Source organism: Nocardioides maradonensis (assembly GCF_054777115.1).
Genome location: NZ_BAAHAZ010000009.1, coordinates 1 through 54,705, shown reverse-complemented (window position 1 = coordinate 54,705; position 54,705 = coordinate 1). Strand labels below are relative to the sequence as shown.

Here is a 54,705-nt window from a genome sequence, read left to right as displayed (position 1 = left end):
GAGGTGGTACGTCACTACGGCGGCGTGAGCGCCGAGGACCGGCGCGCGGAGCGCCGGCGCAAGCTGCTCGACGCCGCCCGCGAGCTGTGGGGGGCCAACGGCGCCGCCGAGGTCACGGTCCGCGGCGTCTGCGCGAAGGCAGGTCTCACGCCGCGCTACTTCTACGAGCAGTTCGACAACCGCGACGCGCTGCTCCTCGCCGTCGCCGACGAGGTGCGCGACCAGCTCGCGGTCACGTTGGTCGTCGCGAGCGAGTCGGAGCCCGGCGACATCTGGGACAAGCTGAACGCCGCCTTGACCGCCTTCCTCGAGGTGGTCGCGGGCGACCCGCAGGTCCACCGGATCCTGACCAGCGACCCCGCGAGCGTGCCGGGCCTGGCCCAGCAGCAGATCGCGGCGACCAGCCGGATCGTCGAGCTGGTGCGGGAGAACGCCGCCCGGCTGCTCGATCGTGTGCCGCCCGAGGAGGAGCTGCGCCGCAACGCGGTCTTCGCCGTGGGTGGGGTGAACGGGCTGATCGCGGACTGGCTGCCGCACCGCACCGAGTCGCCCGCCGAGCTCGCCGCGACCGCGACCCGGCTGTGCCGCGCCGTGGCCCGGGGCATCGACCGGCCCTGAGCGCCGGCGTGCGGTAACACGCTGTCGGACGCTGTAGGGGATCCGAGCTTCGGTGTAGTACGGCGAGATCTCGTCGTACTACAGCGTCGGACCACGTGTTACAGCGGCCGCGGCCGGGACGCGACGAAGGGGCGGCCGCCGGATCGGCGACCGCCCCTCGGGGTCGTGCGGGCTACTTGCTGGACTTCGTCGAGCCCTTGATCTTGGTGATCCGCTCGACCTCGTCAGTGAGCTTGACGGTCTGCTTGCGCAGGCGCTTGATGTCCTTCTCCGACGGGAGGGCCGCGTCGCGGAGCTCCTTGCTGCGGGTGCGGGCCGACTTCTCCAGCGTCTTCACGCTGTCGAGCAGGTCGTCGGCCGAGCCCTTGACGACGTCGAACAGGTCCGAGACGTAGTTGGTGACGTGGGGCTTCTTCGGGGCGGTCTTGGTGGTCATGGTGTTCTCCTCGGTAGGGGTGCGGGCGGAGTGCCTGACGAGAAGAACGATACGCAGCGCGTAAGAAATTACGCAACGCGTTGTAGACCTCTTCACAAACCCTTGCGCCGTAAGTGAAGTTATGCTCCCGCTACATGTCCTTGGCGCCGTCCAGGATCGCCTGCCGCAGCCGCGGGTAGGTGCCGCAGCGGCAGATGTTCCGCAGCGTGTCGAGGTCGTGCTCGGTGATCTCCCGGCCCTCGGCGTGGACCTTCTTCACCAGGTCCACCGCGGCCATGATCTGGCCCGGCTGGCAGTAGCCGCACTGCGCGACGTCGTGCTCGAGCCAGGCCTTCTGCATCGGGTGCAGCTTCTTGCCCACGGTCTTGGGCAGGCCCTCGATCGTGGTGATCTCGTCGCCCGGCTTGATCTTCCCGACGGGGACCGAGCAGGGGTTGAACGCCCGGCCGTTGATGTGCGACGTACAGGCCTTGCAGACGTTGATCCCGCAGCCGTACTTCGGCCCGGTGATGCCGAGGACGTCGCGCAGGATCCAGAGAAGGTGCACGTCGTCGGGGGCGTCGACCGTGACCTTGTCGCCGTTGACCTTGAAGGTGTGCTTGGGCATCGGGGTGCTCCGATCAGTAGAAGGTCAGGCCGTTGGTGGGCGAGGCGGGGATCGGCGGGATGGTCGGCTTCACCTTGAAGAAGAGCGGCTTGTGGTGGTTGATCGGGAACGACGTCGGCATCTTCCCCATCGCCCGTCCGTACGCCGCTGCGACGGCTGCCGCCGCTGCCGGTACGCCGAGCTCGCCGGCGCCGCCCGGGTCGTCGCTGGTCGGCGGCATGATGATGACCTCGACCTTCGGCGGGACGTTCCACTCCCGCGTGTAGGCATAGTTGTCCCAGCTGGCCTCCTGGAAGTAGCCGTCCTTGAGGTGCAGCGAGGACGTGAGGACCAGCGCGATCGCGTCCATGATCCCGCCCATCATCTGGGCCTCGAGGCCGCGCGGGTTGACCGGCCGCCCGATGTCGACGGCGAAGACGACCTTGGTGACGCGCGGGCCGGTGACGGCGTCGCGGACCTTGCGGTTCATGGTCGCGGTGGTGCAGTCGATCTCGACCAGGCAGGCCGTGTGGGCGTGGTACTCGTTGTGGATCGCGATGCCCTGCGCGTGCCCGGCCGGCATCTTCCGGCCCCAGCTGCCCGCGCTCGCCACCTTGTCCAGCACCGCGACGCTGCGCGGGCTGTAGGCGAACTCCTTGCGGAAGGCGAGCGGGTCCTTGCCCACGAGCTTCGCGATCTTGTCGACCGTGAGCTCCCGCGCGACCGCGGCGTTGGGGGAGTAGATGTTGCGCATCGAGCCGGTGTTGAAGCCGGTCTCGACCTCGTTGAGCAGCTGCGTGGTGAGCCCGAAGTTGTAGTGGGTCGCCTGGCTCAGCGCGTAGACCGTCTCGGACCAACCCAGGTCGCCGACCGGCAGCTGCGCGGAGAGGCCGGTGATGATCTCGCCGAGTCCGTGGCTGAAGTCGGTCTTCACGCTGGTGTGCCGCTGCTCGTAAGTGAGCACGTTGCCGCCGAGCACGGTGGCACGGATCCGCGAGGTGGACATCGGGTGCACCCGTCCCTGGCGCGCGTCGTCGGCGCGGTGCCACATCAGGCGGACCGGTTTGCCCATCTTCTTCGAGGCCTCGGCCGCCTCGAGCGCGGCGTCGTAGAAGAGCTTGCGGCCGAACGAGCCGCCGCCCTCGGTGACGTGGACCTTGACCTTGTCGGTCGGCAGCCCGACCAGCTGGGCGACCCGCTCCTGGGCGGTGATCGGTGTCTTGAAGGAGCCCCAGATCTCGGCGGAGTCGGAGCGTACGTCGGCCACCGCGCAGTTGGTCTCCAGCGCGGAGTTGCCGGCGAACCAGAACGTGAAGGCGGTGTCCACGGTCTGTGCGAGGGCGGGGACGGCGGGTACGACGAGCGGCAGCTCCGCGCCCTTGAGCTCGTTCAGGATGTCGGCGTCGGACTTGGTGCCGATCGTCCCCGGGCCCCAGGTGACCTCGAGCGCGCGCACGGCGTCGATGCACTGGCCGAAGGTCCGCGCGCGCACCGCGACGCCGGTCGAGATCTCCACGACGTGCGTCACGCCCGGCATCGCCCGCACCGCGGCGGCGTTGTGGATCTTCACGACCTTGCCGTTGACCGTCGGCGGCCGGCAGACCATGGTCGGCTTCGCGCCCTTGATCTTCAGGTCCATGGCGTACTTCTTCTGGCCGGTGACCGCGAGGTGCGCGTCGACGCGGCTGTGCGGCTTGCCGATGACCCGGTAGGTGCTGGGGTCCTTGAGGGTGGCCGACGACGTGGAGGTCGACTGCGCCCGGGCGGCCACGGCCAGCGACCCGTAGCTGAGCCGCGCGCCGTCGGGTCGGACGACGTACCCGTTGCTGGTGCGGAGCGTCGAGGCGCTCACGCCCCACTTCTGCGCGGCCGCCTCGACGAGCCGCTGGCGGGCGATGGCGGCGGCGGTGCGGATCGGCACGTAGGTGGTGTACGTCGTGTTCGAGCCGCCGGTGATCTGGTTGTAGAGCAGCTCGGGGCGGGCCGGCGCCAGCGTCACCATCACGTGGCTCATCGGCAGGTCGAGCTCCTCGGCGATGAGCATCGCCGTCGAGGTGGTGATGCCCTGCCCGACCTCGGCCCGGGGGACCGCGAAGTGGGCGATCCCGTCGGTGTCGACGGTGAGCGTGATCATGTTCGCGGTCGGTGCGGCAGCGGCCTTCAGCAGGTCGCTGAGGTCGAACAGCTCCGCCGGACCCGCGACCGACGGCACGGCGGCCGCGGCGGGATCGCTCGCGACGGTCTCGTCGAGGCCGAGGCGGACCGCGACGGCGAGGGTCGGTGCGGCGACGAGGTAGCCGACGAACCGCCTCCGTCCGATCTCGCCGCTGGTCTGCTGGTCAGCGTCCTGGTCTTCGGGCAGCACGGTCGTCAAGGCAGCCTCCGAGGGGGTTCGGTGCGGGGAGCATGCAACCGGTGGTGTGACCGCGGTTACACCGGCAGCATAATCCGGCCTATGCCCGCGGTTCCTGGGGCCGGACCACAACACCCTTTGGACGGCTCTACGCTGCCCGGGTGGGTACGTCGCTCGTCGGTGAGATCGTCGTGGCGGTCGAGTCCGGGTTGGACGACCTCGTCGCGACCTCGGTCGACCGGTTCTGGGAGCAGGTGCCGGCGTACGCCGCCAACGCGGACCCCGAGCTGCGCGCCAACGTCACCACCCACACCCGCGCCATCTACGTCGCGGTCCTCGACACGCTGCGCGAGGGTCGCCCGGCGGTCCGCGAGGACTTTCCGATCACCGCCGAGCAGGCGACGCTGCGGCTGCAGGCCGGACTCGAGCTCGCCGACTTCCTGGCGGCGTTCCGGATCGGCCAGGTCACCCTCTGGGAGGGCGTCGTGGCGGCCGCCCGGGCCCCTCGGCTGCGCGATGCCGCGCTCGGGGTCGCGACCCACCTGATGCAGGTCATCGAGCTGGGGAGCACGGTCGCGAGCGAGGCGTTCCTCGCCGCGCAGCAGGCCGAGCTCGCCGAGGGCGACCGGGTGCGGCGCGACCTCGCGGAGGACCTGCTCGCCGGGCGCGAGCCCGCCGGCCCGCGCAGCGCCCTCGCGGTCTCGTGCGGCCTGGACCGCGCCACGTCCCTCGCGGTCGTGGTCGCCGTGCCGGACGCGCCGCTGCGCCCGGGGCAGAGCCTGCGGTCGGCGCTCGGCACGGTGCGGGCGGTCATCGGCGAGGACCGTGGCGTCGTCGTCATCCGCCAGGACCAGATCGTGGGCGTGCTGCCGGCGGCGGGCGACGGGTCGCGGGCGGTGCGGGACCTCAAGCGCGCACACGGCCGGCTCGGCCGACAGGGGCTGCGGATGGTGGTCGGGATGAGCACGGTGCACCACGGCCTGTCCGGCGTACCGGAGGCGTACCGGGAGGCCGTCGTGGCGCGTGACTCCCTCGACGGTGCCGCGGGCGTGTGTGCGCTGTCGATGCTCTCGACCCTGGACTACATGGTGCTGCGCGAGGATCCCACCGCGCGCCGGCTGATCCGCCCCGAGCTGCGCCACTTCGTCGAGGAGGACATCGCCCGTGGCGGCGGGCTGGTGCAGACGCTGATGGCGTACGTCGACAGCGACCTGAACGCGAAGACGGCTGCCGAGCGGCTGCACGTGCACGTCAACACGGCGTACTACCGGCTGGAGCGGATCGCCGAGCGCACGGGCTGCGACCTGCGGAACTTCCGTCAGCTGGAGGAGCTGGTGATCGCTGTACGGCTGCTCCATGCGGGGTGAACGCCATCCGGGCGCAATGGACGGATCGGCGCGTGAGGGCTGTCCGAGATCGACAGACTGGCGTTGGTGCGGTGACCGGTTCGGCCGGGAGGGTGGGGCGGTGAGCTCTGCACCCCGTGGCACCGTCTTCTCCCGTACCGCCCCCGACACCTCCGCTGTCGACCACGCCCTGGCCGGCGTCCGCGACGCCTGCTTCTGGTTGGAGGATGTGCCAGGTCGCGTCGCCTACCCGTCGCTGACCGGCGGCGTCACGACCGACCTGCTGGTGGTGGGCGGCGGCTACTGCGGCCTGTGGACCGCGGTGGTCGCCAAGCAGCGCGACCCGCAGCGGCGCGTCGTGCTCCTGGAGGCGGAGGAGATCGGCTGGGCCGCGTCGGGCCGCAACGGCGGCTTCTGCGCCGCCAGCATCACCCACGGCGAGGAGAACGGCCGCAACCGCTGGCCCGAGGAGTACGCCGAGCTCGAGCGGCTCGGCATCGCGAACCTCGACGCCATCGAGCAGACCGTGCGCGACTTCGCCATGGACGTCGACTGGGAGCGCACCGGGGACCTGGCCGTGGCGACCGAGCCGCACCAGGTCGAGGAGCTGCGGGCGAGCGGAGCCGAGCTGATCGAGGGCGACGACCTGCGCAAGCTGGTCAACAGCCCGACGTACCTCGCCGCGGTCCTCGACCCGGACGTCGCGATGGTGCACCCGGCCAAGCTGGCGATCGAGCTGGCGCGCGTGGCGACCGATCTCGGCGTCGAGATCTTCGAGCACAGCCGGGCCACGGGGATCTCCGCCTCCGGGAGGACGGGCTCGGTGCGGGTCTCCACCGCGCGCGGTTCGGTGACCGCCGATCGGGTGGCGCTCGCGACCAACGTCTTCCCGAGCCTGCTGCCGCGCTACCGGATGTTCACGATCCCGGTCTACGACTACGTGCTGATGACCGAGCCGCTGTCGGGCGAGCAGCTCGCCTCGATCGGCTGGGACGGCCGGCAGGGCATCGGCGACATGAACAACCAGTTCCACTACTACCGGATCACGAAGGACAACCGGATCCTGTGGGGCGGGTACGACGCCATCTACCGCTACGGCCGCAAGGTCCGCCCGGAGTACGAGGTCCGCCCCGAGACGCACCGCAAGCTCGCCGAGCACTTCTTCACGACGTTCCCGCAGCTGTCCGGGCTGCGGTTCACCCACCAGTGGGCGGGCGCCATCGACACCTCGACCCGGTTCTGCGCGTTCTTCGGCCTCGCGCTCCAGGGCCGGGTCGCGCACGCCGCCGGCTTCACCGGGCTCGGTGTCGGCGCCACCCGCTTCGGCGCGGAGGTCATGCTCGACCGGCTCGCCGGCCTCTCGACCGAGCGCACCCAGCTGGAGATGGTGCGCCGCAAGCCGCTGCCGTTCCCGCCCGAGCCGATCGCCTCGATCGGCATCCAGGCGACCCGGTGGTCGCTGGACCGCGCCGACCAGCGCGGCGGCCGGCGCAACCTGTGGCTGCGCACGCTGGACGCGCTGGGGCTGGGGTTCGACTCGTGACCCTGCCGCGGAGCGTGGACGCCCTCGCCGTGGCGGTGCCGCGCGGCGGGGAGCTGGACGTGGTGTCCGGCTCGCCCGCCGCGGGGGTGGTGGAGCTCGGGTCCTTCGGCGAGGTCGAGATCGGCATCTGGGAGATCACGCCCGGTGTCGTCCGCGACGTCGAGGCGGACGAGGTCTTCGTGGTGCTGTCCGGGGAGGGGACGGTGCGCTTCGCGTCGGGGGAGTCGGTGGAGCTCCGTCCGGGCGTCGTCGTCCGGCTGGACGCCGGAGAGCGGACCGAGTGGGAGATCCGCTCTCCGCTGCGGAAGGTCTACCTCGCCTGACCAACCAACCGGTGGTCGAGGAGGTTGCGCAGCAACCGTCGCGAGACCTCTCTGGTGCTCTACGGGGCTGGCCACGGGCGGCCGCACCGTAGCCCGTCGTGCCCCGGCGTCAAGGGTGTCTCCGGCATCGCTGCGCGACGCCTGCGGCGCCCTTGACCCCGGGTCCCTCACGACGGGCTTGGACGGCGCGGAGTCGGCACGGGCTTCGCCCGCGCCGCCGCTACGCGGCCGCCACGGGGGTGCGCTCGACCGCGCCGCTGGTCGAGGAGGTTGCGCAGCAACCGTCACGAGGCCCGGCGCCATGCTCTCGGGGCCGGTCGGTGGTGGTCGCGCCGCTACCGACTATGGGTCACTCGACCCATAGCCCGTAGGCGTCCGACCCTCACGTCCTGCGGTGGAACCGGACGTCGCCCGAGGCCAGCTTGGTCATCGTGTACCGGGTGTCGTGGGCCCGATGATGGTGGTGCGAGCAGAGCAGCACGCCGTCGGCGAGGTCTGTTCTGCCGCCTTCGGACCAGGGCTTCAGATGGTGCGCCTCCGTCCACGCCGCCGGAATCGAGCAGCCCTCGGCCCGGCAGCGTTTGTCCCGCAGACACATGGCCTTGCGCTGATGGGGTGCATAGAGGCGCCTACCCCGACCCAGGTCGAGGACCTCGGACTTCCCGCCGAGGACGGCGGGGATGATCTTCGCGGTGCACGCCAGGCGGCGGGCCTCGGATGCGGAGATGACGGTGCCGCCGAGCATCGCGGACCCGAGGTCATTGACCAGGGCCTCGTAGGGGAGGGTCACGATCACGGCCGTGGCGTCACCACCGTGGTCGGGCAGCCGGTTGGGGTCGAGGACCTCCAGCAGTCGGCAGAACGCCTCACCACGGGACCTGGACTTCGTCACGCGGGGTGAGTCCTCGGCGTCGAGGTAGGTGGCGAGCCGCTCGGCGATCGAGTCGGGGACCAGGGCGGCGATCTTCGTGGTCCCGTCGCCACGGCGTTGCAGCTTCACGCTGCACTTGTCGCGGGCGGCTTGTTCCTCACGTTCCAGTGCCTTGCCGAGCTCGGCCTCGGCGATGTCGGGGGCGACGACTTCGAGGATCTTGGTTCCGAGGACCCGCAGGTCGCGGGGGTCGTAGGTCTGGGCGAGGTTGATGAGGTGCTTCTCGGCGCGGGTGCGGGTGAGGTCGTCGACCTCGTCCGAGAGCTTGTCGATCGAGCGGATGATCACCCGCGCCTGCGCGGTGTTGACGGACCCGGCTCGCATGGCCGCTGCGGTGAGCGGGTGGGCGACGAGGTCGGCGGCGAGGTGGAGGTCGGCGCGAGCAGCGGTCGCCGTGATGTGGGTGGCGTGGGCGTACCAGGTGCCGGCGTCGCGGGCGGCGCGCTCCTCGGCGACATCACCCGCTGTCGCAAGGATCCGTAGCCGCAGCTCGGCGGCCTCGGCTTCGACCCTGGCCAGGGTCAGGAGAGCTGCTTCCTTGTCCCGGGTGCGGAGGTAGTCGGCCGACATCTCTGCGACTGACTTCAAGGCCTTCTCGAGGTCTCGTGCGCAGGCGAGGATCGGGTGGCAGAGCACCTGGTCCACGGTCATCGAGACTCCCGAGATAGAGCTGATCAACTCCTTCGATCATACACCTGTTCGAACAATTTCAGAAGGCATTTCGACAACAAATGCGCAGGTCAGGGCATGTTTTGTGGCGGCCGCGAAGCGGCGGCGCGGGCGAAGCCCGTGCCGACTCGGCTACGGTGCGGCCGCCAGTGACTGGCCCCGAAGGAAGCGGCAGTTGGTTTCGACACGCCGCTCGCTGGCGCTCGCGGCTACTCAACCAACGACAGCGAGGGGGCGACTCAACACGCCAGCGCCCCGACGACCTCCCGCAGCGCGGCGAGGTGGGTGTCGACGTGGTCGGCGGTGGTGGTGGGCCCCATCAGCGCCATGTTGTGGAACGGGGTGAGCAGGATGCCGCGGTTGACCAGGGCCAGGTGCACGTAGTCGTCGAGCTCCTGGTCGTGGGCCGCGTCGGCCTCGGTGCCGTTGCGCGGGGCGACCGGGGTGAACCGGTACTCCGCGCGGGCGCCGAGCTGGATGACGGTCCAGGGGACGTCGTACTCGTCGAAGACGGCCCGGACCCCGGTCGTGTAGCGGGTCGCCGTGGCGATCATGCCGTCGAACGCATCGTCGGTGAGCACCTCCGACAAGGTGGCGCGCACGGCGGCGAGGGAGACCGCGTTGCCGGCCATGGTGCCGCCGACGCCACCCATGTCGACGATGTCGAGGTCGGAGCGGCCCAGCACGGAGTCGGCGAACTCGGCGGAGACCCCGTACGCACCGGCCGGGACGCCGCCGCCGATCGCCTTGCCCACGACGACGATGTCCGGCTCCAGGCCCCACGCCCGCGTGCAGCCGCCCGGGCCGGCCGACAGGGTGTGCGTCTCGTCGATCAGCAGGAGGGCGCCGTACCGCCGCGTGAGGTCGCGTACGCCGTCCAGGTAGCCCGGCTCCGGCAGCACGATGCCGATGTTGGTCAGCGCCGGCTCCATCACCACCGCGGCGACGTCGCCGTGGGCGAGCTGCTCCTCGAGCCCCGCGAGGTCGTTGAACTCCGCCGCGCGCGAGGTCAGCGCCACGTCGACCGGCGCACCGACGTTGCCCGGACGCGACACCGATCCGCCACGACCGTCGGCGACGACGAGCGACTCGTCGACCGACCCGTGGTAGCAGTAGCTGTGGAACAGCAGCTTCGGCCGGCCGGTGACGGCTCGGGCCAGGCGGATGGCCCACCGGTTGGCGTCGGTGGCGGTGAGCGCGAAGTTCCAGCGGGTCAGCCCGAACCGGCGGGTGAGCTCGGCGCCGACCCACTCACCGTCCTCGGTCGGGAGCATGGCGGTCGCGCCGCCGATCTCCCCGAACCGCCGCTGGACCGCGTCGACGACCGGCTGCGGCGAGTGACCCGCCATCGCGGCGGTGTCGCCGAGCGAGAAGTCGAGGTAGCTGCGCCCGTCGAGGTCGGTGACGGTGTTGCCGCGCGCCGCCGCCAGGTAGAGCGGGAACGACGCCGGGTTCTTCATCATCCAGGTCATCGGCACCCGCCCGAGCAGGTGCTCGGCGCGGGCGTGGGCCGCCTGTGCGGCCGGGTGGTCGGCGACGTACGTCGCGAGCTCCTGCCGGATCAGCCCACCGAGCCGGCCGCGGTCGATCGAGGCGGCCATCAGCGCGCCACCCGCTGCCGGGTCCGGGTGACCTGGACCGGGTCGAGCTCGGGGATCGTCCAGTGGGCGGCCTTCTCGAGGCTGTCCTGCCGGGTGCCGCGGACGTGCTCGAGCGCGATGGTGCCGGCCCGGTCGGCGTCGCCGGCGGCGATCGCGCGGTAGAGCTCCTCGTGCTCCTGGCACTGCTGGCTGTCGTCGTCCTCGTGGGTGAGGTGGAAGAGCCACCGCACCCGCGCGTTGATGGGCTGCATCATCGACTGCAGCAGGGGGTTGGCCGACATCGCGATCACCGCCTCGTGGAAGCCCGCGTTGGCCGACGCGATCGCCCGGCCGTCGGACCGCGCGATCGCGTCCCGGGCCGCGACGAGCTCGCGCTGGGCCTGCGCCAGCCCGGCGCTGTCGCAGTTCTGGGCGGCCAGCCGGGCCGCCAGCACCTCGGTCGACTCGCGGACGTCGAAGAGGTGACGTACGTCGGCCGCGGTGAACGGCGCGACCATCGCGCCCTGCCGCGGCACGATCACCACCAGGCCCTCGACCTCGAGCCGCCGCAGCGCCTCGCGCAGGGGGATGCGCGAGATGGCCAGCTCGGCGGCGAGGTCGCGCTCCACGAGGCGCTGCCCCGGAGGCCGGCGCAGGCCGACGATCTGCTGCTTGAGCTCCTCGTAGGCCTGGGTGCTCAGCGAGCGTCCCGCCACGTCCTCGGTCACGTCGATCCTGTCGTCAGTGGTATTCCGCTAGCGCTCAGAGCGCCTCGATCGCGGCGGCTGTCGACGCGAGCATAGCCGCCTGGCCAGCCGTATCGCAGCGCCTCGGGTGAGGGGGTTCACAACGAAAGCCGACGGTGCTACGGTCCTCGCTCATTAACGGTATACCACTAAGGAGGCGAGCGGTGCGGCTGGAGAAGGTGACCGGTGTCCGGGTCCACGGACAGGGCGTGGTCGACGTCCTCGTGGAGGACGGACGGATCCGGTCCGTGGAGCCCACCCGCGGCGGTCGCTCCGACGCGAAGGACCTGGACGAGGCGGCCGTCGACGGCGCCGGTGGGCTGCTGCTCCCGACCCTGGTCGACGCGCACTGCCACCCGGACAAGACCACCTGGGGCGAGCCCTGGGTCTCCCGCATGCCGGCGGCCAGCCTCGAGGAGCTGATCGAGAACGACGTCCGGCTGCAGCTGTCGATGACCACGCCGGTCGCGACCCGCACGGCCCGCCTCATGGACCAGTACGTCGCCCGCGGCGCCCGTGCCCTGCGCGCGCACGTCGACGTGGCACCGGTCCACGGGCTCGGCAACGTCGCCGGCGTCGCCGAGGCGGCCGCGCAGCTGGTCGGGGTGCTCGACGTCGAGATCGTGGCGTTCCCCCAGCTCGGCATCCTGCGCACGCCGGGCACCGCGGCCCTGCTCCGCGACGCCGTGAGCGCGGGTGCGCGGCTCATCGGCGGCATCGACCCGGTGGGTCTCGACGGCGACCTCGCCGGCCACCTCGACATCGTCTTCGGGCTCGCCGAGCGGCTCGGCGTGGGCCTGGACATCCACTTGCACGACCGCGGCCGGGAGGGCATCGAGCAGGTCGAGGAGATCATCCGGCGCACCACGGCGCTCGGCATGCAGGGGCTGGTCACCATCGGCCACGCGTTCTGCTTCCACGACTGCCCGCCGGACGAGCTGCCCGCGTTGGCGGAAGCCACGGCCGCCGCCGGCATCACGCTGGCCACGGCCGCGCTCGGCGAGGACGGGATGATCCCCGTGGCCGAACTGCGGGCCGCCGGCGTACGCGTCGTGCTGGGGTCCGACGGCGTCCGCGACGCGTGGAGCCCCTTCGGCAACGCCGACATGATCGACCGCACTCACCTGCTCGCCTGGCACACCGGGGCCGTCACTGACGACGACCTCGAGACCTGCCTGGCGATTGCCGCCGAGGCCGGCGCCGACCTGCTCGGGCTGCCGCGCTCGGGCCTCGCCCCCGGGGACCCGGCCGACTTCATGCTCGTCGACGCGGAGAGCCCGGCACAGGCCGTCGTCGACCGCCCCGCCCCGCGCTGGGTGGCCCGGGCGGGCCGCCTCGTCGCCCGCGACGGCCGCGTCCTCGACAGCGCCCGCACCACCACCGTCACCACCCGCACGAGCTGAACCACCCGAGGAGACAACCCATGCGCAGCACCCTTGCCCGTTCCGCGGCGGCGCTCTCGGCGCTCTCGCTGACCCTGCTCGCCGCCGGTTGCGGCGGCTCCACCGCCGGCGCGGCACACCCGCAGCTCGACTTCAGCGACCTGCGGACCACGACGCCTGCCGGCACGCACGACGCCGGGACCATCACCTGGAACCTGCCCTACGAGCCGCTCAGCCTCGACCCGATCAAGTCCTTCAACTACGCGGAGAACACCGCGCTCGCCAACTCCTGCGAGAGCCTGCTGCGGGCCGAGCCCGACTTCAAGGTCGGCCCCGGCCTCGCGGAGAGGTGGACGAACCCCAACGCGACGACCTGGGTCTACACGCTCCGGCCGGGCATCACCTTCTGGGACGGCAAGCCGCTGACCGCCGAGGACGCGGCGTGGAGCATCGGCCGCAGCCTGGACCCGAGCTCGGGCAGCTACATCACCAAGTACTTCACGAACATCGCCTCGGTGACCGCCACCGGGCCGCTGCAGGTGACCGTCAAGCTCAAGCAGCCCGACGCGCTCCTCAACCAGTCGCTCGCGAGCCTGGCCGGCATCGTCACGGAGAAGGCGAGCACGCAGGCCGCCGGCGCCGACTTCGGTACGCCGGCACACCTGCCGATGTGCACCGGCCCGTTCGCGTTCCAGACCTGGAAGCCCGGCCAGTCGCTGACGCTGGTCCGCAACGACCACTACTGGGACCCCACGCTGAAGGCGGTCTCGTCCAAGCTCGTCCTCACCTTCGTCGCCGACGAGGCCACCTCCGTGCTCGCGCTGAGCAGCGGCAAGGTGGACGGCGAGTTCTTCTACCTGCCGCCGGCCGGTCTCGACACCCTGGAGGGCTCGTCGAGCCAGGGCAAGGTCGTCATGGGCGACTCGCTGATCTACTGGGCCCTCGTCGGCTCCGCGACCACCGGCCCGTACGCCGACCCGCGGATCCGCCAGGCGCTCTCCCTCGTGACCGACCGCAACGCGCTCGCCAGCACGGTGTTCCAGGGCGCGGCGATCGGGGCCAAGTCCCTGGCGGCGCCCGGCAGCTGGACCTACGCGAGGGGCGCCTTCCAGGCGGCGTACGACCAGCTGCCGTCGACCGACGTCAGCTTCGACGAGGCGAAGAAGCTGGTCGAGGAGGCGGGCTCGCCGAAGACGCCGATCACCATCGCCGTCCAGGGCAGCTCGGCGGTGCACGAGCAGACGGCGAACCTGATCCAGGCCTCCGGCCAGGCGATCGGGCTCAACGTGAGGATCAAGACGATCCCGGTCGAGCAGTACGGGAACCTCTACACCGACCCCAACGCGCGCAAGGGCATCGACGCCTTCCTCACGACGTACTACGGCGTGGCCGACCCGCTCGACTCCTACACGATGTTCGCGAAGGGCGACGACGCGAACTACTCCGACTACAACGACGTGAGCGACGAGGTGGCGGCCGCCCGCAAGGACCTCGACCCCGCGAGCCGGGCGGCGATGGTCGCGAAGATCCAGGAGAAGGTCGTCACCGACGCCGTCTGGACGCCGCTGGAGTTCCTGCCGGTGATCCTCTTCCAGGGCAACCGGATCACCGGCGCCACCGCGTCGTCCAACTACCTCTACTACCCGTGGGCCGCCCACATCGGCACGAAGTAGGGGGACGACCGCCATGCACGTGCTCCGGTTCCTGGCCCGGCGGCTGGCCACGCTCGTTGTGGTCACGCTCGCCGCGTCGTTCCTGGTGTTCAGCCTGATGGACCTCGCGCCGGGCACCCCGCTCAGCTTCCTGCTCGGGAACCGGAGCGCGTCGCCCGAGCAGATCGCCGCGGTCAAGGCGAAGTACCACCTCGACGACCCGTTCCTCACCCGCTACTGGTCGTGGCTGACCGACGTCCTGCACGGGGACTTCGGCCGCAGCATCGCCTACAAGCAGAACGTGACGACGCTGCTCGGCGAGCGGATGACGACGACCCTCCTGCTCGTCTTGTACGCCGGCCTCATCATCGCCGTCGTCGGCATCGGTCTGGGGGTGCTCTCCGGCACCCGCCCCGGCGTCGTCGACTCGGCGGTCACGGCCGTGACGACCGGCTTCCTGGCCACGCCGGTCTTCGTGAGCGGGGTCGCGCTGATCTGGCTCTTCGCCCTCAAGCTGGGCTGGTTCCCGATGTTCGGAGCCGGGTCGGGCGCGGGCGACCGGTTGTGGCACCTCACCCTGCCGGCGGTGACGCTGAGCCTCGCGTCGGTGGGCTACCTGGCCCGGATCACCCGGGCCTCGGTGGCCGCCGAGCTCGCGAGCGACCACGTCGAGACCGCGCAGAGCCGCGGCCTGGACGGCGGCTACGTGCTGCGCCACCACGTGCTGCGCAACTCGCTGATCCCGATCTCGACCGTGCTCGGCCTGGCGGTCGCCACACTCATCGCGGGTGCCGTCGTGGTCGAGAGCGTCTTCGGGCTCGACGGCCTCGGATCCCTGCTGGTGCAGGCGATCCTGCGCAGCGACTCCGTCGTGGTGCAGGCCGTGATCCTGGTGCTCGTCGTGAGCTTCGTCGTCATCAACACCGTCGTCGACCTCGTCTACACGCTCGTCGACCCCCGGATCTCGCTCGGCTGAGCGGACAGGAGAAGCGCATGACCACCTTCGCAGCGGCCCCGGTCACGACCGTGGCCTCGCGCCCCCGGCGCTGGGTCCGCCGGGCCTGGCTCGTGCTCGGTCCGGGCGGCACCCTCGCGGCCGGGTTCGTCGCCCTCGTCGTGCTGGCTGCGGTGCTCGCGCCGTGGATCGCGCCGCACGACCCCAACCTGCCCGCCCCGCTCGACGCGTACGCCGGTCCGTCCGGTGCGCACCTGCTCGGCACCGACGCGCTCGGCCGGGACCTGATGTCCCGCCTCATGTACGGCGCCCGCGTCGCCCTGCTCGCGTCGGTCTCGGTGATCGTCCTGTCGAGCATCGTGGGCACGGCGATCGCGCTGCTGAGCGCGTGGGCCGGCGGCGTCGTGGACGCGTTCATCTCCCGGGTGCTCGACATCCTGTTCGCGATCCCGGGCATCATCTTCGCCCTCGGCGCGGTGAGCATCGCCGGGCCCGGCGTGACCGGACCGGTCGTCGGCCTGACGATCGGCTACACGCCGTACGTCGCCCGCATCGTCCGCGGCGCGGCCCTGCGCGAGGTGAAGCTCGACTACGTGTCGGCGGCCTGGGTCCAGGGCCGCAGCGGGCTGGCGATCTGCCTGCGCCACCTGCTGCCCAACCTGATGCCGCTCATCGTCGCGCAGGGCGTCAGCTCGCTCGGCTTCGCGCTGATCGACCTGTCCTCGCTGTCGTTCCTGGGGCTCGGCGTCCAGCCGCCGACCTCGGACTGGGGCCTGACCATGCGCTCGGGCATGGACAGCATCCAGCGCAGCCAGCCGGGCGAGGCGATCGCCGCGGCGCTGTGCATCGGCCTGCTCGTGGGCTCGGTCATCGTGTTGGGAGACAAGCTCTCGAAGCGATCGGAGGAGCGCGCATGAGTGCCGCGCTGAGCATCCAGGACCTGCAGGTGCAGGTCACCGTGGCGGGCGAGCCGCGCACCATCGTCGACGGCGTCAGCCTCGAGATCGGGCCGGGCGAGGCACTCGGCCTGGTGGGGGAGTCCGGCTCCGGGAAGTCCATGACGGCCCGCTCGGTGCTCGGGCTGTTCCCGCGGGCGGCGAAGGTCAGCGGCCGGATCGAGGTGTCCGGCGAGGAGGTGCTCGGCTCCGGGCGCACGACGCTGCGCCGGGTGCGGGCGCGCAAGGCGGCGATGATCTTCCAGGACCCGCGTGCCCACATCAACCCGGTGCACCGGATCGGCGACTTCATGACCGAGGCGATGCGTGCGCACCTCGGCCTCGACGCGGCCACGGCCGCGCGTCGTGCCGTCGACCTGCTCGGCGACGTCGGGATCCCGGACGGGGAGCGGCGCCTGCGGCAGTACCCGCACGAGCTCTCGGGCGGCCTGCTGCAGCGGGTCATGATCGCCACCGCCATCGCGATCGAGCCGGACCTGATCCTGGCCGACGAGCCGACCACCGCGCTCGACGTCACGACCCAGTCGGAGGTCATGGCGATCCTGGGCGACCTCCGCCGCGAGCGCGGGATGGCGATGCTGTTCATCACCCACGACCTCGAGCTCGCCGCCGCCACCTGCGACCGCACCGCCGTGATGTACGCCGGCACGCTGGTCGAGCTGCACGACTCGGACTCGCTCGCGGAGGAGCCGCGGCACCCCTACACCGCGGGCCTGCTGGTCTCGCGGCCGAGCATCGACGTCCAGGTGCCACGGCTGCCGGTGATCCCGGGCCGGCCGCTCGCGGCGTTCGAGGCGGGTGAGGGCTGCTCGTTCGCGAGCAGGTGCGCCCACGTGGCCGACGTGTGCACGACCACGAAGCCGGCGCTGACCGTCGGGGCGGGTGGGGCGGTGGCGTGCCACCGGGCCGACGAGCTCGCCACGACGCTGACCGCGCGGCCCGAGGAGAGGACAGCCGGTGTCTGACCACAGGAGCGGGACGACCGAGGTCGTCGTACGGGTGCAGGACCTCAGCAAGGAGTTCCCCGGCCGCGGCCGGTCGACGGTGACCGCGGTCGACGGGGTGGGCTTCGAGCTGCGGGCGCGGGAGGCGCTGGCGATCGTGGGGGAGTCCGGGTCGGGCAAGACCACCGTGGCCCGGATGCTGATGGGCCTCGAGCAGCGGACCGCCGGCACGATCGAGGTGTGCGGCCGGACCCGCGACGCGCGGCGTCCGGGCACCCGCGAGCGGCGCCGACGGGCCAAGGAGATGCAGCTGGTCTTCCAGGACCCGTACCTCTCCCTCGACCGCTCGCAGCGGATCGGCGACATCGTCGCGACCGCGGTGGCGCTGCAGGGGACGCGCGACCGGGCCGGGCGCCGCGAGCGCACGCTGGAGCTGCTCGAGCAGGTGGGTCTGCTGCCCCGGCACGCCACCATGTACCCGCGCCAGCTCTCCGGAGGACAGCGCCAACGCGTCGCGATCGCCCGTGCGCTGGCCGCCGAGCCGGCCGTGCTCGTGCTCGACGAGGCGGTCGCCGCCCTCGACGTCTCGATCCAGGCCCAGGTCCTCAACCTGCTCTGCGACATCCGCGACAGCAGCGACATCGCGCTGCTGTTCATCACCCACGACCTGGCCGTCGTCAACCAGCTGTGCAGCCGCACCCTGGTCATGCGGCGGGGGCAGGTCGTGGAGGAGGGGCCGACCAGCGAGCTGCTGCACGAGCCGTCGCACGACTACACCCGCCAGCTGATCGACGCCGTGCCCCGGCCGGGGTGGACGCCGTCGCGCTCCCTGTCGTGAGGGTGTCGTGAGGAGGGGCCTGCGCGCCACCCACGTCATCGGGTACGCCGACCGCGACCACCGCCTGCTCCGCGACGGCGAGGTGGTCTGGGAGGACGACCGGATCCTGTACGTCGGGCCGGGCTTCGCGGGTCGGGTCGACGAGTGGACCGACTGCGGCGACGCCGTGGTCGCGCCCGGCTTCGTCGACCTCAACGCGCTCGGCGACATCGACCACGCGATCTTCGACAGCTTCCAGGGGCCTGACCTCGTCGACGGGCAGGAGTGGTCGACGGCGTACGTCGCCGGCGGCCCGCGCGAGCTGTTCACCCGCGAGGAGCTCGCTTTCCGGCGCGAGTACGCGCTGGTGCAGCTGCTGCTCAACGGCATCACCACGGCCGTCCTCATCGGCGCGGAGACCTACCGGGCCTGGGCGGAGACCGAGGAGGAGCACGCCGACGTCGTCGAGATCGCTGGCCGGCTCGGCACCCGCGTCTACCTCGGGCCGAGCTACCGGGCCGGCGTGACCACCGTCGACGCGTCGGGCTATGGCACGCACTGGGACCCGGCGCGCGGCGCCGCCGGGCTGGCGGAGGCCGTCCGCTTCGTCGAGAGGTACGACGGCGCGCACGCCGGCCGGGTCCGCGGGATCCTGCTGCCGGCACGGATCGAGACCCAGACGGCCGACCTGCTCCGGCGTACCCGCGCGGAGGCCGACCGGCTCGGCTGCCGGATCCGGCTGCACGCGGGCCAGTCGCACCACGAGCTCGACGCGTTGCGGTCGACGTACGGGAAGCGACCGGTGGAGGTGCTCGACGAGCTCGGCCTGCTCGGGCCGGACCTGATGGTCCCGCACCTGTGGGCGGTCGACGGGCACTCCGAGGTCGGGCCGGGCGGAGACGACGTCCGCCGGGTCGCCGACCCGGGACCACCGTCGTCTTCTGCCCGCTCGCGTCCGGCCGCTACGGCATGGTGCTGGAGTCCTTCGACCGCTACCGCGAGGCCGGTGTGCGGCTGGGGATGGGCACCGACACCTTCCCGCCGGACATGCTGCGGGCCCTGGACCAGGGGTCGATCCTCACCAAGGCCGTCGAGCGCCGGCAGGACGCCGGGCAGGTCGCGCACCTCCACCGCGCCGCCACTCTCGGCGGTGCGGCCGCGCTGGGGCGCGACGACCTCGGGCGCCTGGCCCCGGGGGCGAAGGCCGACCTGGTCGTCGTCGCGCTCGACGACCTCCGGACCGGACCGATCGACGACCCGGTCCGCACGATGGTCCTGCACGGATCGGGTGCGCACGTGCGCCACGTCGTGGTCGACGGCCGCTTCGTGGTGCGCGACGGGGAGGTGCCCGGCGTCGACGTGGAGGCGATGCGGGCGCGGGCGCAGAGCCTGTTCGACCGCTACCGCGCGATGTTCAGCGGGATCGACCACCGGGGCAGGTCCACCGACGAGCTGATCCCGCCGACGTACCAGCCGCTGTAGCGGTCAGCCCTCGGGCAGGGCGGCGAACGTCTTCTTCACGTCGCGGTACCAGCCCATGCCCGCGATCGGCCGCTTCCACCGGCCCTTCATGTCGTTGCGCGCGGGCACGTGCGCCTCGTCGCCGGCGGCGACCATGTCCTTGAGGTGCTGGTCCTGCTTCTTGATCACCTCGTCGGCCGTCTCGCCGGTGAGGGCCAGGTCGCAGGGGCCGCCGAGCTGCTGGCAGGTCATCGTCTTCATCGTTCCGTCCTTCGTGTCGGGGTTCACGGGGTTGACGTACGTGACGACCGAAGTGTGACATCGGAGCAGCGGGGCACTGGCACGTCATGCCGTCGTACGTCGAGCAGGGCGCCTCCTTCGAGCGCGACATGACCTACATCCCGGACCGGATCACCGCGGACGGAGGCCCGCCGCGCGACCAGCCGACCGACGTACCGCTGTGGCCGGTGGAGCCCGGGCGCTACCGGCTCATCGCCGCCCGCGCCTGCCCGTGGGCCAACCGGAGCATCATCGTCCGCAAGCTGCTCGGGCTCGAGGACGTGATCTCGTGGGGCGCGCCCGGCCCGGTCCACGACGAGCGCAGCTGGACCTTCGACCTCGACCCGGGCGGCGTCGACCCGGTGCTGGGCATCCACTTCCTGCGCGACGCGTACGACGCCCGCATCCCCGACTACCCGCGCGGCGTCACGGTCCCCGCGATCGTGGAGATCGAGTCCGGGAAGGTCGTCACCAACGACTTCCCGTGGATCACCCACGACCTCTTCTTCGAATGGCGCGAGCATCATCGCCCGGACGCACCGGACCTCTGGCCGGCCGACGTGCGCGAGGAGATGGAGGAGGTGATGCACCGCGTCTTCACCGAGGTGAACAACGGCGTCTACCGGTGTGGCTTCGCCGGTTCGCAGGAGGCGTACGACGCGGCGTACGACCGGCTCTGGGCGGCGCTCGACTGGCTGGAGCAACGGCTCGCCACCCGCCGCTACCTGATGGGGCCGGCGATCACCGAGGCCGACGTGCGCCTGTTCACCACGCTCGCGCGGTTCGACGCCGTCTACCACGGCCACTTCAAGTGCAACCGGCAGAAGCTGACCGAGCTGCCGCACCTCTGGGGCTATGCGCGCGACCTGTTCCAGACACCGGGGTTCGTCGACACGATCGACTTCGACCAGATCAAGGCGCACTACTACCGGGTGCACCACGACATCAACCCGACGGGCATCGTGCCGAAGGGCCCTGACGCCGCGACCTGGCTCGAGCCGCACGGGCGGGAGACGCTCGGGGATTGAGCCCCGGCCTCCCGGGTACCGCCGCCGACGACGGCCGCGGACCTGCGGCCGGACCCGACAGGAGGACCTGCGATGACGACGACCCCCGAAGAGCCGCTGAACGACAACGACATCATCTCGTCCGAAGGCGAGCCGCTCCCCGGCCAGGGCGAGTCCTACGGCGGCGGTGACGCCGACGGCACCGACGGTGACGCGACCGACGGTGACGGGACCGACGGCACCGACGGCGACGCCACGGACGGTGACGGGACCGACGGCACCGACGGCGCCGCGACTGCGTGAGCGCGCTCGAGCTGCTCACGGGTGACGCCCAGACCTTCCTCGACAAGGTCTGGGCGTCACGCACGCAGCTGCACCGCACCGACCCGGGGCGGTTCGTCGGTCTGCTGGGGATCGACGACGTCGACCGGCTGCTCACGTCGTCGGCGATCCGCACGCCCGCCGTCCGCGTGGCCCGGGACGGTGCTGTGCTGCCACCTGCCGCGTTCACGCGGCGCGGGGCCAGCCTGGCCGGCGAGCCCCTCACCGGGCTCGTCGACCCGCGCCGTGCGCTGGCGCTCTTCGGCGAGGGCGCGACGATCGTGCTGCAGGGGCTGCACCGCTACCATCCGCCGCTGGGCGACCTGGTCGCCGAGCTGGAGCTGGAGCTCGGCCACCCCTGCCAGGCCAACGCCTACCTGACGCCGCCCGGCGCGCAGGGCTTCGCGCTGCACTCCGACGCGCACGACGTCTTCGTGTTCCAGACCGCCGGTCGCAAGCAGTGGGAGATCCACGGACAGGACGGCCGCGAGGACCTGGTGCTCGAGCCGGGCATGGTCGTCTACCTGCCCGCCGGCACGCGCCACGCCGCCCGCACCGAGCAGGCGGTCTCCCTGCACGTGACCCTCGGCGTCAACCAGCTGACCTGGCGTGGGTTGCTGCGCCGCACGCTCGAGTCCGTGGTGGGCGAGGTGCCGGACGAGCACCTTCCGGCGGGCTTCCTCGAGGACCCCGCTGTCCTCGCCGAGCGCCTCGGTGAGCGACTGGCCGGTCTGGCCGACGCGGTCGCCTCGGTCGACCCGCGGGCCGCCGTCGAGCAGGAGGTACGCCGGTTCCTCACGACCCGGCCGACGCGGGCGAGCGGTGGGCTGCGGGACGTCGTACGCCTCGACGAGCTCGCGGACGCGACGACGCTGCGACGGCGTACCGGCCGGCCGTGTGTGCTCCTGGACCACGGCGACCGGATCGAGGTGCTGCTGGGTGACCGGTCGCTGGACGTGCCGGCCCGGCTGCGCCCGGCGCTGGAGGAGGTCCGTGCGCGGACCACGCTCACGCCGGCCGACCTCACCTCCCTCGATCCGGCCAGCCGCCTGGTGCTCTGCCGGCGGCTGGTGCGTGAGGGACTGCTGGAGCTGGCGGACCCGGACGGTGCCTGAGCCCGCCTTCCGCTGCGCCGCGGCCAGTCTCGGGCGGGACGAGCCGGTCGCCGGGACGGCGACCCACGTGCGCACGTGGCTGCTGCTGGAGCACGCCGGTCCGTGGGGTGCCAAGGCCCTGCGCGACGCCCGGCTGCCGGAGGGGCTGGGGAGTCGCCTGCAACGGCTCGCGGCCGAGCACACGGCCAAGGTGCTGCTCATCCGCCGGCCCCGCGCGCGGCGCGATCCCGAGCGGCTCACCGTGATCGCGGCGTACGCCGATCCGGTCGCGCCGCGGCTGGAGCGCGGCACGGTGGGCGACCTGCGCGAGGTGTTCGACCTCGACCTCGGCGGGCTCCGGGAGGGCCGCGGCAGCGGTCTCGAACCCGCGGACGGGTCGGTCCTCGCGGTGTGCACCAACGGCCGCCACGACGCCTGTTGCGCGGAGCGGGGGCGACCGGTGGCGCTCGCGCTCGGCGCCGCGCACCCCGAGCCGACCTGGGAGGTCTCGCACGTCGGGGGCGACCGGTTCGCCGGCAACCTGGTCGCCCTGCCGCACGGCCTCTACTACGGCCGGCTGGACGAGGAGTCGGCGCTGCGCGTCGCCGGTGCCCACCTCGCCGGCCAGATCGACCTCGAGCACCTGCGCGGGAGGTCGTCGTACGCGATGCCGGTCCAGGCCGCCGAGATCGCCCTGCGCCGGCGACTGGGCCTGGTCGGGATCGACGACGTCCGGCTGGTGCGGGTGAGTCGGGGTGGTGCGGCCACGTTCACCCGGTTCGATGTCGGGAAGGCGACGTACGACGTCGTGGTGCGCACCCTTCCCGGTGCGGCCGAGCGGCTCACGTGCTCGGCCCAGGCCCCCCGCCCGGTGCCGCGCCACCAGCTCGTCGAACTGTTCCGCTCGGCCTGAAAGTTACCCGCGAGTTTTCTTGATTCGTTCAAGATTGTGCGCTTGACTGCGGGTGTGACGACGACCGACTTCGAGCAGCTGCTGCGGGGTGCGGACCTGCGGGTGACGCGTCCCCGGCTCGCGGTGCTCGGGGCGATCGGGGAGCGTCCGCACGCGGACACCGACGCCCTGATCGCCGCCGTCCGCGAGGAGCTGCCCGACGTCTCGCACCAGGCCGTGTACGACGTGCTCCGCGCGCTCACGGCTGCGGGGCTGATCCGCCGGATCCAGCCCGCCAACTCGGTCGCGCGCTACGAGGCGCGGGTCGGGGACAACCACCACCACGTCGTGTGCCGCACCTGCGGTGCGATCGCCGACGTGGACTGCGCGGTCGGGCACACCCCCTGCCTCACCGCCGACGACGACCACGGCTACGCCATCGACGAGGCCGAGGTCATCTACTGGGGCACCTGCCCCGCGTGCTCCACCACCAGTTCCGCCAGCAATCCCGTTTCGGAAGGAAGCAGATGAGCAACACCGAAGGCTGCCCGGTCGTCCATGGCAGCGAGAGCGAGAACCCGGCGATCGACTCGCCGCGGTCGACGGTGCCGCACCCGCGCACCAACCAGGATTGGTGGCCGAACCAGCTCGACCTCTCGGTCCTGCACGCACACTCGACCGCCGGCAACCCGCTGGGTGCCGACTTCGACTACGCCGCGGAGTTCGCCAAGCTCGACGTCGACGCGCTGAAGGCCGACATCGCCGAGGTCCTGCACACCTCGCAGGACTGGTGGCCCGCGGACTTCGGTCACTACGGCGGCCTGATGATCCGGCTGTCCTGGCACGCTGCCGGCACCTACCGCATCTACGACGGTCGCGGTGGCGCCGGTGAGGGCCAGCAGCGCTTCGCGCCGCTCAACTCCTGGCCGGACAACGGCAACCTGGACAAGGCGCGGCGCCTGCTGTGGCCGGTGAAGCAGAAGTACGGCCAGAAGATCTCCTGGTCCGACCTGCTCGTGCTGGCCGGCAACGTGGCCCTCGAGGACATGGGCTTCGAGACCTTCGGCTTCGCCTTCGGCCGCCCCGACACCTGGGAGCCGGAGGAGGTCATCTGGGGCACCGAGGACACCTGGCTCGGCGACGAGCGCTACTCCGGTGACCGCGAGCTCGCCGAGCCGTACGGCGCGGTCCAGATGGGCCTCATCTACGTCAACCCCGAGGGCCCGAACGGCAACCCCGACCCGCTGGCGTCCGCTCGGGACATCCGCGAGACCTTCGGCCGGATGGCGATGAACGACGAGGAGACCGTCGCGCTGATCGCCGGCGGCCACACCTTCGGCAAGACCCACGGCGCGGGCGACCCGACCCTGGTCGGCCCCGAGCCCGAGGCGGCGCCGCTCGAGGAGCAGGGCCTGGGCTGGAAGTCGTCGTACGGCACCGGCAAGGGGGCCGACGCGATCACCTCCGGTCTCGAGGTCACCTGGACCGACAAGCCGACGCAGTGGAGCAACCGCTTCTTCGAGATCCTCTTCGGCCACGAGTGGGAGCTGACCAAGAGCCCCGCCGGTGCGCACCAGTGGGTGGCGAAGGACGCCGAGGCGATCATCCCCGGCCCGGCCGCGGACTCCCCGAAGCGCAAGCCGACCATGCTGACCAGCGACCTCGCGCTGCGGTTCGACCCGGTCTACGGGCCGATCTCGAAGCGGTTCCTGGAGAACCCCGACGAGTTCGCGAAGGCCTTCGCGAAGGCCTGGTACAAGCTGCTCCACCGCGACATGGGCCCGGTCTCGCGCTACCTCGGCCCGTGGGTGCCCGAGCCGCAGATCTGGCAGGACCCGGTGCCGGCCGTCGACCACGAGCTCGTCGGTGACGCCGACATCGCCGCGCTGAAGGACACGCTCCTCGGCTCCGGCCTGACGGTGCAGCAGCTGGTCAAGACCGCCTGGGCCTCGGCCGCGAGCTTCCGTTCGACCGACAAGCGCGGCGGCGCCAACGGCGCGCGGATCCGGCTCGAGCCGCAGCGCAGCTGGGCCGTCAACGACCCCGCGGAGCTCGCGACGGTCCTCGGCAAGCTCGAGCAGATCCAGCAGGAGTTCAACGCCGGTGGCAAGCAGATCTCGCTGGCCGACCTGATCGTGCTCGGTGGCACGGCGGCCATCGAGAAGGCGGCCGCGGACGCGGGCGTCACCATCACGGTGCCGTTCCACCCGGGTCGCACCGACGCCACCGAGGAGCAGACCGACGTCGAGTCCTTCGCGGTGCTGGAGCCGCGGGGCGACGGCTTCCGCAACTACGTCCGGCCGGACGAGAAGCTGCCGGTCGAGAAGCTGCTGGTCGAGCGCGCCTACATGCTCGACGTGACGGCCCCGGAGATGACGGTGCTCGTCGGCGGTCTGCGTGCGCTCGGTGCCAACGCCGGCGGCACCCAGCACGGCGTGCTCACCGACCGCGTCGGCGTGCTGTCGACCGACTTCTTCACCAACCTGCTGGCCCCCGGCACGCAGGTCAAGGCGTCGGAGAACGAGGCGAACGTCTACGAGATCCGCGACGCTGCCACCGGCGAGGTGAAGTGGACGGCCACGGCCAACGACCTGATCTTCGGCTCGAACTCGCAGCTGCGGGCGCTCGCCGAGGTCTACGCGTCCAGCGACGCCGCGGAGAAGTTCGTCAACGACTTCGCCGCCGCGTGGGTCAAGGTCATGGACGCGGACCGGTTCGACCTCCGCTGACCTGGTTGTTGCTGTACGCCGAGGGCCGGCTCTCCTTCTGGGAGGGCCGGCCCTTCGGGGTTTCCTACGGGTTCAGAGGTCTGCGATGAGGCCCTCGACCCGTCGCCGGATCTCGTCGCGGATCGGGCGCACCGCCTCGATCCCCTGGCCGGCCGGGTCGTCGAGCACCCAGTCCTCGTAGCGCTTGCCGGGGTAGAACGGGCACTCGTCGCCGCAGCCCATGGTGATGACCACGTCGGAGGCCTGGACCGCCTCGGAGGTCAGCACCTTCGGCTGGTTGCCGGTGATGTCGATGCCGACCTCGGCCATGGCGGCGACGGCGACCGGGTTGATCGCGTCGGCGGGCTGGGAGCCGGCCGAGAGGACCTCGATCCGGTCGCCGGCGAGGTGCTGCAGGTAGCCCGCGGCCATCTGGGAGCGGCCGGCGTTGTGGACGCAGACGAACAGGACGGTGGGGCGGGTCATGCGGACTCCTTGGGGTGCAGGAAGGCGATCAGGCCGTAGCCGAGGAGGCCGCCCACGGCCTGGGCGCCGATGAAGGGCAGCACGCTGGCCGGAGCGATGCCCGCGAAGGAGTCGCTGAGCGTCCGGCCGATCGTCACCGCCGGGTTGGCGAAGGAGGTCGACGAGGTGAACCAGTACGCCCCCGCGATGTAGCCCGCGACCGCGATGGCGATCGACTCCAGGTGGGTACGCCGCAGCGCCCCGTGGACCACGAGCAGCAGCCCGACCGTCGCGACGACCTCGGCGAACAGGTGCGCCGGGGTCGCCCGGTGGTGGGTGGAGGTCGAGATCGCGGGCAGGCCGAACATCAGGTTCGCGGTGATCGCGCCGAGGACGCCGCCGACCAGCTGGGCGAGGACGAGGGCCACGCCCTCCAGGAGCCAGAGGTTGCCGCGCGCCACCTCGACCGCCGTGACGACCGGGTTGAAGGCCGCGGACACCGACCCGAAGGCGATGATCAGCGCGACCAGTGCGCCGGCGGTGGCGAGGGAGTTCTCGAGGAGCTGCAGGCCGACGTCGGCCGGGGAGAGCCGCGTGGCCATCACGCCCGAGCCGATGACGGCCGCCACCAGGAACGCGGTGCCGAGCAGCTCGGCGACGGCGCGGCGGACCAGGTAGGTCACGCGGTCGGCCCGCCCAGCAAGGCGGCCACGTCGGCGAGTGCGTCCCGGCGTACGGCGTAGTAGACCCAGGTCCCGCGCTTGCTGCGGTCGAGCAGACCGGCGTCGTACAGGACCTTGAGGTGGTGGCTGATCGTCGGCTGGGAGAGGTCGAAGGCCTCGTTGAGGTCACACACGCAGGCCTCGCCGTTCTCGTGCGCGGCGACGAGGGAGAGCAGCCGGAGGCGGGCAGGGTCGGCGAGCGCCTTGAGCAGGGGGGCAACCCGCTCGGCCTGCCGCTGGGTGAGGGGTTCGGAGGTCAGCGGCGAGCAGCAGGCGACCTGCTGGACCGGGGTGAGCTCGAGGGACTTCGACACCCGTCAATATTGACATCTGTCGATGTGTAGGCGCAAGGTGAACATCGACGCTTGTCGATATAGCGGTGGGAGGAGGTGTGTGATGGACGGCTGCTGTGACGAGGATTGCTGCTCGCCGACTTGCTGCTGAGCGATGTCGTGTCACGATGGAGCGATGCCGCAAACAGCTGTTCTCGGGCGGCCGGCGACCGATCAAGGGGTTGTCGGCCGCTCGGGGACCCTGCTCCGCGACCGTTTTCCGTACCTCCTGGACCTGCGTGCTGGACTCGTCGTGTTCCTCGGGTTCGCGGCCCTGGCGATGTCGCCGCTGGGTCGGCACGTCGACCGGCTGACCTACCTGCGTCCGCTGCGGCCGGGGATGTGGGGCTTCGGCCTGGTGCGCGGGTGCCTCGACCACATCGCCAGCCAGGGTGGCGAGGGGATCGTCATGGCGACGCTGGCCGTGGCCTTCGCCGTGCGGATGCGGTCGAGCCTGCCGCTGCTCGTCGCCGGTGCCACCGAGGCGCTGTTCTACGTCACCGGCCTGGTCAAGCTGCTCTTCGCGAAGGACGCGCCTCGGTTCGGCGCGCCGTCGTACTGGGCCGGTGGGTACGTCGACCACGGCAAGTACGGCATGGCCTTCCCCAGCGGGCACACCTCCGAGGTGGTGCTCGTCTTCGGTGCCTGCGTCGTGCTGCTGCACCTGGCGTTCCCGGGCTGGACCGCCGCGCACGCCCGCCGGATCAAGACGGTGTGGATCGCGGTGGGCCTCAACGCGGCCGTCGTGTCGTGGCTGATCGGCACCCACTGGCTCACCGACCTCGTCGCGGGCGCCCTCTTCGGTGCCGTGATGCTGCGGGTGCTGGTCGAGGCGGTGTCGACGGGGTTCCTGCCGGGGGTGGCGGGGCGGGTGGACGGGGTGCTGCGGTTGAGCCGGCCCTCTCGGGCCGTCGAGCCGGCCCGCTCGTCGTTGGTCGAGTAGCCACGAGCGCCAGCGAGTGGCGTATCGAGACCACTCTTGCTTCCTTCGGGGTCGGTGGGTGGCGGCCGCACCGTAGCCCTGGTCAACGACCTCGGGTCTGCGATGCTGGGCGGCATGGTCCTGGACTGAGGCGCACCATCTGAAGCCGTGGTCCGAAGGCGGCAGAACCGACCTCGCCGACGGCGTGCTGCTGTGCTCGCACCATCATCATCGGGCGCACGACACCCGGTACTCGATGACCAAGCTGGCCTCTGGTGACTTCCGGTTCCACCGGAGGACGTGAGGGTCGGGCGCCTACGGGCTATGGGTCGGGTGACCCATAGTCGGTAGCGGCCCGACCACCACCCCTGTGGCGGCCGCGTAGCGGCGGCGCGGGCGAAGCCCGTGCCGACTCCGCGCCGTCTGGCCCGTCGTGAGGGACCCGGGGTCAAGGGCGCCGCAGGCGTCGCGCAGCGATGCCGGAGGCACCCTTGACGTCGGGGCGCGACGGGCTACAGTGCGGCCGCCAACCACCAGCCCGCCGGAGCAGCGATCAGGGAAGGTCGAGGAGCGCGGTCGGGTCGATGTCGTCCTCGATCAGGTCGAGCCCCGATCCCACCGGCGGGATGCCCAGCCCGTCGTCGACGACGACCGGCTCCAGCGCCGGGGATACCCCGGACGCAGACGGCGCCGCAGCGGACGGCGGGGTGTCCCCGACGACCAGCGGCCAGATCGTCCGGAGCACCGCGGACAGGGCGACGCAGCCGGCGGCGATGAGCAGGAACCGGTCCAGGGCGGTGGAGGGGGAGAGCAGCCCCTGGCTGGAGCGGTACGCCGCGGGGGAGGCGATCACGGCGGCGAGCAGGAGCAGTCGGACGTCGATGAAGGGGCGCGGTGCGGGCCGCGGGCGTCGTACGACGTCCACGGCGGCCTGCTTCTTCCTGCTCATCCGGCGGCCACCAGCTCAGCGCCCACCCGTCCGCTGGCCGAAGGCCGATGACCAACCACCCCGACCGACTGCACCTGCTGGGCGGCGCCCAGCTCGGTGTACGCCAGGACGGGGAGGCGTTCGACGGCGGGGGCCACGAGGCGGCGTACCGCCAACCGGATCTGCGGCGCACAGACCAGCACCGGCTGGACGTTCGTGTTCTCGGCGGCGGTGGCGAGCTGGGCGAGCGTGACCAGCACGTGCTGCGCGAGGTCGGGGTCGAGCACCAGCACGGCGCCGCTCTCCGTCTGCCGCATGCCCTCGAGCAGGTTCTGCTCCAGGAGCGGGTCGAAGCTGATGGCGGACAGCATCCCACCCGAGAGGTACGGCGCTGCCAGCGCCGGGTCGAGCGCCGCACGGGCTGCCTCGACGAGACCGTCGCCGTCCTTCGACACCGAGGCCCGCACCGAGAGCGCCTCGAAGATCCGCACCAGATCGCGGATCGGGACGTTCTCGGCCAGCAACGCCCGGAGGACCTGCTGCAGCTCGCCCAGGGACAGGTGGGACGGCGTGAGCTCCTCCACGACGACCGGGTGGGTGCGCTTCACGACGTCGGTGAGCAGCCGGACGTCCTCGCGGCCGAGCAGGCGGCCGGCGTGGTGGTGAACGACCTCGGCCAGGTGCGTGGTGATCACCGACGCGCGGTCGACGACCGTCGCACCCGCGATCTCGGCCTGGTGCCGCAGCTCGGCCGGGATCCACTTGGCCTCGAGTCCGAAGACCGGCTCGCGGGTCGGCGTACCGGGCAGAGAGCCGAGGAAGTCGCCGATCGCGAGGACGGTGCCGCGCGGGGCCTCACCCCGCGCGACCTCGGCGCCGAACAGGTTGATCGTGTAGGTGTTGAGCGGCAGCTCGAGGTTGTCGCGGGTGCGGACCGGAGGGATGACGATGCCGAGCTCGCCCGCCACCTTCCGGCGCAGCGCTTTGACCCGCTCGAGGAGGTCGCCGCCCGTGCGCTGGTCGACCAGGTCGATGAGGTCGGCGGAGAGCTCCAGCCCCAGCGGGTCCACGCGGATCTCCGCGGCCAGCTGCTCGGGCGAGTCGGGGTTGGCCACCGGTCCGTCGGTCGCGTCCGCCCCGACGAGCTCCGGCGAGGACTCGTCCACCCGGCTCGACGCGAGGAGCATCAGGCCACCCGCGACGAGGAACGGCAGCTTGGGAAGGCCGGGGATCAGGCACAGCGCGACCGCACCGCAGCCCGCCACCCGCAGCGGCATCTTCCGGGCCAGCAGCTGGCCGACCAGGTCGGAGCCCATGTCGCCGTCGGACACCGACCGGGTGACGATGAGGCCGGTCGCGACGGACAGCAGCAGCGCAGGGATCTGGGAGACCAGGCCGTCGCCGATCGACAGCAGCGAGTAGGTGTTGATGGCGTCCTTGATCGGCATGTGCATCTGCGCGAGGCCGATGCCGAGGCCGCCGATGAGGTTGACCAGCGTGATCACGATGGCGGCGATCGCGTCGCCCTTCACGAACTTCGAGGCACCGTCCATCGCGCCGTGGAAGTCGGCCTCCGCGTGCACCTCGGCGCGGCGGCGGCGGGCCTCGTCCTCGTTGATCAGGCCGGAGTTGAGGTCGGCGTCGATCGCCATCTGCTTGCCGGGCATCGCGTCGAGGGTGAACCGCGCGCCGACCTCGGCGACGCGGCCGGCGCCGTTGGTGATGACGATGAACTGGATGACGAGCAGGATCGCGAAGACGATCAGGCCGACGATGAGCGAGCCGCCGACGACGAAGTGGCCGAACGTGCCGATCACCTTGCCGGCGTACCCGTCGAGCAGGACGAGCCGTGTCGCGCTGACGTTGAGCGCGAGGCGGAACAGCGTCATCACCAGGATCACGCTGGGGAACGCCGCGAAGTCCAGCGGACGGTGGATGAACATGGCGACCATCAGGACGAGCAGCGCGCCGGTGATGTTGAGCGCGATCAGCATGTCGAGCACGATCGCGGGCAGCGGTACGACGAGCATCACGACGATCATCACGATGCCGATCGGCACACCGAGCTGGTGCAGCGTCTTCTTGGACACGGGCGGCCTCTGCGGTCGAGCGGACGAGCGCCCTCCGTGGCACTGCGATGGTCGCGCCGTCCTGGCGCCTAGGGGGCTGATCGGCGTACGTCGGGAGCACCTGAGGGCCGATCGAGTGGGCCGTCCGGGACTTTGGTCGCGGCCGTCTACGACCTCGACGGGCCCGACGAGGGCGGCACCCTCTACCTGCACGCCTCCGTGGCGGCGGGCTGGATGGGACGGGGCCGGTGCCGGCGGACGTCCAGTCGCGCGCGGACCAGCTCCGTCGTACCTGACCAACGCGTTGGATTTCCGTCGCCAGACCAACGCGTTGGTCAGGTACGACGGGGAGCCCGCCGCTTCCGCCGCGCCGCGCTGAGCACCTCGGGCAGCTCGGCGGCGGCGCGCGGGGTGCGGTGCTCGCCGCCGTACTGACCGGCGGCCCGGCGCGACAGGACGAACGCCAGGACCTGCGCCACGGCGGCCCAGAGCTCGCGCGGGATCTCCATGCCGACCTCGGTGGAGCGGTAGAGCGCCCGGGTGAGGGGGACGTCGTGCACCATCGGCACCCGCTCCTCGAGTGCCCGCTCGCGGATCCGCGCGGCGATCGCGCCGGCGCCGCGGGCCACCACCCGCGGCGCACCCCGCTCGGGCTGGTAGCGCAGCGCGACGGCGAAGTGCGTCGGGTTGACGAGGAGCACGTCGGCGTCGGCGACGTCGGCGAGCATCCGGCTGCGGGCGGCGGCAAGCTGGCGGGAGCGGATCGCCGACTTCACCAGGGGATCGCCCTCGGACTGCCGGTGCTCCTGCTTGATCTCGTGGTGCGACATCTTGAGCTGCTTGCCGATCCGGCGGCGCTGCATCGCGTAGTCGGCCGCGGCCATCACCAGGCCGGCCACGGTGACGGTGAGCAGCAGGTGGGTGATCCGTGAGGAGGTGACCGAGATGACCTCCTCGATCGGCACCAGCCCGCCGATCAGGGGCAGCATCCCGCGCACGGTCTGGTAGGCGATGAGCGCCACGACGCTGGTCTTCGCCAGCATCTTCACGCCCTCCCACCACGCGTGCGGACCGAAGATCCGCTTGGCGCCGGCGAAGGGGTTGAGCTTCTTCGGGTTCGGCTTGGCGAGCTTGGGGGACAGGTAGAACCCGCCCTGGGCGATCGTCGCGAGCAGGCTGACCGCCAGCACCAGCGAGCCGAACACGGTCAGCACCAGGATCAGGTGCAGCGCGTCGCTGCGCAGCAGCGTGAACGCCAGCGACGTCGAGGGGTGCGCGACCGCGGTGAGGTGCGTGATCAGCATCGTCCGCACGTGCCCGGCCTCGAGCCGGAACAGCGGCCCGATCGCCATCGCGACGACCAGCATGGAGAGCCAGGCGCCGAGCTCCGGCGTACGCGCGACCTGGCCGTCCTTGCGGGCCTGCTTCTTCCGCTTCGCGGTGGGCTTCTCGGTCTTCTCCCCGCTGCCGCCGCCGCTCACGACGCTCCCGCCATGGTGGAGAGCGCCTGGTTCGTCAGGTCCACGAGCCGTGACGTGGCGCCGGGCAGCATCGGGAAGCAGAGCCCGAGGAGCATGAGGGTCAGCCCGACCTTGGCCGGGTACATCACGTTCATCGCGTTCAGCTGCGGCGCCACCTTCGTCATGAGGGCCAGCGCGAGGTCGGAGACGAACAGCACGGCGATCAGCGGCAGCGCGATCTGCAGCGCGGTGGTGAAGAACATCGAGAAAGCGGTGGTCACGACCGCCGGCCAGGAATGGATGTCCGGCATCCCGTCCAGACCGATGAAGTTGAAGCTGGTGAGCAGCCCGCCGATGACGAGCAGGTAGCCGCCGGACACCATCATGAGCAGCACCGCGAGCATCTGGTGGAACCGGCCGAAGACGGCGTTCGAGTTCATCGCGAGCGGGTCGTACGCCGCGGCCACGGAGAAGCCGCCGAAGATGTCGATCAGCGAGCCGGCGGCCGCGATCGTCGAGAACAGCAGCATCGTCACGAAGCCCATCGCCACGCCGACGACGACCTGCGCGAGGACGGCGAGCAGCAGGTCGGGGGTGGTGCTCGGCAGGTGCCGGGTCGCGAGCGTGGGTGCCATGTCCAGCGACAGGCCCAGCGAGAGCACGACGCGGCCGGTGACCGGGATGCCCCCGGTGGCGAAGGGAGGTACGACGGACAGCCAGCTGATCACCCGGATGCTGGCCAGCAGCAGGGCGATCAGCGAGGCACCGTCGACGGAGAGGGTCATGGTCGTGAGGCCCGGTCAGGCCAGCAGCCGCGGGACCATCGCGAACAGGTTGTCGGTGAACGACATCAGCGTGTGCAACATCCAGTTGCCGGAGAACAGCAGCGCGAGGCCGATCCCGATCACCTTCGGCACGAAGCTGAGGGTGAACTCCTGGATCTGCGTCATCGACTGGAACAGCGACACGGCGAAGCCGATCACCAGCGCGGTGGCGAGGATGGGCGCGGCCAGCTCGAGCGCGACCACCATGGTCTTCAGGGCGATCTCGATGATCGTGGTGTCGGTCATCAGCCACCACCGGCGTACGACGCGACGAGCGACTTGATGACCAGGGCCCAGCCGTCGACCATCACGAACAGCAGCAGCTTGAACGGGAGCGACACCATCACCGGCGGCATCATCATCATGCCGAGACTCATCAACGCCCCGCTGACGACCATGTCGATCACCAGGAACGGGATGAAGATGATGAAGCCGATGATGAAGGCGTCCTTCAGCTCGGACAGGATGAACGCCGGGATCAGCGTGGCGGTGGACACCTCGGAGCGGTCCGAGGGCAGCGGCCGGTGCGCCACCGAGGTGAGCAGCTCCAGCTCGTGGTCGTCGGTGTTGTCGAGCATGAAGGTCCGCAGCGGCTCCATGCCGTTGTGGAAGGCCTGTGCCGACGTCTCCTTGCCGTGCAGGTAGGGCTGCACGCCGTCGTGGTTCACCTGCGAGATGACCGGCGACATGATGAACAGGCTCAGGAACAGCGCCAGCCCGGCGAGGACCTGGTTGTTCGGCGTCTGCTGCAGCCCGAGCGCGTTGCGGGTCAGGCCGAGCACCACCAGCACCTTGGTGAAGCTGGTGCAGGTGAGCAGGATCGCCGGAAGCAGGCTGATCAGCGTCAGCGCGATCAGGGTGACGAGGCTGTTGCTGGGCTTGTCGGTCAGGCCGGTGAGGTCGACGGTGACGTGACCGGCGCCGGGGCCGTTCGGCCCCTTCGGGCCGGTGGGCCTGGTGGGGTCGGCGAGCGCGCCGACCGGTGAGGTGAGGATCAGGACCAGCGCACCGACGATGCTGAGGAGCAGGAGTCGGAGGGGTCTGCGCAGGGTCCCGATCATGACGCTTCGCGTTCCTCGGGTGGTGCGTTGCCGGTGAAGACGGCCATGGTCTGCTTCCAGGTGGCGGGGGAGAGGAGCGAGCCGGCGAGCGGTGACGAGCTCGATGCCCGAGGCGGGAGAGGTACGTCGATCGGCTCGTCGGCCACGAGCTCCTCGGGGTCGAGCTCGGCGAGCAGGCTGACCTGCTGGTCCGTCGTACCGACGAGGAGGACCCGGGAGCCCACGGTCAGCACCGCGACGCCCGACGAGCGGGTCAGCGACTGCCGGGCGACGACCTGGACGGTCGCGCCGGACGCCGACTTGAAGCGCTTGTTCGCGAAGCGGGCCATCAGGAACAGCAGGCCCACGACGATCGCGAGCGACCCGATCAGCCGGAAGCCCAGGCCGACGACGCTGGTGTCGGACATCGCGTCAGACCGTCGCGGCGGCGTCGACGATCTCGGTGACGCGCAGCCCGAAGTCCTCGTCGATGACGACGACCTCGCCGCGGGCCACGAGCCGGCCGTTGACGAGCAGGTCGGCGGGGCTGCCGGCGGCCCGGTCCAGCTCGAGGACCGTGCCCGGGGTCAAGGCGAGCAGGTCGCGGACCGTCATCCGGGTGCGGCCCAGCTCGACGGTGACCTCCATGTCGACGCCCTGCAGCATCTCCAGGCCGCGGACGACCGGGCTCGGCGCGCTGAAGGCGGGGACGAACGGCTCGTCGGTGATGCCGGCCGGGGAGTCGGGGACCTCCGGCAGCGGAGCGGCCGTGACCGGGGGCATCGGTGCGATCGGCTCGCCCGCGCCGTCCAGGGTGGCCTGGGGGAGCAGGAGGGCCGCGGCGATGCCGGTGCCGATCACGGGGACGGTGGTGAAGTCGTTGCCGACGACGTCCGTGATGGAGAAGGTCTCGGCGTCGGTGTCGAGCCGCTCCGCCGTACGGGCCCGGGCGCCGAGGCGACCTGCGGCCGCGTCGAGCGCGGGCTGGACGGCGGCGGCGAGGTCGAGCGCGCCCATCGGCGAGGAGGCCAGGGCGTCGACCAGCTCCTGGCCGACGCAGACGACGACGCAGCCGGGAACCCCGTCCAGCTCCACCCGCACCGCCCCGGCGAACGCCGACAGCACGTGCGGCGAGCCCGGCTGGGCCGGCGCCACCGTCAGCGGCGACACCGCCGGGAGCAGCGCTGCGGTCGCCTCGGCGACGGCCTCGGCGAGGTTCTGGTCGGTCATTGGTCCTCCGGAGGGGTGGCGACGATGAGCGCCGCGAGCCGCTGACCGCGGGCTCCCGGCGTGGCATGGGCGTAGGTGGAGCCCGCGAAGCTGACCTCGAGGGGCGCCGCGGCGGGGTGGGTCAGGCGCAGCACGCTGCCGGGCTGCAGGTCGGCGATCGCGGCGGGGGAGAGGTCGATCGGCCGAAGCCGTACGGCGACCTCGACCGGCACCTGCGCGAACTGCTCCTGCAGCAGCCGGGCCGACTGCGCGCGCTGGGCCTTCTCGCGGTCGGACACCGCGCCGTTGCCGCTCGCGTTGGCCAGGTGGGGCAGCAGGCCGGAGAACGGCAGGCAGACGGTGAGCCGGTGCGGCTGCTCGCCGATGCGCAGCTCGAAGGTCACGACGACCATGACGTCGGCGGCGCCGGCGACCTGGGCGAACTGGGGGCTGTACTCGACGCCCGTCGCGGTCGGCTCCAGCGCCACGATCGGGGTCAGCGAGTAGCGCATCTCGCTGAGCAGGCGCTCGATGAAGCCGCGGATCACGCCGTCCTCGATCTCGGTCAGCGGCCGCTCGGGCTGCTCGTCGGACCCCGGCCCGCCGAGCATGTGGTCCAGGCACGACATGGTCGCGAACAGCGGGATCTCGAGGACCCCGGTGCCGGGCATCGGGTCGGCCGAGAAGAGCGTCATGTACGTCGACGCGCCGAGGCTGTCGACGTACTCGGCATAGGTGCGCTGGGCGATCTCGACGAGCGTCACCGAGCAGACCGTGCGCAGCGAGCTGGTGAAGACGGTGGTCGCCTGCCGCGCGAAGCCGTCGAACCCCAGCTGCAGGGTCCGCTGGTGCTCGCGGGAGAGCTGGATCGGCCGCCGGAAGTCGTACGGCGTCGGCTCGCTCGCAGGACGGCGACGCGTCCGGCCGGAACCGGTCGTCGGGGCAGGGGTCACGTGCGCCAGATCGGTGCCCGGGGTCGCCGGTTGAGCCCTCTGGGGACGAACTGGCCGAGGGTCCGTGAGATCCGGGACGAAGTCCCGGCCTACTGGGTGACGAACTCGGTGAAGTAGACGTCCATGACGTCGCCGTCGTAGGCCTTCTCGAGGTCCTTCTCGAGCTCGGTTCGCAGCTTCTCGCGCTGGGAGCGCTTGTCCACCTCGGCGACCGGGAGCCCGGAGAACACCTCGATGGCGGCGTCGAGCGCCTTGCTGCCGTCGACGGGGTCCTTGCCTGCCTTGGTGGTGAGCTGCAGGGCGATGCCGAGCCGCAGGTAGTGACCGTCGGCGAGGTTGACCTGGATCGAGTCGAGCGGGGCGACGGCGCCCGGCTTCGGCACCGCGGGGCCGCTGGGCTTGAGGAAGAACCAGTAGCCGGCGCCGCCCATGGCGAGGAGGAGTACCACCACGCCGATGACCAGCTTCTTCCTCGATCCCCCGGCGTCCTCGGACGCGGTGCCCGCCTCGGGCTGCAGGACGGCGGCGCTCATGACTTCTTCTCCATCTGGTCGTACACCTTCGTGAACAGGGCGCGGGTCTCCGGCGGGGCCTGCGACAGGACGACGACGTCGACGCGCTTGTTGATCTCCTGCGATCCCGGGAGCGAGGGGTCCATCAGCGGCTTGGTGTGCCCGAAGCCGGTGGCCTCGAGGCGGTCGGCGGGCAGCCCGTCGTCCTCCTGGAGCCGGCGCAGCACGGTGATCGCACGAGCCGCGGAGAGGTCCCAGTCGGTGGGGTAGTACTTCGGGTGGACCTTCTCCTGGTTGGTGTGCCCGTCCAGCTCGATCGGCTCGGGGAGCTGGACCAGCACCGGCGCGATCGTGTCGACGACCCGTTCGCCGCGCGGGGTGAGGGTGGCGACGTCGTACCCGAAGACGACGTGGCGCGACACCAGGCTGACGACGAGGCCGCGCTCGTCCACCGTGGCTTGTACGTCGCCGCGCAGCCCCTGCTTCTCCAGCGCGGTCCTGATCTGCTTCCAGATCTTGATCAGCCGGTGCACCTCCACCTTCGCTGCCGACTCCTGGGCCTGCGTCCGGACGGAGTCGATCTTGTGCAGCACCTGGGTCGCGGCGGCGCGCTGCGAGGACGGCAGGCTGTTGATCAGCTGGTCGATCGGGGAGGAGCCGGGCGTGGTGGCGCCCTCGTCGTCGAGCAGCGGGCTCGAGCCGCTGAGGATCGACACGGAGTGCCCGAAGCCCTTCGCCAGGCCGTCCTTGAGCGCCTTGAACTTCGTCGCGTCGACGGTCGACATCGCGAACATGACGATGAAGAGGACCATCAGCAGGGTCACCATGTCGGCGTACGTCACCAGCCAGCGCTCGTGACCGCCGCCGTGCTCGTCGTGCTCCTCCTCGTGGTGCCGCCGGCGGACGGGTCCCTTGCCCGACATCACGCGGCCTTCGCGTCGGTCTCGGCCGCGTCGGCCGGGAGCAGGGAGCGGAGCTTCTCCGCGACCAGGCGCGGGTTGGCGCCCGCCTGGATGGCGGCGACGCCCTCGACGGCGACCTCCATCCGGGCCCGCTCCAGCTCGCCGAGCCGCGTCAGCCGGTTGCCGATCGGCAACCAGATCACGTTGGCGCTCATGACGCCCCACAGCGTCGCCACGAACGCACCCGCGATGAGCGGGCCGAGGGTCTCCGGCGTGGAGAGGTTCTCCAGCACGTGCACCAGGCCCATGACGGTGCCGATGATGCCGATGGTCGGCGCGTAGCCGCCCGCGTCGGCGAAGAACTTCGCGGCCTGCTTGTCGTCGCGGCGCTTGGCGCGCAGCTCGGCCTCGAGGATGTCGCGCAGCTCCTCGGGGTCGGTGCCGTCGATGGCCATCGTGACGCCCTTGACCAGGAAGGGGTCGGGGATGTCCTTGACCGCGTCCTCCAGGGCGAGCAGGCCCTCGCGGCGGGCCCGCTCGGCCAGCTGGACGACCTGGGGGACCAGATCGGTGGCCGGGGCGACGCCGGTGGTGAAGGCGCGCTTGATGTTCCTGACCGCGGCCTTGGCGTCCGTCATCGAGCCGCCCGCGACGGTGACCATCATGGTCGTGCCGAAGACGAGCAGCATGGGGGCGACGGAGAAGAGGCTCATCGGGTTGCCGCCCTCGAGCACGTTGGCGGCGATGATGACGGCGAAGCCGGCTCCGACTCCGATCATCGCGGCGGGGTCCTTCATCGGTCCTCCCCCCGGTCGCGGCGGTCGTCCCGGTGGTTCGGTACGGCGGACAGCCGGCCCGCCCCCAGCGCGGACCCGTGCGGCGGTGCCGGTGGAACCGTCGCGCTCTCGAAGAAGGAGGCCCGCGCGACGATCCGGGCGCGGTAGTCGAGCACCTCGGCCAGCACCACCTCGAGCGGCTCGGCGACGACGTACTTGGTGCCGTCGACGAGCGTGATCACCGTGTCCGGTGTGCTGTCGACGCGCTCGATCAGGTCGGCGTTCAACAGGAATGCCGTGCCCGAGAGCCGGGCCAGCGTGATCATCGGGGCACCTCCGTGTGCGGGTCGTTCGCGATGGCCGTCCTTGGCCGGAACGCCCTCCCCATCGGCATCGGGGAGGGCGTCCTGAGGCCGAAAGACCTCGGTGATCGAGTAGCCGCGAGGAACGAGCGGCGTATCGAAATTCAGCGCTTGATGTTGACGAGCTCCTCGAGCACCGAGTCGGACGTGGTGATGACGCGGGCGCTGGCCTGGAAGCCGCGCTGGGCCAGGATCAGGTTGGTGAACTCCTGGGAGAGGTCGACGTTCGACATCTCCAGCGCACCGGCCACGATCTGGCCGTTGGTGCCCTGGTTCGCGACGCCGAGCTGCACGGCGCCGGAGTTGGCCGACTCGCGGAACTCGGTGTCGCCGATCTTCTGCAGGCCCATCGGGTTGGTGAAGTTCGCGACGGCGATCTGGCCGATGTCGCGCTGCACGCCGTCGGAGAAGACGCCGCGGATCTTGCCGTCCGAGGCGATGGAGTACGCCGTGAGCTGCACGCCGGCCGGCAGGCTGCCGTTGATCATGCTCAGGTTCATGTCGACCAGGCCGCCCGTCGCCGTACCGGTGGCGTCGAGCGCGTAGCCCTGGACGGTCTTGCCGTCGGGCGCGACCAGGTTGCCGCTCTGGTCGAAGCTGAACGCGCCGGCCCGGCTGTAGACGTCCTCCTGGCCGTCGCGCAGGACGAAGAACCCGTCGCCCTGCAGCATCAGATCGGTGGAGCGACCGGTGGTCTCCGCCGAGCCCTGGTTGAAGTTGAGGTTGGTCGCGGCGAGCTGGACGCCGAGGCCGATCTGGATCGGGTTGGTCCCGCCCAGCGTCGGGCTGCCGCCGGAGGCGGCGGTGAGCATCTGCGAGAGCGTGTCCGAGAAGACCGTCCCGCTGGACTTGTAGCCGACCGTGTTGGCGTTGGCGATGTTGTTGCCGGTGACGTCGAGCATGGTCTGGTTGGTGCGCAGGCCGCTGATGCCGGCGAAGAGTGAACGCAGCATGGTTGTTTCTCCTTGGGTGGGGCGGGCTCAGACGGCCGTCGAGCTCGAGGGGGTGTCGCCGACCGAGGTCACCGACGTGAGGGGCACCGAGGTGCCGTTGATGGTCAGCGTCGGTCCGGTGGACAGGAACGAGGCTCCGGTGACGGTGCCGGTCTGGGCAGCGCCGTTGTCGTCGGTCCAGTGCACGGTCTGGCCGATCATCGCGCCGGCGCCGAACGCCATCTGCGACTGCACGAGCGCCTTCATCTGGTCGGCGACGCTCGTCATCTTCTCCAGCGCCGTGAACTGCGCGGTCTGGGAGAGGAACTGGCTGGAGTCCGTGGGGTTCATCGGATCCTGGTACTTCATCTGCGCGACCATCAGCTGCAGGAAGGTGTTCTCGTCACCCAGGTTGCTGGTGTTGGTCGTGGCCGAGGCGTCGGCGGGGGTCGAGAACGGCCCGGTGACGCCCGCGAGCGGCGAGCTCGTGAGGGGGGAGACGGTCATGGGTGCTCCTGGGGTCAGAGGGTCTGGTCGAGGCGTCCGGCGGCGGTACGCCGGACGGGGGCCGGCGAGGCTCGGTCGTCGGTCTCGTGCGGGGTGCTGGGGAGGGTGCGCTGCTCGTGGCGCGGCTGGCCGGGCTGGCTGGACTGGCCGTGGCTCGACAGGTCCTGGTTCGACAGGTTCTGGTTCGACAGGTTCTGGTTCGACAGGCCCGACATGCCGGGCTGGGCGGAGAAGCCGGTGCCCTGGCCCTGCACGGTGATCCGGGTGTCCGTGGCGCCGGTGCGTTCCAGCAGCCGCTGCAGCTCCGGGGTGCTCGTCGACAGCGCCTGCTGCACGTGCTGGTCGCCGGCGTCGAGGCTCACCCGGACGCTGCCCGCGCGGACCACCATGCTCACCCGCACCTCCCCGAGGTGGGCGGGGTTGAGGATGATCGTGATCCGGTGGCTGCCCGGGCTGGTCGCCAGCTTCGTCACCTCGGGGAACACCTGCTGGGTCACGACCGTGGTGGTGTTGTCCCCGCTCGTGGTGGTGACCGTGCCGGTCGTGGTGACCGCGCTGGTGGCCGCGAGCACCGGCGCGACCGGGGCGGTGCCGGATGGCGGGGCGGGTGCAGGCGACGGGGCTGCTGCGACCGCGAATCCATCGTCGGGGCCCATCGAAACGCCGGTTTCGGTGGACCGCGACGGGCGGTTCGCCTTGGGCGGGGCCGGGGAGGCACTGGAGGGCACGGACGGCGCGGGAGTGGCCGGCCGGGTCGCCTCGGGGGCGACGGCAGCGGTCATGGCTGCCGCGACCGCCGGAGCGGGCGTCGGGGTCGGGGCCGGGGCCGGAGCGGTCGCCGACGGGGCAGCCGTGCTCGCTTGCTTGCCGGCAGGCAAGTACTTACCTGCCGGCAAGCAAGTGGCGTCGGACCAGGTCGGCGAGGAGGCGGGAGAGCCCGCCGTGGGCGCCGACACCGAGCCGTCGGCAGCGGACGGGACCGCCGCTGCGACCGGCGCACCCGCTGCACCCGGCGCACCCGGCGCACCCGGCGCACCCGGCGCACCCGGCGCGACGGGTGCCACGGGGATTGCCGGCGTCACGCCCGGAACCCCCGCGAGCAGCGCCGCCAGCGCGGCCGCGAAGCCCTGCGGAGCACCGGAGTCGGCGGTCGCGTCGCCCTGCGGCTGCGCGCTCGTCGTACCGCCGCTGCCCACTCCGGCGGCGTTCCCCGGGCCCACGAGCGAGGCCAGGTCGAGCAGTCCGGCGACGCCGCCGGCGGGCACCGCGCTGGGGGTGCTGGGCGTGATCGTCATGCGGCCACCCCGTTCTGCAGCATCGCCATGATGTCCTTCACGTAGCTCTGGGTCTCCCGGTACGGCGGGACGCCGTCGTACCTCTGCACCGCGCCGGCGCCGGCGTTGTAGCCCGCCAGCGCCAGGTCGACGCGGCCGTCGAACTTGGTCAGCAGCGAACTGAGCAGCCGCGCACCGCCGTCGATGGCCTGCGCCGGGTCGAAGGAGTTCGTCACGCCGAGGCCGCGGGCGGTGCCCGGCATCAGCTGCATCAGGCCCTGCGCCCCCACCGGCGAGACCGCACGGGCGTTGAAGCCGGACTCCTGCTTGGCGACCGCGGCGATCAGCTCGGCCGGGACCCCGGTCCGCGCGGAGGCGGCGTTCATCAGGTCGGCGTACGGGATCGTGGACGGCACCCGGGCCGAGATGCCCGACACCGACGATGCGACCGGCGACGAGGACGCCGCGTCGGGCGCGACCGAGCCGAGGATGCGGCGAATATGGGTGGGCGTCTCGTAGACGTCGCTGATCCGGCACTCCGAGCCGGTGTGCGGCTCCTCGATCATCTTGCCGTCGCCGAGGTAGATGCCCACGTGGTGCACCGGCGAGCCGAACGCCAGGATGTCGCCCGGCTGGGCCTGGGCGAGGCTCGCCACCGCGGTGCCCTGGGTCGCCTGCTCGGAGGAGACGCGGGGGAGCGAGTAGCCGAGGTCGCCGTACACGCGCTGCACGAACGCCGAGCAGTCCATGCCCTTGAGCGGGTCGGTGCCGCCCCAGACGTAGGGGACACCGAGGTACTTCTTCGCGTCGGCCACGACGTCCGCACCGCTGATCGTGCCGCCCGCCGCCACCCGCGCGGCACCGGCCACGCCGGTGTCGGTCGTGCTCGTGGCGCCGGTCGCGGCCAGCGTCGCGGCGAAGTCGGTCGACGCGGGCGCGGAGAGCTGGTCCAGCTGGCCCTGGATCTGCGCGATCCGGGCGGTCACCTGCTCGATGCTCATGCGATGTCGTCCTTGTGCAGCCGCTGCCAACGCTGGGCAGCGAGGTCGTCCAGCTCGGCGGCGGTACGCCGGTCCGCGGCTGCGCGACGACGCTGCGCGCGCCGCTCCAGCAGGTGCTCGACCGCGGCCAGCCGGGCCTTGTCGGTGGTCCACCGGCTGCGCGCGTCGGCGCTCAGGGTGGTCGCCGTCGAGGCATTGACGGCGGTGGTCGTGATGAGCTCGCCGAGCATCCCGAGCGCTGCCCGCAGGCTGATCAGCTCGCCCGGGGTGGCGGTGGCGGGGAGCTCGGCGGTGGCCAGGCGCGTCCGGTAGCCGGCGAGCCGGCCGGTGATCGCGCGCTCCTCGGCGAGGGCGTGCTGGAGGCCGATCCTGCTGTCCTGCTCGCGCACGCCGCGGACGAGCTCGACGGCCTTGAGCCCCCGGTCGTGGCGCGCGCTCATGCCGCCACCAGCTCGTGCAGCCGCTGCCAGGTCTCGGCGGTCGGCGTCGCGTCGTCCATCGCCTGGGTCAGGAACTCCTCGATCCGCGGCAGGCGGGCGATGGCGGCGTCGGCGTACGGGTCCGCGCCGGCGACGTACGCACCGATGTCCAGCAGCTCCTTGACCGAGCGGTGCGCGGCGAGCATCCGGCGCAGCAGCCGCGCGTCGTGCTGCTGCTCCTTCGTGGTGACCGCGGTGGTGACCCGGGAGATCGACTCGAGGACGTCGATGGCGGGGAAGTGCCCCGACGTCGCGAGCTCGCGGGACAGCACGACGTGGCCGTCCAGGATCGAGCGGGCGGTGTCGCCGATCGGGTCCTGCAGGTCGTCGCCCTCGACCAGGACCGTGTAGAGGCCGGTGATCGAGCCGGAGACCGACGTACCGGCGCGCTCCAGCAGCCGCGGCATCAGGCCGAAGACGCTCGGCGGGTAGCCCCGGGTCGCGGGCGGCTCGCCGGCGGACAGGCCGATCTCGCGCTGGGCCATGGAGATCCGGGTGAGCGAGTCGAGCATGAGCACGACGTCGCGGCCGGAGTCGCGGAACCACTCGGCGATCCGGGTCGCGGTGAAGCCGGCGCGCATCCGCTCGACGGCGGGCGCGTCGGAGGTGGCGACCACGACGACCGAGCGCGCCATGCCCTCCGGACCGAGGTCGCCCTCGATGAACTCGCGGACCTCACGGCCACGCTCGCCCACCAGCGCGATCACGTTGACCTGCGCGTCGGTGCCGCGCGCGATCATCGACAGCAGCGACGACTTGCCGACGCCGGAGCCGGCCATGATGCCGATCCGCTGGCCGCGGCCGCAGGGCACGAGCGCGTCGAGCGCCCGAACCCCCAACCCGAGAGGTACGTCGATCCGGGGCCGGTCGAGCGGCGCGGGGGCGTCGTTGTCGACGCTCACGGTCTGCAGGCCCGCGAGCGCGGAGAGCGCGGGGCCGCCGTCGATCGGCCGGCCCAGCCCGTCGAGCACCCGGCCGCGGAGCGCCTCGCCGACCTGGATCCGCAGGGGACCGCCGGTGCTCTCGACCAGGTCGCCGACGCGGACGCCGGCGGTGAGACCGAGCGGCAGGCAGATGGCCGCGGTGGGTCGTACGGCGACGACCTCCGCGAGAAGGGGGCCCGTCGCTGGTTGAGTAGCCCGAGCCGCTAGGCGAGGGCGTATCGAAACCAGATCCCCGACGGCCACCCGCAAACCCCGCACCTCCAGGTGCAGGCCGACGAGCTCGGTGACGGTCCCCAGCCGCAGCGGGGCGACGGCGTCGTGCGCGCGCTCGATGACAGACGAGGTGAGCAGGCTCATCGCAGGACCTCCCGCACCCGCGCGAGCGCGTCGCCGATCCGGAGGTCCGTGACCGCACCGTCGGCCTCGACCAGCGCATCGGCGCGACCCAGGGCGGCGTCGGCCACGACCCGGACCCCGCGGCCCACCAGGTCCCGCACGACGGCGTCGCCGACGACCGACGGGTGCAGCGACACGGTCGCCAGCGGTCCGTCCGGCAGCACCGCGAGCACCCGGCGGACCGTGTCGACCGCGTCGGCGGAGCGGACCTCGTGGCCCACCAGCTCCTCGGTCAGCGCCCACGCGAGCTCGGTGGCCTGCGCCTCGATCGTTCCGGCCAGGTCGCCGAGCAGCCCCCGCACCTGCTCGGCGGCCTCCGCGAGAGCGGCCAGGGCGGCGGCGTGCTCCTGACGGCGTACGACGTCCTCGGCGGCACGTGCCGCGTCCACCCGGTCCTGCACGGCGCGCGCCTCGGCGGCGGCCGCGCGTCGACCCTCGGCCCAGCCCACGGCGTACCCCTGGGCCTGCGCGGCCTCCCGGGTCTGCTCGGCGAGGCCGGCGAGCAGGGTCTCGGTGGCGGCGTCGCCGAGCACGGCGGCACCGCCGCGCCGGGTCCACTCGCCGTGCCGCAGCTCCGGCATCTCCAGGTGGCGCACGGCGGTCGCCTCAGACGATGAATTCATCGTCGTTCCCGCGCCGGACCATGATCTGCCCCTGCTCCTCGAGCTGGCGGATCGTGCGGATGATGCTCTGCTGGGCCTCCTCGACCTGCGCGAGCCGGACGGCGCCGAGCATCTCGACCTCGTCGAGCAGGTTCTCGGCCGCGCGCTCGGAGAGGTTCGAGGTGATCTTGGAGCGGACCGTGTCGCTGACGCCCTTGAGGGCGAGCGCGAGCTCGGCGGTGTCGACCTGGCGCAGCACCTGCTGCACCGAGCGGTCGTCGAGGTTGACGATGTCCTCGAACATGAACATCCGGCTCTTGACCTCCTCGGCCAGCGCCGGGTCCAGGCCCTCGAGGCCCTCGACGATCTGCCGCTCGGTGGGCCGGTCGGAGCGGTTGATGATGTTGACGAGCGGGTCCACACCACCGACCCGCGAGACCTCGGCCGGCTGCAGCATCGAGGAGAGCTTGCGCTCCAGGATGCCCTCGACGGTCCGCACGATCTCGGGCGAGGTGCGGTCCATGACGGCGATCCGGTGGGCGACCACGGCCTGCTGGTGCGCGGGCAGCCCGCTCAGCAGCAGCGAGGCCTTGTCGGCGGCCATGTGCGCGAGGACCAGCGCGATGACCTGCGGGTGCTCGTCGGCGATGAAGCCGCGCAGCTGCGCGGGGTCCGCACGGTGCAGGAACTGGAACGGCATCTGCACCGCGGCCGCGTGCAGCCGCTCCATGATCTCCTTGGCCCGCTCCGGGCCGAGGGACTGCTCGAGGAGCTGCTGCGCGAAACCGAACCCGCCCTGGTTGATGTGGGCGTGCGCGGTGATCATGTCGTGGAACTCGTGGAGCACCGACTCGGTCTCGTTCGCGGACACCGCGTTGAGGCGCGCGATCTCGCCGGAGATCGCCTCGACCTCGGTGTCCGACAGGTGCGCCATGACCTGCGCGGCGCGCTCCTTGCCGAGCTGGATGAGCAGCACGGCCGCCTTGCGCACGCCGAGCGTGGCGAGTGCGGACGGGGTGGGCATGAGGGTCATCGGGGCTCCACCAGCCAGCCGCGCAGCAGGGCCGCGACGTCGTCGGGCTGCTTCTCCACCAGCGCCAGCAGCTCCTCTCGGATCCGGTCGTCCTCGGGGTCGACCGGGGGCAGCTCCAGGGCCGGGACCGGCGGCTGGGCCTCGATGGCGACCCGCTCGGCCTGACCGGCGCGGACCTGCTCGATGAGGTACTCGGTCGCCTCCTCGCGGGCCTTCGCCCGCCGCCGGGCCTGCAGCCAGGCCAGGATCAGCATGATCGCGACCAGCCCGGCCAGGCCGGCGTTGCGGTAGAGCGCGGTCTGCGAGGCCTTGTGCTTCGCGGCCGCGGCGGCGGCGAGCTCGGCGGCGGCCTGCTGGGCGGCGGTCTGGTCGAACGGCAGCGAGGAGACGTCGATCGTGTCGCCGCGCTTGGTGTTGATGCCGACGCCGGACGCGACGAGCTGCTTGATGACGGCCGGCTGGATCGCCGCCGCGGTGGTCGCGTTGAGGACGACGCTCACGTGCAGGTCCTTGAGCGACCCGGGCGCGTTCACCCGGTGCTCGATGGTCTCGGGGACCGCGTTGTCCTGGGTGTTCGTGTCGTTCTGGTACGCCGAGTTGCCGCCGTTCGCCGACGCGGTCGGGTTCATCTGGCCGTTCGACCCCACCACACCGTTGGCCGTGCCGGGCACGCCGACACCGGTGTAGTGCTCCTTGGTCCACGACTGCGACAGCGGCAGGGTGCCCTTCGGGGGCACGAGGTACCGCCGGGTCACCTGGCTGGCCTGGTCGAAGTCGAGGTCCGGGGTGACCGTGATGGTCGAGTTGCCGGGGCCGACGATCTTGTCGAGCATGCCCTGGATCTGGGACTTCACGTTGCCCGCGAAGGCGGCGACGCCGGCGGCCTGGTTCGACGCGCTCGTCGTACCGCTGCCGTCGTCCTGCAGGGTGAGGACCTGGCCGGAGGAGTCCGACACCGTGACGTTCTTCGGGTCGAGACCGGAGATGCTGGACGCGACGAGGTGCACGATCGCCTGCACCTGGTCCGGGGTGAGCGTGGTGCCGGGGTCGGTCGCGACGAGGACCGACGCGGTGGTCGGGTCCTGCTGGTCGCTGAAGACCTGCCTCTCGGGGATCGCCAGGTGCACGATCGCGGTGCTGACGCCGTCGATCGCCTCGACCGTGTTCGCGAGCTCGCCCTCCATCGCACGCTTGTAGTCGGTCTGCTGGGTGAACTCCGAGGTCGACAGGCCCTCGCTGTCGAGGATCGAATAGCCGGTGTCGGAGCTGGACGGCAGGCCCTTGCCCGACAGCGTGATCCGGCTGGAGTAGACGTCGGACTGCGGCACCATGATCGTCGTGCCGCCGCCGGTGAGCTGGTATGGGACACCCTCGGACTGCAGCTCGTCGACGACCGCGCTCGCGTCCTGGCCGGAGAGGTTGGAGTAGAGCGGTGCGTACGTCGGGGTCGAGGCCCACCGGAACACCAGGAAGGCGGCCAGCAGCAGGGCGGCCGTGCCGATCACGACGACGGCCTTCTGGCCGGCGGTGAAGCCGAGGAAGGTGTCCTTGCCGCGGGTGAGGTACCGGGTCGCCCGGTCGCGCATCGTGTCCATCGGTCAGCCCTCAGACCTGCATCTGCAGGATCTTGTTGAACGCGTCGAGCGCCTGGTTGCGCACCGACACGGTCAGCTGCGTCGCGACCTGCGCCTCGCTGGCGGCGATCGTGTAGTCGTGGATGTTGCTCAGGTCGCCGGTCGCGGCCTGCACCGCGAGGTGGTCGGCCCTGTTGGTCAGGCCCTCGAGCCGGTCCAGGCCGTCCATGACCAGGTTGCCGAACTCGGCGCCGTTCGCGCTCGATGTAGCGCTGGTGCCGCTGACGCCGTCGGGGCCGGTCAGCCCCTGGACGCCCCCCATGCCGGAGAGGTCGGCGGGGGCCAGGTTCGCGCCGGCGACGGAGTCCAGGGACGGGAAGGAGATCGGGCTCACGCTCATCGTCACTTCTGTCCGATCTGGAGGGCCGCGGAGTAGGTGTCCTGGGCGGTCTTGGTGACCTGGACGGAGGCCTGGTAGCCGCGCTGCGCCATCACCAGCTCGCCCATCTGCTCGGCGAGGTCGATGTCGGGGGCGCGCACGTATCCCTGCGCGTCGGCGAGCGGGTTGCCGGGCTGGCTGACCACCAGGCCGGTCGCGTCGCCGGGCACGAACCCCGCGACGTCGACCCCGCCCTGGGAGTCGGCGGCGAACTCGACGTACGTCGCCTGGAACGCCGGGCCGCTCGTGGGCTTGATCGTGTTGACGTTCGCGATGTTGTCGGCGACCGCGTCGAGCCAGGTCTGGTGGGCGCCGAGCGCGGTGTTCGCGATGGAGAGGGTGTCGAAGGCGCCCATCACATGGCCGCCACGGTGCGCAGGAGGTCGGCCCGGTTCGAGAAGGCCTGGCCGACGATCTGGTACTGGTACTGGGTCTGGATGGCCGCCATCTCCTCCTTGCGGAGGTCGACGTTGTTGCCGTTGGCACCGACCGGGGTGTCCGTGGGGCTCACCGTGGCGGTGATGTCGCCGTCCGCCCCACCACGGTCGATCGCCGCCTTCAGGGCCGTCTCGAAGTCGACGCTGCGGGCCCGGAAGTCCGGGGTGTCGACGTTCGCGATGTCGTCGGAGATGACGTTCTGGCGCTCGGCCAGGCCGTTGATGGCCGTGTGCAGCACGAAGCTGACGGCATCGGACGTACCGAAGGACACGGGCTTGCCCCTTGTTCGACCTGCCGTGAGGCAGGTGGTGCGGTGCCGGTCCGTCGGCGATTGCGAGCCTGTCCCTGGCTCGCGGGGATGTTCGGCCCCGCCGATGCCCGGTTGACCTTCTCGGGACGATGGTCCTGCCGCTTCTGCCCGACCGGTTCGCCGAGACCCGGGTTTGTCACCCGCCAACCCCGGGCTTGTCACCGGCGAGACCCGGGCCTGTCACCCGCGAAACCCGGCCTTGTGACATCCGAAAACCCGGGTCTGGGCTGCGACGAACCCGGGACTCGGGTGCGACGAACCCGGGTCTCGGCTCAGACCAGGATGACCGAGAGCAGCCCGGACCCGTAGCCGGCCACGTCCACCGCGAGGTCCGCGCGACGACCCAGGGTCAGCGCGTGGAGGCGGACCTGCGGGGCGAGCGGCGGGCCGGCTGGGTGCAGGTCGTGCAGCCGCAGGTGGTCGGCACCGGGCACGTTGAACACCGACGCCGCGATGTTGAGCACCTCGTAGAGGTTGTCGCGCAGGTTGTCGTCGAGCTTGCCGTCCGCGACCGCGTCCGCCGCGGCACCCGGAGGCACGAGACCCAGCGCCGCACCGGCGTACGCCGAGAAGGGCAGGTCGCACACGATGGCGGCCGAGATGCGGAGGCTGTCGTCGACGTACACCGCGACGGAGGCGGGGGTGTCCGGGCCGGGCGCGTAGGGACCGGCCGGGCTGAGGGTGACTTCGCGGTCGAGCAGGTCGGTGAGGAGGTCACGCAGCTGCTTGGGCTGCGGCAGGTGGATGGGCACGACGTACCCCTCAGAGGACCGAGCGGAGCGCGTCGTCGAACGCCTCCGGGGTGAACGGCTTCGCGATGAGGAAGGCCGCGCCGGCCGACGCCGCGCGGGTCCGCATCTCGTCGGAGCCCTCCGAGGTCACGAAGCCGAAGGGCACCTGGGAGCCGCTCGCCCGCAGGGCGGAGAGGCAGTCGATGCCGTTCATCTCGGGCATGTTCCAGTCGGACAGGACCAGGTCGGGCGCCTCGGTGGCCACCATGGCCAGCGCCTCGCGGCCGTTCTCGGCCTCGACGATCTCGTGGCCGCCGTGGCCGGCCTGGCGGAGCGTGCGGATGACGATCTGGCGCATGACGCGGGAGTCGTCGGCGATGAGGATCTTCATGGTGGTTCCCATCCGTGGGTTGGTGCGTTCCTGTGGAGCTGGTGGAGCGGGTGGCTCAGTGGTGTGGCACGTGGACCGAGAAGCGCAGTGGCTGGTCGCGCCAGCACGCGTCGAGGCGGACGGCCTCCGCGAGCTCGGAGGAGTGGGCCGCGCGGCCGGCGGCCACCATCGGCAGCGACAGCACGCTCGGGCCCGGCATCAGGCTCTTCACGTTGCCGCCGATCATGTTGACGAGCTCGCCCACCGCGTCGGCGACGTCGGCGTCGGCGGCGTCCTCGTCCGCCGGCAGCGCGAGCATCCGGACGGTGAGGGCGGCCGCGACGTCCGCGGAGAGCTCGACCGTGACGGTGCCCTGCCAGCCGCCGCTGACGAACACGGCGGCCGACCAGGTGCCCGGTGCGTCGAACGGAGTGCCCGGCGGCACGAGTCGACTCACGAGCAGCTCGTCCTCGCCGAGCAGCGCCTGCCAGACCTCCTCCGCGATCCAGAGCAGGTCGTCGGCGGCGGGGGCGTCGTAGGTGACCTCCTGCGCGGTCATGCCGCACCTCCCGAGGTGAGGCCGAGCAGCTCCAGCTTCTCGGCGATGGCGTCGGGCGTGAACGGCTTGATGACGTACTCGTGGGCGCCCGCCGCGAGCGCACGCACGATGTTCGACTGCTCGCTCTCGGTGGTCACCATCATCAGCGTGATGTTGCGCCAGTCCGGGTTCTCCCGGACCTTCGTGATGAAGGTGTAGCCGTCCATCACCGGCATGTTCCAGTCGATCAGGCACACGTCCGGCACGACCCCCGCCTCCAGCTGGTCGAGCGCCTCGCGGCCGTTGCCGGCCTCGGACGCCTCGAAGTCGAGGCCGGTCACGACGCGGCGCAGGATGCTCCGCATCGCCCGGGAGTCGTCGATGATCATCGCGCGCATGGTCAGGCTCCTGTGGCGGTCAGTCGGGCCCCGAGAGTGGGGAGTGCGGTTCGGTCGGCGGCGACGCCGTCGGCACGTTGGTGGGTCTGCACCCGGCCGAACTGCTCGCGACGCCAGGCCGCGGCGAGATCAGGCGGGAAGTCGAGCGTCGTCTCCGACGAGCCGAGCATCAGGTAGCCGTGCGGCGCCACCATCGGCAGCATCCGCCGCACGATGTCGTGCTTCGTGGCGGGCTCGAAGTAGATGAGGACGTTGCGCAGCAGGACGAGGTCGAAGGAACCGAGGCCGACGTACGGCGCCGCCAGGTTCATCTGCCGGGGGTGCACCCGGTCGCGGAGCCGGTCCAGGACCTGCCACTCGCGGCCCTCGCGGGTGAACCAGCTGATCAGCCGGGTGGCCGGCAGGCCGCGGTTGACCTCGACCTGGCTGTAGCGGCCGGCCTTGACCCGCTCCACCATCTCGGTGGAGATGTCGGTCGCGAGGATCTCGTAGTCCCAGCCCTCCGGCAGCCGCTCCTCGCACAGCATGGCGATGGAGTAGGCCTCCTGGCCGCTGGAGCAGGCGGCGCTCCAGATCCGGATGGTGCGGCTGGGCAGGGTCGCCGTCGCCGACTGGGCCGTCCTGGCCGCGAGGATCGCGGGCAGCAGGTCGTCGGTGAAGACCTGGTACGGCGAGTTGTCGCGGAACCAGCTGGTCTCGTTGATCGTGAGCGCGTCGACGGCCTTGCGGCGCTCGACCGGGTCGATGGGGAGCCGGCGTACGTAGTCGTCGATGCTCAGGCCCAGCGCGGTCGCCAGCGGCGTGAGTCGCGCCTGGACCAGGTACTCCTTGCCCTCGTCGTACACCATCGAGGTCTCGCGCCGGACGAGAGCGGCGACCTGGGCGAAGGTGTCGTTGGGGCTCACGCGGGTTCCATCGGCGCGGTGCTCAGGGATGTGAGCGGTCGGCCGATGAGCGCTGTGTGGATCCCATCCGAGTGGTCGTCGTGGACGACTCCGCGCTGGTACGCCGGCTCGTCACGACCGCTCTGCGCGCCGCCCCCGACATCGAGGTGGTGGGGGTGGCGGAGGACGGGGTGGCAGCCATCGAGGTCGTCGACCGACTGCGCCCCGATGTCGTCACGCTCGACATCGAGATGCCGCGGCTGGACGGCCTCGGCGCGCTGAGCGAGATCCGCGACCGGCACCCGCGGCTCCCCGTCATCATGTTCTCCACGCTGACCGAGCGGGGTGCGACCGCGACGCTGGACGCGCTGTCCCGCGGCGCCTCCGACTACGTCACCAAGCCGTCCAACACCGGCCAGATCGCCGACGGCATCGCTGCCGTCCGCGACCAGCTGGTGCCCCGGATCCGGGCGCTCGCTCGGATGCGCCAGCTGGCTCCGGCGCCCGCCGCGGCCCGCCGTCGTCCGCCGGCCTTCAGCGGTCCTCCCGTGCGGGCGCTCGTCATCGGCTGCTCCACCGGTGGGCCGGACGCGCTCGCCAAGCTGCTCCCCGAGCTGCCCGCCGACCTGGGCGTCCCGGTCCTGGTGGTGCAGCACATGCCGCCTGTCTTCACCACGATGCTGGCGCAGCGCCTGGACAAGGCCTCGGCGCTCTCCGTGCGCGAGGCCGCCGACGGCGACCTGGTGGCGCCCGGCTCCGTGCTCCTGGCGCCCGGCGACTTCCACCTGCAGGTGAGCTCGTTCGGGGGAGTCGTGCGCGCCGCCCTCGACCAGGGCCCGCAGGAGAACTTCTGCCGCCCCGCCGTCGACGTGCTCTTCCGCTCGGCGGTCTCGGTGTGGGGCGGCGGCGTCCTCGCCGTCGTCCTCACCGGCATGGGCCAGGACGGCATGGTGGGCGCCGGGCTCGTCGCCGCCGCCGGTGGCCGGACCCTCGTCCAGGACGCCTCCACCTCCGTGGTCTGGGGGATGCCGGGCGCCGTCGCCAATGCGGGGTACGCCGCCGGGGTGCTGCCCCTCGCCGAGCTCCCCGCCGCCATCGTCTCGGCGGTGCGGCCGGGGGTCGCGGTCTGACGTCGACTCGGCCCTCCGGGACTGTCCAGTCGGCCCTCTGGGACTGTCGAGTCGGCCCTCGCGGCTGGTCGTTGGCGGCCGCATCGTAGCCCGTCGTGCCCCGGCGTCAAGGGTGCCTTCGGCATCGCTGCGCGACGCCTGCGGCGCCCTTGACCCCGGGTCCCTCACGACGGGCTTGGACGGCGCGGAGTCGGCACGGGCTTCGCCCGCGCCGCCGCTGCGCGGCCGCCACAAAACATGCCCTGACCTGCGAAGATACTCGTGGAAACGCTCGATAATCTGTTCGATCACTGGTATCATCGAGGTAGTTGATCAGCTGTATCTCGGGAGTCTCGATGACCGTGGAACAGGTGCTCTGCCACCCGATCCTTGCCTGCGCCCGAGATCTCGAGAAGGCGCTGAACTCGGTCGCGGAGATGCCGGCCGACTACCTGCGCACCCGCGACAAGGAAGAAGCTTTGCTGACCCTGGCGCGGGTCAAGGCCGAGACCGCCGAGCTCGAGCTGCGGCTGCTCGCAGCAGCTGGTGATGTGGCCGAGGAGCACGCGGCCCGCGACGCCGGCACCTGGTACGCCCACGCCACCCACATCACCGCGACCACCGCCCGTGCCGACCTCCACCTCGCCCGCGACCTCCAGGCCCATCCCCTGACCGCTGCTGCGCTGCGGGCTGGGGACGTGAACGTTCCTCAGGCGCGGGTGATCATCCGCTCGATCGACAAGCTGTCCGACCAGGTCGACGCCATGACGAAGGCGAGGGCGGAGAAGCACCTCATCAAGCTCGCCCAGACCTACGACCCCCGCGACCTGCGGGTCCTCGGAACCAAGATCCTCGAAGTCGTCGCCCCCGACATCGCCGAGGCCGAGCTCGGCAAGGCACTGGAACGTGAGGAACAAGCCGCCCGCGACAAGTGCAGCGTGAAGCTGCAACGCCGTGGCGACGGGACCACGAAGATCGCCGCCCTGGTCCCCGACTCGATCGCCGAGCGGCTCGCCACCTACCTCGATGCCGAGGACTCACCCCGCGTGACGAAGTCCAGGTCCCGTGGTGAGGCGTTCTGCCGACTGCTGGAGGTCCTCGACCCGAGCCGGCTGCCCGACCACGGTGGTGACGCCACGGCCGTGATCGTGACCGTCTCCTACGAGGCCCTGGTCAATGACCTCGGGTCCGCGATGCTGGGGAGCACGGTCGTCTCCGCCAGCGAGGCGCGGCGGCTGGCGTGCACCGCGAAGATCATCCCCGCCGTCCTCGGCGGGACGAGCGAGGTCCTCGACCTGGGGCGGGGTCGACGTCGCTATGCACCCCATCAGCGCAAGGCCATGTGTCTGCGGGACAAACGCTGCCGCGCCGACGGGTGCACGATTCCGGCGGCGTGGACGGAGGCGCACCATCTGAAGCCCTGGTCCCAGGGAGGCAAGACCGACCTCGCCGACGGGGTCCTGCTCTGCTCCCACCATCACCATCGGGCCCACGACCAGCGCTACACGATGACGAAGCTGGCCTCGGGCGACTTCCGGTTCCACCGCAGGACGTGAGGGTCGGACGCCTACGGGCTAGGGCGTGTCTGCTTATTGCTGTAGCCAGATGACGATGGCGCGGAGCACGACACCGCCGCGGTAGTTGGCGGCGAGCTTGTCGTAGCGGGTCGCG

The 54,705-nt window shown here is 71.6% G+C and carries 61 protein-coding genes (1 of these 61 only partly in view); 21 read left to right on the top strand and 40 right to left on the bottom strand.

Annotation, left to right across the window (positions count from 1 at the left end):
* Positions 1-618 carry the 3' portion of a TetR/AcrR family transcriptional regulator gene (locus ACYVAQ_RS12325; RefSeq protein WP_460789873.1) on the top strand. 12 nt of this gene lie to the left of the window's left edge, so only the last 618 of its 630 coding nucleotides appear in the window; the start codon falls outside the window, past its left edge; it ends in the stop codon at positions 616-618.
* 172 nt (positions 619-790) lie between these two features.
* Here the strand turns inward: ACYVAQ_RS12325 and ACYVAQ_RS12320 are convergent, their stop codons facing one another.
* From ACYVAQ_RS12320 to ACYVAQ_RS12310, 3 genes are all read right to left on the bottom strand, one after another.
* Positions 791-1,054, bottom strand: a complete 264-nt coding sequence (locus tag ACYVAQ_RS12320) for a hypothetical protein (RefSeq protein WP_460789872.1) — start codon at positions 1,052-1,054, stop codon at positions 791-793.
* A 130-nt stretch (positions 1,055-1,184) separates the two neighbouring features.
* Positions 1,185-1,661, bottom strand: coding sequence for a (2Fe-2S)-binding protein (locus ACYVAQ_RS12315; protein ID WP_460789870.1), 477 nt, complete (start codon positions 1,659-1,661; stop codon positions 1,185-1,187).
* Between the two features lie 13 nt (positions 1,662-1,674).
* Entirely contained in the window at positions 1,675-4,005 is a 2,331-nt protein-coding gene (locus ACYVAQ_RS12310; protein WP_460790207.1) for a molybdopterin cofactor-binding domain-containing protein, read from the bottom strand.
* Between the two features lie 149 nt (positions 4,006-4,154).
* Here ACYVAQ_RS12310 and ACYVAQ_RS12305 point away from each other — a divergent pair, with 149 nt between their 5' ends.
* The 3 genes from ACYVAQ_RS12305 to ACYVAQ_RS12295 all read left to right on the top strand — a co-directional run bounded on the left by ACYVAQ_RS12305 (position 4,155) and on the right by ACYVAQ_RS12295 (position 7,205).
* Complete coding sequence (locus ACYVAQ_RS12305; protein ID WP_460789867.1) at positions 4,155-5,360, top strand: PucR family transcriptional regulator; 1,206 nt, start codon at positions 4,155-4,157, stop codon at positions 5,358-5,360.
* A 100-nt stretch (positions 5,361-5,460) separates the two neighbouring features.
* Positions 5,461-6,882 (top strand): NAD(P)/FAD-dependent oxidoreductase, encoded by a 1,422-nt coding sequence (locus ACYVAQ_RS12300; protein ID WP_460789865.1) that lies wholly within the window; start codon positions 5,461-5,463, stop codon positions 6,880-6,882.
* Positions 6,879-7,205 (top strand): cupin domain-containing protein, encoded by a 327-nt coding sequence (locus ACYVAQ_RS12295; protein ID WP_460789863.1) that lies wholly within the window; start codon positions 6,879-6,881, stop codon positions 7,203-7,205. Before ACYVAQ_RS12300 ends, ACYVAQ_RS12295 begins: the two co-directional genes overlap by 4 nt.
* A 382-nt stretch (positions 7,206-7,587) precedes the next feature.
* Here the strand turns inward: ACYVAQ_RS12295 and ACYVAQ_RS12290 are convergent, their stop codons facing one another.
* The 3 genes from ACYVAQ_RS12290 to ACYVAQ_RS12280 all read right to left on the bottom strand — a co-directional run bounded on the left by ACYVAQ_RS12290 (position 7,588) and on the right by ACYVAQ_RS12280 (position 11,113).
* Complete coding sequence (locus tag ACYVAQ_RS12290) at positions 7,588-8,787, bottom strand: HNH endonuclease signature motif containing protein (protein WP_460789861.1); 1,200 nt, start codon at positions 8,785-8,787, stop codon at positions 7,588-7,590.
* Between the two features lie 257 nt (positions 8,788-9,044).
* Positions 9,045-10,406, bottom strand: a complete 1,362-nt coding sequence (locus ACYVAQ_RS12285) for a transaminase (RefSeq protein ID WP_460789859.1) — start codon at positions 10,404-10,406, stop codon at positions 9,045-9,047.
* Positions 10,406-11,113, bottom strand: coding sequence for a GntR family transcriptional regulator (locus ACYVAQ_RS12280; RefSeq protein ID WP_460789854.1), 708 nt, complete (start codon positions 11,111-11,113; stop codon positions 10,406-10,408). Before ACYVAQ_RS12280 ends, ACYVAQ_RS12285 begins: the two co-directional genes overlap by 1 nt.
* 182 nt (positions 11,114-11,295) lie before the next feature.
* Here ACYVAQ_RS12280 and ACYVAQ_RS12275 point away from each other — a divergent pair, with 182 nt between their 5' ends.
* The 7 genes from ACYVAQ_RS12275 to ACYVAQ_RS12245 all read left to right on the top strand — a co-directional run bounded on the left by ACYVAQ_RS12275 (position 11,296) and on the right by ACYVAQ_RS12245 (position 19,319).
* Positions 11,296-12,534: an amidohydrolase gene (locus tag ACYVAQ_RS12275; RefSeq protein ID WP_460789850.1), complete on the top strand. Its 1,239-nt coding sequence runs from the start codon at positions 11,296-11,298 to the stop codon at positions 12,532-12,534.
* 20 nt (positions 12,535-12,554) lie between these two features.
* On the top strand, positions 12,555-14,186 hold the full coding sequence (locus ACYVAQ_RS12270; protein ID WP_460789847.1) for an ABC transporter substrate-binding protein: 1,632 nt from the start codon (positions 12,555-12,557) through the stop codon (positions 14,184-14,186).
* Positions 14,187-14,199: 13 nt separating this feature from the next.
* Positions 14,200-15,141: an ABC transporter permease gene (locus ACYVAQ_RS12265; protein WP_460789845.1), complete on the top strand. Its 942-nt coding sequence runs from the start codon at positions 14,200-14,202 to the stop codon at positions 15,139-15,141.
* A 17-nt stretch (positions 15,142-15,158) separates the two neighbouring features.
* Positions 15,159-16,037, top strand: coding sequence for an ABC transporter permease (locus ACYVAQ_RS12260; RefSeq protein ID WP_460789842.1), 879 nt, complete (start codon positions 15,159-15,161; stop codon positions 16,035-16,037).
* Positions 16,034-17,041 carry an ABC transporter ATP-binding protein gene (locus ACYVAQ_RS12255; RefSeq protein WP_460789840.1) on the top strand — a complete coding sequence of 336 codons (1,008 nt, stop codon included), beginning with the start codon at positions 16,034-16,036 and terminating at the stop codon, positions 17,039-17,041. The genes ACYVAQ_RS12260 and ACYVAQ_RS12255 overlap by 4 nt, the downstream gene beginning before the upstream one ends.
* Positions 17,034-17,858 carry an ABC transporter ATP-binding protein gene (locus tag ACYVAQ_RS12250; RefSeq protein WP_460789838.1) on the top strand — a complete coding sequence of 275 codons (825 nt, stop codon included), beginning with the start codon at positions 17,034-17,036 and terminating at the stop codon, positions 17,856-17,858. Before ACYVAQ_RS12255 ends, ACYVAQ_RS12250 begins: the two co-directional genes overlap by 8 nt.
* A 948-nt stretch (positions 17,859-18,806) precedes the next feature.
* On the top strand, positions 18,807-19,319 hold the full coding sequence (locus ACYVAQ_RS12245; RefSeq protein ID WP_460789836.1) for an amidohydrolase family protein: 513 nt from the start codon (positions 18,807-18,809) through the stop codon (positions 19,317-19,319).
* Between the two features lie 3 nt (positions 19,320-19,322).
* On the opposite strand, the gene ACYVAQ_RS12240 is transcribed toward ACYVAQ_RS12245, so the two are convergent.
* Positions 19,323-19,559 carry a hypothetical protein gene (locus ACYVAQ_RS12240; RefSeq protein WP_460789834.1) on the bottom strand — a complete coding sequence of 79 codons (237 nt, stop codon included), beginning with the start codon at positions 19,557-19,559 and terminating at the stop codon, positions 19,323-19,325.
* Between the two features lie 86 nt (positions 19,560-19,645).
* Here ACYVAQ_RS12240 and ACYVAQ_RS12235 point away from each other — a divergent pair, with 86 nt between their 5' ends.
* From ACYVAQ_RS12235 to katG, 6 genes are all read left to right on the top strand, one after another.
* Positions 19,646-20,605 (top strand): glutathione S-transferase family protein, encoded by a 960-nt coding sequence (locus tag ACYVAQ_RS12235; RefSeq protein WP_460789832.1) that lies wholly within the window; start codon positions 19,646-19,648, stop codon positions 20,603-20,605.
* A gap of 72 nt (positions 20,606-20,677) precedes the next feature.
* Positions 20,678-20,887, top strand: a complete 210-nt coding sequence (locus ACYVAQ_RS12230; RefSeq protein WP_460789830.1) for a hypothetical protein — start codon at positions 20,678-20,680, stop codon at positions 20,885-20,887.
* On the top strand, positions 20,884-22,020 hold the full coding sequence (locus tag ACYVAQ_RS12225; protein WP_460789828.1) for a cupin domain-containing protein: 1,137 nt from the start codon (positions 20,884-20,886) through the stop codon (positions 22,018-22,020). The genes ACYVAQ_RS12230 and ACYVAQ_RS12225 overlap by 4 nt, the downstream gene beginning before the upstream one ends.
* Positions 22,013-22,912 carry a sucrase ferredoxin gene (locus tag ACYVAQ_RS12220; protein WP_460789826.1) on the top strand — a complete coding sequence of 300 codons (900 nt, stop codon included), beginning with the start codon at positions 22,013-22,015 and terminating at the stop codon, positions 22,910-22,912. Before ACYVAQ_RS12225 ends, ACYVAQ_RS12220 begins: the two co-directional genes overlap by 8 nt.
* A gap of 54 nt (positions 22,913-22,966) precedes the next feature.
* Positions 22,967-23,422 carry a Fur family transcriptional regulator gene (locus ACYVAQ_RS12215; protein ID WP_460789825.1) on the top strand — a complete coding sequence of 152 codons (456 nt, stop codon included), beginning with the start codon at positions 22,967-22,969 and terminating at the stop codon, positions 23,420-23,422.
* On the top strand, positions 23,419-25,620 hold the full coding sequence (katG, locus tag ACYVAQ_RS12210) for a catalase/peroxidase HPI (RefSeq protein WP_460789823.1): 2,202 nt from the start codon (positions 23,419-23,421) through the stop codon (positions 25,618-25,620). The genes ACYVAQ_RS12215 and katG overlap by 4 nt, the downstream gene beginning before the upstream one ends.
* 72 nt (positions 25,621-25,692) lie before the next feature.
* Here katG and ACYVAQ_RS12205 read toward each other — a convergent pair whose 3' ends face one another.
* Genes ACYVAQ_RS12205 through ACYVAQ_RS12195 form a run of 3 tightly spaced genes read right to left on the bottom strand, consistent with a single transcriptional unit; the run spans position 25,693 to position 27,100 of the window.
* On the bottom strand, positions 25,693-26,085 hold the full coding sequence (locus ACYVAQ_RS12205; protein ID WP_460789822.1) for an arsenate reductase ArsC: 393 nt from the start codon (positions 26,083-26,085) through the stop codon (positions 25,693-25,695).
* Positions 26,082-26,747: an aquaporin gene (locus ACYVAQ_RS12200; protein ID WP_460789821.1), complete on the bottom strand. Its 666-nt coding sequence runs from the start codon at positions 26,745-26,747 to the stop codon at positions 26,082-26,084. Before ACYVAQ_RS12200 ends, ACYVAQ_RS12205 begins: the two co-directional genes overlap by 4 nt.
* Positions 26,744-27,100 (bottom strand): ArsR/SmtB family transcription factor, encoded by a 357-nt coding sequence (locus ACYVAQ_RS12195; RefSeq protein WP_460789819.1) that lies wholly within the window; start codon positions 27,098-27,100, stop codon positions 26,744-26,746. The genes ACYVAQ_RS12200 and ACYVAQ_RS12195 overlap by 4 nt, the downstream gene beginning before the upstream one ends.
* A 271-nt stretch (positions 27,101-27,371) precedes the next feature.
* On the opposite strand from ACYVAQ_RS12195, the gene ACYVAQ_RS12190 reads away from it, so the two are divergent.
* Both ACYVAQ_RS12190 and ACYVAQ_RS12185 read left to right on the top strand, forming a co-directional pair.
* Positions 27,372-28,061, top strand: coding sequence for a phosphatase PAP2 family protein (locus ACYVAQ_RS12190; RefSeq protein WP_460789816.1), 690 nt, complete (start codon positions 27,372-27,374; stop codon positions 28,059-28,061).
* A gap of 97 nt (positions 28,062-28,158) precedes the next feature.
* Positions 28,159-28,344 (top strand): HNH endonuclease, encoded by a 186-nt coding sequence (locus ACYVAQ_RS12185; RefSeq protein WP_460790205.1) that lies wholly within the window; start codon positions 28,159-28,161, stop codon positions 28,342-28,344.
* A gap of 249 nt (positions 28,345-28,593) precedes the next feature.
* Here the strand turns inward: ACYVAQ_RS12185 and ACYVAQ_RS12180 are convergent, their stop codons facing one another.
* The 30 genes from ACYVAQ_RS12180 to ACYVAQ_RS12035 all read right to left on the bottom strand — a co-directional run bounded on the left by ACYVAQ_RS12180 (position 28,594) and on the right by ACYVAQ_RS12035 (position 51,946).
* Positions 28,594-28,989, bottom strand: a complete 396-nt coding sequence (locus tag ACYVAQ_RS12180; RefSeq protein WP_460789814.1) for a hypothetical protein — start codon at positions 28,987-28,989, stop codon at positions 28,594-28,596.
* On the bottom strand, positions 28,986-31,058 hold the full coding sequence (locus ACYVAQ_RS12175; RefSeq protein ID WP_460789812.1) for a flagellar biosynthesis protein FlhA: 2,073 nt from the start codon (positions 31,056-31,058) through the stop codon (positions 28,986-28,988). The genes ACYVAQ_RS12180 and ACYVAQ_RS12175 overlap by 4 nt, the downstream gene beginning before the upstream one ends.
* 314 nt (positions 31,059-31,372) lie before the next feature.
* A complete protein-coding gene (locus tag ACYVAQ_RS12170) occupies positions 31,373-32,518 on the bottom strand; it encodes an EscU/YscU/HrcU family type III secretion system export apparatus switch protein (RefSeq protein WP_460789810.1) in 1,146 nt (381 codons plus the stop codon).
* A complete protein-coding gene (locus ACYVAQ_RS12165; protein ID WP_460789808.1) occupies positions 32,515-33,282 on the bottom strand; it encodes a flagellar biosynthetic protein FliR in 768 nt (255 codons plus the stop codon). The genes ACYVAQ_RS12170 and ACYVAQ_RS12165 overlap by 4 nt, the downstream gene beginning before the upstream one ends.
* Before the next feature lie 15 nt (positions 33,283-33,297).
* Positions 33,298-33,567 (bottom strand): flagellar biosynthesis protein FliQ, encoded by a 270-nt coding sequence (gene fliQ, locus ACYVAQ_RS12160; RefSeq protein ID WP_460789806.1) that lies wholly within the window; start codon positions 33,565-33,567, stop codon positions 33,298-33,300.
* Positions 33,567-34,382, bottom strand: coding sequence for a flagellar type III secretion system pore protein FliP (fliP, locus tag ACYVAQ_RS12155; RefSeq protein WP_460789804.1), 816 nt, complete (start codon positions 34,380-34,382; stop codon positions 33,567-33,569). The genes fliQ and fliP overlap by 1 nt, the downstream gene beginning before the upstream one ends.
* Positions 34,379-34,789 (bottom strand): FliO/MopB family protein, encoded by a 411-nt coding sequence (locus ACYVAQ_RS12150; protein WP_460789802.1) that lies wholly within the window; start codon positions 34,787-34,789, stop codon positions 34,379-34,381. The genes fliP and ACYVAQ_RS12150 overlap by 4 nt, the downstream gene beginning before the upstream one ends.
* Positions 34,790-34,793: 4 nt before the next feature.
* Entirely contained in the window at positions 34,794-35,591 is a 798-nt protein-coding gene (gene fliN, locus ACYVAQ_RS12145) for a flagellar motor switch protein FliN (protein WP_460789800.1), read from the bottom strand.
* On the bottom strand, positions 35,588-36,523 hold the full coding sequence (locus ACYVAQ_RS12140) for a flagellar motor switch protein FliM (RefSeq protein WP_460789796.1): 936 nt from the start codon (positions 36,521-36,523) through the stop codon (positions 35,588-35,590). The genes fliN and ACYVAQ_RS12140 overlap by 4 nt, the downstream gene beginning before the upstream one ends.
* A gap of 89 nt (positions 36,524-36,612) precedes the next feature.
* Positions 36,613-37,056 (bottom strand): flagellar basal body-associated FliL family protein, encoded by a 444-nt coding sequence (locus tag ACYVAQ_RS12135; protein WP_460789795.1) that lies wholly within the window; start codon positions 37,054-37,056, stop codon positions 36,613-36,615.
* Positions 37,053-37,958, bottom strand: a complete 906-nt coding sequence (locus tag ACYVAQ_RS12130) for an OmpA/MotB family protein (RefSeq protein ID WP_460789793.1) — start codon at positions 37,956-37,958, stop codon at positions 37,053-37,055. The genes ACYVAQ_RS12135 and ACYVAQ_RS12130 overlap by 4 nt, the downstream gene beginning before the upstream one ends.
* The gene (locus ACYVAQ_RS12125) at positions 37,958-38,734 is read right to left on the bottom strand and encodes a motility protein A (RefSeq protein WP_460789791.1); all 777 of its coding nucleotides are present in this window, start codon (positions 38,732-38,734) and stop codon (positions 37,958-37,960) included. The genes ACYVAQ_RS12130 and ACYVAQ_RS12125 overlap by 1 nt, the downstream gene beginning before the upstream one ends.
* On the bottom strand, positions 38,731-39,039 hold the full coding sequence (locus tag ACYVAQ_RS12120; RefSeq protein ID WP_460789789.1) for a flagellar FlbD family protein: 309 nt from the start codon (positions 39,037-39,039) through the stop codon (positions 38,731-38,733). Before ACYVAQ_RS12120 ends, ACYVAQ_RS12125 begins: the two co-directional genes overlap by 4 nt.
* Positions 39,040-39,179: 140 nt before the next feature.
* Positions 39,180-40,028: a flagellar hook-basal body complex protein gene (locus ACYVAQ_RS12115; RefSeq protein ID WP_460789787.1), complete on the bottom strand. Its 849-nt coding sequence runs from the start codon at positions 40,026-40,028 to the stop codon at positions 39,180-39,182.
* A 27-nt stretch (positions 40,029-40,055) separates the two neighbouring features.
* Positions 40,056-40,514, bottom strand: a complete 459-nt coding sequence (locus ACYVAQ_RS12110) for a flagellar hook capping FlgD N-terminal domain-containing protein (RefSeq protein ID WP_460789785.1) — start codon at positions 40,512-40,514, stop codon at positions 40,056-40,058.
* 14 nt (positions 40,515-40,528) lie between these two features.
* Positions 40,529-41,809, bottom strand: coding sequence for a flagellar hook-length control protein FliK (locus tag ACYVAQ_RS12105; RefSeq protein ID WP_460789783.1), 1,281 nt, complete (start codon positions 41,807-41,809; stop codon positions 40,529-40,531).
* Positions 41,806-42,789: a transglycosylase SLT domain-containing protein gene (locus ACYVAQ_RS12100; RefSeq protein WP_460789781.1), complete on the bottom strand. Its 984-nt coding sequence runs from the start codon at positions 42,787-42,789 to the stop codon at positions 41,806-41,808. Before ACYVAQ_RS12100 ends, ACYVAQ_RS12105 begins: the two co-directional genes overlap by 4 nt.
* Positions 42,786-43,229 carry a flagellar FliJ family protein gene (locus ACYVAQ_RS12095; RefSeq protein WP_460789779.1) on the bottom strand — a complete coding sequence of 148 codons (444 nt, stop codon included), beginning with the start codon at positions 43,227-43,229 and terminating at the stop codon, positions 42,786-42,788. The genes ACYVAQ_RS12100 and ACYVAQ_RS12095 overlap by 4 nt, the downstream gene beginning before the upstream one ends.
* Entirely contained in the window at positions 43,226-44,569 is a 1,344-nt protein-coding gene (locus ACYVAQ_RS12090) for a FliI/YscN family ATPase (protein ID WP_460789776.1), read from the bottom strand. The genes ACYVAQ_RS12095 and ACYVAQ_RS12090 overlap by 4 nt, the downstream gene beginning before the upstream one ends.
* Positions 44,566-45,231: a FliH/SctL family protein gene (locus ACYVAQ_RS12085; protein ID WP_460789774.1), complete on the bottom strand. Its 666-nt coding sequence runs from the start codon at positions 45,229-45,231 to the stop codon at positions 44,566-44,568. The genes ACYVAQ_RS12090 and ACYVAQ_RS12085 overlap by 4 nt, the downstream gene beginning before the upstream one ends.
* Positions 45,215-46,243, bottom strand: a complete 1,029-nt coding sequence (fliG, locus tag ACYVAQ_RS12080) for a flagellar motor switch protein FliG (protein ID WP_460789772.1) — start codon at positions 46,241-46,243, stop codon at positions 45,215-45,217. Before fliG ends, ACYVAQ_RS12085 begins: the two co-directional genes overlap by 17 nt.
* Positions 46,240-47,838: a flagellar basal-body MS-ring/collar protein FliF gene (gene fliF, locus ACYVAQ_RS12075; RefSeq protein WP_460789770.1), complete on the bottom strand. Its 1,599-nt coding sequence runs from the start codon at positions 47,836-47,838 to the stop codon at positions 46,240-46,242. The genes fliG and fliF overlap by 4 nt, the downstream gene beginning before the upstream one ends.
* A 10-nt stretch (positions 47,839-47,848) precedes the next feature.
* The gene (locus ACYVAQ_RS12070) at positions 47,849-48,217 is read right to left on the bottom strand and encodes a flagellar hook-basal body complex protein FliE (RefSeq protein ID WP_460789768.1); all 369 of its coding nucleotides are present in this window, start codon (positions 48,215-48,217) and stop codon (positions 47,849-47,851) included.
* A gap of 2 nt (positions 48,218-48,219) precedes the next feature.
* Positions 48,220-48,612, bottom strand: coding sequence for a flagellar basal body rod protein FlgC (locus ACYVAQ_RS12065; protein ID WP_460789766.1), 393 nt, complete (start codon positions 48,610-48,612; stop codon positions 48,220-48,222).
* A complete protein-coding gene (locus tag ACYVAQ_RS12060) occupies positions 48,612-48,965 on the bottom strand; it encodes a flagellar basal body rod protein FlgB (RefSeq protein ID WP_460789764.1) in 354 nt (117 codons plus the stop codon). Before ACYVAQ_RS12060 ends, ACYVAQ_RS12065 begins: the two co-directional genes overlap by 1 nt.
* A 311-nt stretch (positions 48,966-49,276) precedes the next feature.
* Positions 49,277-49,756 (bottom strand): hypothetical protein, encoded by a 480-nt coding sequence (locus ACYVAQ_RS12055; RefSeq protein WP_460789762.1) that lies wholly within the window; start codon positions 49,754-49,756, stop codon positions 49,277-49,279.
* Positions 49,757-49,766: 10 nt separating this feature from the next.
* Entirely contained in the window at positions 49,767-50,126 is a 360-nt protein-coding gene (locus tag ACYVAQ_RS12050; protein ID WP_460789760.1) for a response regulator, read from the bottom strand.
* Between the two features lie 55 nt (positions 50,127-50,181).
* Positions 50,182-50,664: a chemotaxis protein CheX gene (locus tag ACYVAQ_RS12045; RefSeq protein WP_460789758.1), complete on the bottom strand. Its 483-nt coding sequence runs from the start codon at positions 50,662-50,664 to the stop codon at positions 50,182-50,184.
* A complete protein-coding gene (locus ACYVAQ_RS12040) occupies positions 50,661-51,041 on the bottom strand; it encodes a response regulator (protein ID WP_460789756.1) in 381 nt (126 codons plus the stop codon). Before ACYVAQ_RS12040 ends, ACYVAQ_RS12045 begins: the two co-directional genes overlap by 4 nt.
* A gap of 2 nt (positions 51,042-51,043) precedes the next feature.
* On the bottom strand, positions 51,044-51,946 hold the full coding sequence (locus ACYVAQ_RS12035; RefSeq protein ID WP_460789754.1) for a CheR family methyltransferase: 903 nt from the start codon (positions 51,944-51,946) through the stop codon (positions 51,044-51,046).
* A gap of 56 nt (positions 51,947-52,002) precedes the next feature.
* Between ACYVAQ_RS12035 and ACYVAQ_RS12030 the strand changes: the two genes are divergently transcribed.
* Positions 52,003-53,055, top strand: coding sequence for a protein-glutamate methylesterase/protein-glutamine glutaminase (locus ACYVAQ_RS12030; RefSeq protein ID WP_460789752.1), 1,053 nt, complete (start codon positions 52,003-52,005; stop codon positions 53,053-53,055).
* Between the two features lie 335 nt (positions 53,056-53,390).
* Entirely contained in the window at positions 53,391-54,590 is a 1,200-nt protein-coding gene (locus ACYVAQ_RS12025) for an HNH endonuclease signature motif containing protein (protein WP_460789750.1), read from the top strand.
* Positions 54,591-54,705 lie beyond the last annotated feature (115 nt).

Coding starts and splice junctions, on each gene's coding strand:
- ACYVAQ_RS12320 (WP_460789872.1), bottom strand. CDS start 1,054: ATGACCACCAAGACCGCCCCGAAGAAGCCCCACGTCACCAACTACGTC.
- ACYVAQ_RS12315 (WP_460789870.1), bottom strand. CDS start 1,661: ATGCCCAAGCACACCTTCAAGGTCAACGGCGACAAGGTCACGGTCGAC.
- ACYVAQ_RS12290 (WP_460789861.1), bottom strand. CDS start 8,787: ATGACCGTGGACCAGGTGCTCTGCCACCCGATCCTCGCCTGCGCACGA.
- ACYVAQ_RS12285 (WP_460789859.1), bottom strand. CDS start 10,406: ATGGCCGCCTCGATCGACCGCGGCCGGCTCGGTGGGCTGATCCGGCAG.
- ACYVAQ_RS12270 (WP_460789847.1), top strand. CDS start 12,555: ATGCGCAGCACCCTTGCCCGTTCCGCGGCGGCGCTCTCGGCGCTCTCG.
- ACYVAQ_RS12265 (WP_460789845.1), top strand. CDS start 14,200: ATGCACGTGCTCCGGTTCCTGGCCCGGCGGCTGGCCACGCTCGTTGTG.
- ACYVAQ_RS12260 (WP_460789842.1), top strand. CDS start 15,159: ATGACCACCTTCGCAGCGGCCCCGGTCACGACCGTGGCCTCGCGCCCC.
- ACYVAQ_RS12255 (WP_460789840.1), top strand. CDS start 16,034: ATGAGTGCCGCGCTGAGCATCCAGGACCTGCAGGTGCAGGTCACCGTG.
- ACYVAQ_RS12245 (WP_460789836.1), top strand. CDS start 18,807: ATGGTGCTGGAGTCCTTCGACCGCTACCGCGAGGCCGGTGTGCGGCTG.
- ACYVAQ_RS12240 (WP_460789834.1), bottom strand. CDS start 19,559: ATGAAGACGATGACCTGCCAGCAGCTCGGCGGCCCCTGCGACCTGGCC.
- ACYVAQ_RS12235 (WP_460789832.1), top strand. CDS start 19,646: ATGCCGTCGTACGTCGAGCAGGGCGCCTCCTTCGAGCGCGACATGACC.
- ACYVAQ_RS12230 (WP_460789830.1), top strand. CDS start 20,678: ATGACGACGACCCCCGAAGAGCCGCTGAACGACAACGACATCATCTCG.
- katG (WP_460789823.1), top strand. CDS start 23,419: ATGAGCAACACCGAAGGCTGCCCGGTCGTCCATGGCAGCGAGAGCGAG.
- ACYVAQ_RS12205 (WP_460789822.1), bottom strand. CDS start 26,085: ATGACCCGCCCCACCGTCCTGTTCGTCTGCGTCCACAACGCCGGCCGC.
- ACYVAQ_RS12180 (WP_460789814.1), bottom strand. CDS start 28,989: ATGAGCAGGAAGAAGCAGGCCGCCGTGGACGTCGTACGACGCCCGCGG.
- ACYVAQ_RS12165 (WP_460789808.1), bottom strand. CDS start 33,282: ATGACCCTCTCCGTCGACGGTGCCTCGCTGATCGCCCTGCTGCTGGCC.
- fliQ (WP_460789806.1), bottom strand. CDS start 33,567: ATGACCGACACCACGATCATCGAGATCGCCCTGAAGACCATGGTGGTC.
- fliP (WP_460789804.1), bottom strand. CDS start 34,382: ATGATCGGGACCCTGCGCAGACCCCTCCGACTCCTGCTCCTCAGCATC.
- ACYVAQ_RS12150 (WP_460789802.1), bottom strand. CDS start 34,789: ATGTCCGACACCAGCGTCGTCGGCCTGGGCTTCCGGCTGATCGGGTCG.
- fliN (WP_460789800.1), bottom strand. CDS start 35,591: ATGACCGACCAGAACCTCGCCGAGGCCGTCGCCGAGGCGACCGCAGCG.
- ACYVAQ_RS12135 (WP_460789795.1), bottom strand. CDS start 37,056: ATGAGCGCCGCCGTCCTGCAGCCCGAGGCGGGCACCGCGTCCGAGGAC.
- ACYVAQ_RS12130 (WP_460789793.1), bottom strand. CDS start 37,958: ATGTCGGGCAAGGGACCCGTCCGCCGGCGGCACCACGAGGAGGAGCAC.
- ACYVAQ_RS12125 (WP_460789791.1), bottom strand. CDS start 38,734: ATGAAGGACCCCGCCGCGATGATCGGAGTCGGAGCCGGCTTCGCCGTC.
- ACYVAQ_RS12120 (WP_460789789.1), bottom strand. CDS start 39,039: ATGATCACGCTGGCCCGGCTCTCGGGCACGGCATTCCTGTTGAACGCC.
- ACYVAQ_RS12115 (WP_460789787.1), bottom strand. CDS start 40,028: ATGCTGCGTTCACTCTTCGCCGGCATCAGCGGCCTGCGCACCAACCAG.
- ACYVAQ_RS12110 (WP_460789785.1), bottom strand. CDS start 40,514: ATGACCGTCTCCCCCCTCACGAGCTCGCCGCTCGCGGGCGTCACCGGG.
- ACYVAQ_RS12105 (WP_460789783.1), bottom strand. CDS start 41,809: ATGACGATCACGCCCAGCACCCCCAGCGCGGTGCCCGCCGGCGGCGTC.
- ACYVAQ_RS12100 (WP_460789781.1), bottom strand. CDS start 42,789: ATGAGCATCGAGCAGGTGACCGCCCGGATCGCGCAGATCCAGGGCCAG.
- ACYVAQ_RS12095 (WP_460789779.1), bottom strand. CDS start 43,229: ATGAGCGCGCGCCACGACCGGGGGCTCAAGGCCGTCGAGCTCGTCCGC.
- ACYVAQ_RS12090 (WP_460789776.1), bottom strand. CDS start 44,569: ATGAGCCTGCTCACCTCGTCTGTCATCGAGCGCGCGCACGACGCCGTC.
- ACYVAQ_RS12085 (WP_460789774.1), bottom strand. CDS start 45,231: ATGAATTCATCGTCTGAGGCGACCGCCGTGCGCCACCTGGAGATGCCG.
- fliG (WP_460789772.1), bottom strand. CDS start 46,243: ATGACCCTCATGCCCACCCCGTCCGCACTCGCCACGCTCGGCGTGCGC.
- fliF (WP_460789770.1), bottom strand. CDS start 47,838: ATGGACACGATGCGCGACCGGGCGACCCGGTACCTCACCCGCGGCAAG.
- ACYVAQ_RS12070 (WP_460789768.1), bottom strand. CDS start 48,217: ATGAGCGTGAGCCCGATCTCCTTCCCGTCCCTGGACTCCGTCGCCGGC.
- ACYVAQ_RS12065 (WP_460789766.1), bottom strand. CDS start 48,612: ATGGGCGCCTTCGACACCCTCTCCATCGCGAACACCGCGCTCGGCGCC.
- ACYVAQ_RS12050 (WP_460789760.1), bottom strand. CDS start 50,126: ATGAAGATCCTCATCGCCGACGACTCCCGCGTCATGCGCCAGATCGTC.
- ACYVAQ_RS12045 (WP_460789758.1), bottom strand. CDS start 50,664: ATGACCGCGCAGGAGGTCACCTACGACGCCCCCGCCGCCGACGACCTG.
- ACYVAQ_RS12040 (WP_460789756.1), bottom strand. CDS start 51,041: ATGCGCGCGATGATCATCGACGACTCCCGGGCGATGCGGAGCATCCTG.
- ACYVAQ_RS12025 (WP_460789750.1), top strand. CDS start 53,391: ATGACCGTGGAACAGGTGCTCTGCCACCCGATCCTTGCCTGCGCCCGA.